The organism is Bacillus sp. L_1B0_5, assembly GCF_000836715.1.
Lineage (GTDB): Bacteria > Bacillota > Bacilli > Bacillales > Bacillaceae_G > Bacillus_A > Bacillus_A thuringiensis_S.
This window is the reverse complement of the sequence record NZ_JXIS01000062.1, coordinates 1-57,671: the sequence shown is the minus strand read 5'-3', so window position 1 is coordinate 57,671 and position 57,671 is coordinate 1. Positions and strand designations below refer to the sequence as shown.

Genomic DNA, 57,671 nt, shown 5'->3' with positions numbered 1-57,671 from the left:
ACAAATATATCACGTTGATTCCAAAACAACCGGCACATTTACTGCCAAAAAGCGGTCATGACTCTGCCACTTATTTCAAATATTATTTAGTTGGATTGTTTATAAAGATAATTCAAAATTGAATTTTTAACTATAAAGCCCATTAGTCGAAAATTAGGTAAAATTAATTCATATCTATCAAAAGGGATATCCTCTTTGATAATTATCTCCTTTTCAAAAAAGCGATTGAAACTATTAGGATTTTTGTGAGGAGGATTTTTCCCTTGATGAGTAAATTGTGACCTATGTTTATATGCATCTGATAAAATATCCCTTATTTCTTCCTCGGTAAGATCTTCTGGATAAATTTCATTCCATTGTTTCTTAGTTATCCAATCATTTTTTTCTCCAGTTAGCTCAGCACCCTGTAAAGATATTTCTTCAAATGGATGCTTTAATTTGTCCCACTGACTAGGCGGACAGTATTTCATAATAAATTCTACAAAACGTTTTCTTATATATTTATTCATTGAAGATGCCCTTCTATACTCTTCAAATAATTCTTTAACACTTTCATTAGTTTCTGCAATACTTTTCCACTCTTCAACTAATGGATGCTTAGATATTACCTCTTTATCCTTAATTGCTTTTTCTAGAAATGGCTCTATTGCAGAAACTAATAGGTAATACCCTAAAGCAAAATCCTCTCTTTGATTCAAAAACGCTAAATGAACTAATCTAATAGACCGCATAAATTTTTTATAAACTTCGAATGGAGCATCATATAGAAATGCTATTACTTTCTTAAGTTCATTATATAATTCACTTAATTCATCTTTATGTATTCTCGTACTATGACACCCTGGCCCTGCTGTTAAAATTGGATACTGTATAGCTATTTCATATAGTGAATTCTCATCTAGCTCCTTTTCTCCTATTAAATATCCATCGCGAGGAGCTTTTACAGGTCTTCCAAATATAAATGAAGTGATAGCACTAAGAGCAGTGATGAACAAATGAGGTGAATAAAATTCGTGAGTTCTTTTTAAAACTACAGGTGCTACAAAGCTAGAATACGCCCCCTTATGATAAACTTCTATTGATGGTTTAATTGTAAAATGTTCGAAATCTAATTCTTGGTTTAATCTAAAATCTAATAGTAAATAACCCACCAGTTGTTTTTCTTCAATTTTTATAGGTAATTTTTCCGGACGAAACGCCTCAATACACTCGTTAAAAATTATATGATTACCAGTTACAGCACGCATCGTAAAATTCTCTCCTATCTCTTAAACACATATAACTAATAGTGTTCTGTATTTATATTTTACATCCCTTATTAATTTTATCATAATAACGTAGTATATTTTATCAGTTACCCATATCTTATATTTTGTGTAACTAAGTCAAATGCTATAGCCCTTGATATTCATAGCTTCATAGCCCTTCCACTTTTGAGTTACACAATACAATAATAATGAGTAATTATAAATTAATATCCCTTTCATTCCTCTTGTCTACTACTTTAAATCTCATTAGCAACTAAAAAAGAACACCTTAAATGGGTGTCCTTTTTATAAATGCAAACCTTCATAATCATCATAAACAAAACAAACAAAAAATAGACAATGATAGTAATTATACTCTCAAAACTTTTCTGTATCAAAATATAATCCTCTTATATTATCCTATAAGAAATCACCTTTTTATTCCTTGTTTTAACTAACGCATAAATATATTAGTAAAAATTAATCTACAAATAAACAATACAGCCTTTTTCTTCTAACTCTCCTAGCCAGCCAGGTATTCTTAACTCATGATTCCATCTTAAATCTAAACGCTCTAATCCTTCTATTTCCAATAATGAATCCGGTAATTCTTTCAGTTTATTACTTCTTAAATCTAATTCTAATAAATTCGCTAGTTCTCCTATTCCATTTGGCAACGTAGTCAATTGATTATTCCTCAAGTTCAAACGTCGTAATTTCTTACATTTGTTGAGTGCATTAGGAACTTTTTTTAAATTATTATCTTCCAAATCCAAAACTCTTAATAATGCTAACTCTCCAAACACTTCAGGTAGAGTACTAAATTGATTATTTTTCAGGTGAAGTTCTCTAATATTAGTTAACATGCTAAAGCTCTCAGGTATCTTTTGAAGTTGGTTATTCATTATTCGTAACTCTATCAGGTTAGTTAATCCACCAATTTCTTTTGGTAATTCCGTCAATTTATTATCACTCAGATTTAAATATTTTATTTTTTTAAGACTCTTAATTTCTGGTGGAACTGTTTCAAGTTTATTATTGTGAAGATATAAATAATCTTCTAGATTTACAAGGTGTTCTATTTCTGATGGAATCGTTTCAATCTGATTATGTCCTAAGTCCACCATTCTAAGTTCTTTTAATTTTTTTATACTACCAGGAATTTCCCTAATCCCATTAGCAGAAATATTTAACACCTCTAGACTCTTCATTTCATAGATCTCTGTTGGGATTTTTGTGAAATTATTATCGAATAGATTTATATTTGTAATTTCATTTAGAGATATGTTTAGGCAAGGTAAGGCAGTTAATTCAGCATGTGGTAAGTTGATTTTCATTTTATTCTCCTCCTATTTATACGACGAACTATCAGGCTAGCCTTAATTAGGTCATTATTAAATATATCTTACCTACATCAAAAACACATTAATTTAATCTTATTTTTTAGAAAGAACCTCTTCAAAATTGCAAATTTTACAATGATAGATATTACATTTTTTGAACTCCCAACACCACTCACTTACTATTTAAATAGTCATGCACATGTATCTTTTAGAAGATACATGTGCATGACTATAAACAAAAAACAATAATTAGATTTTAAACCTAGTCATTGCTTTATCCATTGCATCTTGATTTACGCCAATATATCTTAAAGTTACTCGTTCACTTGAATGATTGAATATCTCCATTAACAAAGCTATATTCTTAGTCTGCATGTACATATGATATCCGAATGTCTTACGTAGTGTATGTGTTCCAATCTCATCTAAACCAAACTCAGCCGCTGTACTGCTAAGTATTTTATACGCCATACTTCTTCCTATTGGTCGATTATTTCCTTGCCTGCTCTTAATTAGATACTCATGGTCTTTCATATTTTCAATGTACCACTTTAATTCTCTTCTTAATGCTGCAGTAATCTGAATACGTTTCTGCTTACCTGTCTTCATTTCACGCATAGAAATGTGGCTTCCCTTTAAATCTCCAATCTTCAGTTTCAAAATATCACTAATACGTAACCCAGTATTGATTCCTATTACAAACAAAATATAATTACGTTGGCTCTTTCCCCTCAAATACTCTTTAAGCTGCTGTATTTGATCTAGATCACGTATTGGCTGAACGAAATTCATTATTCATTACCTCCAGTTTCTTCTGCCTCGTAAACTTCTAATCCAAGCGCAAAAGCAAGTTTATAAAATGCTTTAGACTTCCAACGTCGATAAGTGCGCTCCGACATTCCTATTTCGTTATAAACCATATAATCACATACGTCCTCTTCTTCTAAATACCGTTTATAAATAATATCTCTCTGAATACTTCCTGCGCGTCCGTTTCCTAATCGATTCAAAAACTGATCAATACGTACTGACATTCTTTCAAGCCACTCTTCTCGTTTACTTTGTTGAATATTTGCTGTAGCAACATCTTCTAATGGCTTACCAACAGTATGTGTAGGACCGTGCTCACGCATTTTATAAGAAGGAGTGACTTTCATTTCCTTACGCATCATCCCAAATTGCCTATGTATACGTACACTTTCCAACACACCTTCTAATTCCTCTTGTGTCGCTGTTCTATCGATTTTTGGTAAGAAAGATAATTGTTTAATCATGTAAGACCACTCCTTTTTATTTTTAGATTACTTTTGTCTTATTGCTCCACGTCTTCGTTCATAACAAGGTCTATGCATCCCCATTAAATCCTCAATTTCACGAGTCCTAAATTTCTCTTTTCTTTTTCTCTTGTTTTTCTTCTTTGCTGGTTTTGATTGCTTTTTCCACTCACGTAGCTGATCCTTTAACACCTTCATTTCCCCATCTCCTTTTTCAAAATAAAGAGGACACCTATTCCTAAAACAGCTTTAATGGCTGCTTTAATGAATTGGTGTCCTCTAGTTTTCTAGCCGGACGATATTTATTTTTCGTTTATTTAATGATGCCAGCCTGAACAAAGATATTTCTCCAAGCTTTGTTAACTTGGTGTTTCTCAACAGCTGTCGCACGGCGAGCAATAGCTTTTCTTACTTTCTTTTTCTTTTCATTTGCCATTTTCCTCATCCCTTTCATACAAACATCTCTCATTTCCATTTTTGAGCGTTTTACTCCTTTTGATACCCCATTACATTCAAAAATAATCGAAACGTGAATTGTACCTATTTTATAATTTTATTACCTCACAAAAGGATTATTTCATTAAGACCGTTCCAAGTAATAACTTCGAAATCTTAAATCCAAATGAACCTCTAGACGAATACACCATATGCTAATTTAAATACTTTCTAGAAAAGCAGGTGCGTACTATGCCTTCTATTGTTGGAAATCTCGTCGTTCAAAACAGTAATGGCGCTTTCAATTTAGGGGATTTTTACAACGTATCACCGAAAGAAAATACGAAAGCTTATAACGGTTCTGGCTCTTCTAATGTTGGATTTGTCGTGAATACGTTTAACGGTGTTAGCGCGACAAACACATTTGATGCTGATGTTGCAGACCAAAATCAAGTTGGAACAGCCTAAATTTATTCATTTTCTTTTTCTTCCCTGAATAAAAATCAATATTTCTTTCATACTGTAATTATATCCAGAGATGCATATCTAAGTGGAGCAGCTAGTAAAAAGTTAACTGCTCTTTTTTTTAGCACGATTTTATATAGTACTACATACTTTGTATTGAACATTTTTATACACCTTCATTTTTGGGCTCATTTGACTATATACTCCGAGAAAGAGCACTGTTCGAAGGTGCTCTTTTTTATTTTGATACAACCGAATATTTCTAAATATTAAACAAATACTATACACAGGCTATACGCCAGAACTCTTTTAATCCGTCCCAGTCTCTCTTCTCTGTATTGAGCAGGTAGCTTTTGCTAGCTGCTCCTTTTCCCATAAAATTCTTTCTCAACATTCAACGTATAGAATTAATAAGTTTCATTTTGTATTATATAAGTGACCTCAACGTAAACTTTACTATTAATTTTTTCTCAAAAGGGCCTACCCTCGCAACAGGCCCTTTTAAAAATTTCTACTAATAAAATTATATTTTTATAAAAGAAGTGGTTATTATCACCTAATGTATTTTTCATCATAAAAGTCCTCCCTCTTGAATAAATTCTCAAAACTTGTCCATATTATAAATACACTTAATCTTTGAACTTCCTTCTTAAATTTTCTTTAGGAGAGTAGTTAGCTTTTGCTAGCTGCTCTTTTGTATTAAATTTAAAATAAAATATTGTTCTTATTTCCTTTTCACATCATATATTTCTAACCTAGACGTTCCGCTTAAAGAGTTACCTCCGATCTTAAAGAGCACTGATGCATGGTGCTCTTTTTTAATTTTCTTATTTCTATAAAATAATATTTTTACCAAAATAACTTTCGTATAACATTTCCAACTTCGCTTATACTATAACTGTAACTCTAAGTTACACAGCTATTACTTGTAGGGCCTAATTTTCTTTTGTGTGACACGTGGTTAGCTAATAAAGTTGACCACTTTGTTGCGCCAAATATTTTTTATTTCTCAATACTTATCACCTGGAATAATTTCTCTTTTATTGATACTATATTGGTGACATTGATTTTCCTCATAGGCATTTTTGTAAAGGACCTGTTCTCCCACAGCAGGTCCTTTCTAATTTGTTTACTAATATGGAGTTTTTGTTGATTTTCCGTTGACATTTTATTGATTTTTTCTGCACATTTAAAAGAAACACTCATACACTATTTTATGTAGACTCTCCGCTCATAGAGTTCTACCTTTCTTATCGAAGAGCATGCTTTTATGTGTGCTCTTTTTCGCTTGTATTAAAATTGCACTTTGCCTCTTTCCTTTAATGACAGGCTCCATAACTCCAAGAAAAGCATACAATATTAAAAATTTACTCGTGAAAATCTGATTACAATCTACAGATTTTTATATCTCATGAGACATTCACCTGCCTTACTAAGAGTGCATATAAAAATGCGCTCTTTTTCTATTTATATTACGAATAATCTTTTTTTCATTACACATACTATCGGCAAGTCAGCTTCCAACAGCTACACTCTTTAAAAATGGAGTACTATCCTCCAGACTGTGGCAGGTAACTTAGTCAATTACCTGCCAATTTTTACTTATAAGCGTAATTTTTTTTATACAACAACCAGTTAGTTAATTACTTTGTTGTGCTGAATGAAGTTTTAATTTAGTTTTCTTTCCTGCATATTTTTTCGAATTCTGTTTAAACTATAGGTGTAACTATTGGTTACAACATATATCTGTATCCAGTGAAACTTCTAAAATTGTACAACTGAGCAGTTAGCTACTTCGCTAGCTGCTTTGTTGTGTAAAATAAAGCATTTACAAAAAGCTTTCTCAACACCTAGAACATGGAAATGAATTACCTTTTATGGTAATATATTGGTAATCCCATAAAGATCTATCGTTCCATTAACAGGACCCGTCCCCCTAATTGGGTCCTGTTAAATGTTTTCTATTAAATAGTACTTTTATTAAAAACATTTCCTAAATAAATTGCATATACTAAACCGAAACACTCTCTACAGTAAATTCACCTATAGAGCGTCTTTCTCCCAAGACGCTCTTTTCATTTATTACTAGTTTCAAAAAATACTTTTCACCTTTTAATTGGACAAGCATATAGTATTGTATGGAGACTCTCCACTCATAGGGATCTACCTTTCTTGTTTAAGAGCACAATATATGTGCTCTTTTTTTATGTCTAAATAACCTCATATCATTCTTTTTACTTTCACTTTAAAGATGATACTTCAATTGTGGTCCTAGTTCCCTAGGATTTCTTTTTATTTGTTGTGAAATAAGGATTTGTTATTGTTCTCATGCACCTTTATAATTCCTTTGCATACAGTATAATCACAAGGGATTCCACAGGTAGCTCTGGTCCAGTTACCTTGAATTTCTTGCACACCTTGTGGGAAGAATCCGTTTATAACAAACGGATTCTTTTATTTATTCACCATAAATGCGGGCACTATTTTATAGGATTCACATTCAATTTTCCTTTTCATAAAATGAAATTTTTATAATAAACCTTCAATCTTTGCTATCGCTTCAAATATCGGATAGATCTGCTGAGGTACGACTGCGTTACCTAAGAATCTCAATCTATCTTCGTCCAATCTTGTGGCAGTCCCATCATCCATTCCACAAATTGCGGGTTGATTTCCTTCCCAATATGTTCTGGAAAGTGTTCCCCGATCGATCCCGGTAGTGTTTTCCCGTGGCTGCCGTTTGCTTCTGAAGGGCACAACTCTCGGATCGGCTTGTAATTTTGACTTGTGGTTGGAGTGGCCAATAATAAATGTCCGGTATCTTTGATGTGGCGCGCCGACACTGACAGCCGGTAATACGAACGTCCTTGTCGAGTAGTTTTCTTCTTCCAAGTCAGAGAGCACGGTGTCCAAGCCCATTGGGACGTGTCCAGCAACATTTTCTCCAACAAACCAAGTGGGTCCAATTTCTCTAATGAGTCGGAAGACTTCTGGCCATAACCATCTTTCGTCTTCTGCACCTTTTCTCTTTCCTGCCATACTTTCTCCCTGACAGGGATATCCTTCGGAAATAACTCCAATTGAATCAACGTCAACACCTCCATCTAGTAATGATTGTTTCGTAAGTTTATATAAATCCGGGAAAATAGGAATGTTAGGATAGTTCTTTCTAAGTACTTTTTGATTGAACTCTTCTATTTCGCAAAAGGCTGCTGTATCAATTCCAGCCCAATCCGCTGCCATGCTTATTCCTGCAATTCCCGAACATAGATCTAACATTTTCATTTCCTATTCCCCTTTGTTATAAAATAGCGTTTTTGTTCAAAATGATGCCCTTCCCCATTTGGACGCATTTACCAGTATTTTTACCAAAAAATTCATGATATGGTTGTTTATTCGAGTACGTCATTACTTGACGATTACCCTTAGAAACCCCGCAGACAATCGGGGTTTCTTTTATTTAAATAACGATTTTGTTTTACTCCTTAACCAACTAAAACTGCGCTACAATTAATCCATATTCTGTAAGGAGGTATATAAAATGCTCTCACCGTATACATGTATATCTTGTGATCAACCTCTCATACAACACGATGAACATTCGTTTATCCATTACTGCATCAATCCAAATTGCGAAGAAGCAAAACTGGAATTATCTCTGTTGGAAGAGATGGGGTTGTGAATCCTATCTCTTTTCTTTACAATAAGGATTTTGTTTAAATTTCTTTAACTTTATTAATTCCTTTGCATGCAGTATTATCACAAGAAATTCAATAAGTGCTCTGGTCCAGTTACCTTGAATTTCTTGCACACCTTGTGGGAAGGATCCGTTTATAACAAACAGGTTCTTTTATTTTTGCTCATACAATAAGAATTTTGTTTCAAATGTATTCACTCTTCATTTTCAACTTCCATATACTTATACGGACTATAAAAAAATACACAATATAGTTCTTGGTCAAAGAGTGCCATACGCCCTAATGGTGCTCTTTTCGATTCAAATAAGAATTTTGTTTAATTTCCATTAACCTTTTTGATTCCTTTGAATACATTATTATTGCAAGGAGTTCCATAGAGTACTCTCGTCCAGTCACCTTGAATTTCTTGCAGACCTTGTGTGAAGAATCCGTTTATAACAAACGGGTTCTTTTATTTTTGGTTATAAAATAACTATTTTATTTAAAATTACCTTAATTTACATTAAGTTTTCTTAACATTCGAATTAACAACTGTATAATATAATTAAACTATTTGTATGAGAGGTGATTATTATGAACTGGAAACAAAAATACAATCCAAAGTATCACTTTTACCGTATGTACAGTTATATTTATAAAGCCCTTGATGATATATTATGGTCCTAAAAATAATATAGATTGTTATGAGTACACATTTTCTGTGTGCTCTTTTCACATTTCTATAAAATAACGCTTTTATAAAGTAATTGATAGCCCTGCAAGCCTTTTATCATATATATAGAATTTTCTCCATACCATATACAAAGATGAGATTTCTAGAATATGATGGGAGGTAACATATGACTAACTCAAATATTTATGACTTCATTATGAAATACGCCCGAGGACCCCATTTTCATCAAGAATTCCCTATAATATTATTTTGGAGTCAAAAAAGTGGATGTACATCACTTGCTCATTGGTTTTTTTATCAAATCAACTTGTTTAAGGAAGCTATTAAATATAACCCATTCATCCATAATTATGAGTTTGACATTTACAAAAATTCAGTATACTACTTTACTGGACTTGCTAATGCATTATCCACAAATGAAAAACCGACATATAAACTTGTAAGAAATCCCTATAAAAGGGCAGTAAGTTCATTTCTCTCACTAATTCCTCCACCAAATATTGAACATCCCGAATGGCAGCCAATTAGACAGTTTTTATATCATGATAAAAACTGTAATAAAAAAATCTCCTTTAAACTTTTTTTATATTACTTAAAAGCACATATGAATAATTTAGATGATGTGAACCCCCACTATGTGCAACAATATGTCCAAGATGAAGAAAAGTTTGTTACAAACTATATTCACCTTGAAAATTTCTCTTCTGAAATCTCAAATTTAGAGAATATATACGACTTAAAGAAGTCCCCATTAGATATATTAACTAAGTCATGGCATCATCAAAGTGGGATCACCATTTTTAAAGGTAACTATGCAGATGCTGATATTACTGACCCTCTATTCCCACGACTCCCAACATATGAAAGTTTTTATGACTCCGAAACTATTCAATTAGTTAAAGATATTTTCAAAAAGGATTTCACTGTATACAAATATTCCCTAACTCCCCTCTAAAATATAGGCATTTTTATAATCATAGATTCATAATTATTACAGAGAAACTTAAGCCACCTACTTAAGTTTCCTCATAATACTCCTGCAAATTGAATGTGGGCACTATTTTATAGTGCCTTTTTTCTATTTTATTTCTAACTAAGGCTTTTAAGGATAAGCATCATACTATATTAGAGCAAAATGTATTTTATCCTTGTCTAAAAGGAGGGTTTATCATTAATGCAACTTTAATTTCCCATTTCTACAATGAAGAGTATCTACTCCCTTGGTGGTTAATGCACCACACAAAATTATTTGATCACGGCATTCTTATTAATCGTGGGTCTACTGATCGTTCAGTTGAAATTTGCAAATTATTTGCACCTCATTGGGAAATCCGCGATTCAGAAGTATTAGAATTTGATGCCATATTAGTTGATCAAGAGGTAATGAACATAGAAAAAGAAATTACGGGATGGAAAATGGTGTTAAATACCACTGAATTTCTTTGCTGTGTTGATAAGCATGCCTTTTTCTCATCTCTTGCTACTTTAGGGCAAAACATGTACGCTATTAGGACTATTCTGATGATAGATGATCCTACTCACGGTTATACCAATCCGAGATACGGAATTCCCCTTGTCAAACAACGTTATCATGGGAAAATACTCACCCCTAACCCACCTGCCCCATACTATGGCGGTAGATTAGTCCACAATTATTTTCATGGTAGTTATTGGGCAGGACGACATTGGTCACCGCATCCATTTATGATTTACATGAATCCCGCTTTCGTTTTAAAATTCTTTTACAGCCCCTGGAATACAGCTATGAAAAATAGAAAATTACAAATTGGTCCTACTCTTTCTAAACATAGCATCCAGCATGGATTAGGTACTTATCACCTGGTAACGCTAGATAAATTAGAAAAAAATTATATACACTTCACAACCTCAACTACCGATCTTCGGTTAAACTCGGAATATCAAGTTTTATTTCCAGATTTATGTTTTCCTAACCATTAATACATCAAAAAATATTTTAAAACTTTTTATATAAACAAAAGTCCCCTTGTATTTATAAATTATCATTTTACTAAAATTTTCAAATTTCACACCAATTAATTGACTGACATTGAATTTTTTGGGAGTATATGATAATATTTATATATAAAATCATTACCCTTATAAAAAAGAGCTATGAGCCTTTCCACTCACGGCTCTTTTTTATTACAATTTTCATTTCATATCTACACGATTTTGACTAGCTTCTCGGCTAAATCCGTCTGGGTATCTCGTTGCTAATTTAGATATATTCATTTGAGCAATATCTTCTAGGGTATATCCCATTTCATGAGACATGATTGAAATGTAGTACAAGATGTCCCCTAGCTCTAAAGCGATTTTATGTGTATTTCCTTCTTCTTCTCCTGGACAATGAGCTGGATCAAATCCATGACCATGAAAAATTGCTTTTTTTACAACATCAGCAACCTCACCAGCTTCTCCCGTAAGACCTAATGCTGCATTTAAAACACGTCCACCAAAATCGTTATTTGTATTCCATGTACGTAATGCCGCTTCTTGATATTGATCTAATTCACTAATATGATTGATATTCATTACAGCTTGTCCTTCCTTTGATTCACTAACTAATTTAGTTGTTTCATATACACCGTTTTCCATAACGTTCATTTTATTTTCCCCTTCCTATTTAGCAAATTCCTAATCCTAACGGACGATTTTCAATTAAATACTTATCAGCCTGATCTATTACAAGGAGTGCAACTTCCGCTTGGTGCCTTTTTAACGTTTTTGCCATCTTTGGCAAGCTCATGCCCTGACTCCACATTTCACGAAAACGAATTACATCTCTTTCATCCCAAATGAAGTTAGCTTCTTCTAAAGCGATGTATACCTTCAACCGTGATTCCTTCATCGCTTCATGGTTTCTCGCTACACTCATAAGCGAACCTACTTTCTAGTAAAAAATTATTTTATCTTTTCAGTAAACTTAGTATCTACACGATCAACTTTACCGTTTACCCAAACCGCAACTTGCTCACCGAATCCACTCATTGGTGGATTTACTGCTGTTACATTTCCGTCCTTCACTATTAAAAGTTTGTTGCTACTAACATCAATTTCTATTTTTTTCATATGTCCCTCTCCTTTTTACTACCGCATGTACTCGACAACATCAGGTTTAAAACCACTTCCTAAATAAACCCGTACCGGAATTATTTCTTTTTTATCCCTTGCTGCCTTACACAATTCTTCAGCTGTATCCCAATTAAAAAACTTATCTACAGCTCTTTGAAATCTCCATATTGCCATTACATACTGTTCAAAAATATCATAGCGATCATCTTGTTTAGTTGTGCGTGGTAATTCATCCGTACACTTTGCATTCGTTGGAACTTGGACGCGTACGTCAGCGTATGTAACGCGCCCCATTCCTCTTTTCACATTTGCCTTCATTACATCGAATTCACAAATTGCTGGCTCTACATCAAAAATGTTTAGTTGCTTAGGCATGTGCCATCCCACTCTTCTGAATAAGATCCAGTAATTCAATTACCCCTTCCTTGCTTAAAAACATTCGGCCACCTAGCAACTCTATATTGTTTTCAGAAACTTCACCTGTTACAAAGCATGACTTTTCATGTCTTCTTAAAACGATGTTTTCACCATCGAAATGAAAATCTAGTGCCGTTCCTTCGGTAATACCTAAAGTTCTGCGTAACTCTACTGGAATTACTACACGACCTAGCTCATCCACTTTTCTTGCAACACCTGTGTTTTTCATATCTTACTCCCCTTTAGTATTTTTATATTTATTTAAAATCTCATCCAAACGTTTCTTATTATCTTCAAAATCCTCATTTGAAGCTTGGTATGGTTGTTGTTGCACTGGTTTAATTTCTTTCTGTTGATGTAACCAATCTGGTACAACTTCAGTTCGATTAGCATAACCTTTACCAGTACGTTTTTTGCTTTGTTGTTGTCTTCGGAATGATGCTTGTGCTACTTCTACATCTTGAATTGTTTTAAAGCCTTGTTGATGCCAATCTTTTAAAATTCCTTTTGTATAAGACCAATTACGCTTATTATTTTCTAAAGTAATTTTCATTGCTTCAACTACTAACGATTGATTAAGTTCATCTATCCATTGATTAATTTCTTCTCCCATGAATGGAGAGATATGTCCGAAATTGTTCATATAAAAATCGATTGCGAGATTTTCTACTACTAAAGGTCCTTTTTTTTCTTCTTTTTCTTGTTCTTCTTTTTCTTTTTCTTCTTTTTCTTCTTTTTCTTGTTCTTCTTCTTGTTCTTCTTCTTGTCCCCCAATCGTGCCACGGTTCGTTAACGAATCGGTATACGAGTCGTGAATAAACGCCTCAATTAGCTTTTTTATGGACTTTTGCTCTATATGTTTGCAAATTGGAATCAACAAAGATATATTTTTCACTTCTTTTAATTCTTTCTTAATTAAATCTTCAACTGGTTTTCCAGCTTTTTTTAGGTTGTATTTCCCCCAATTAAAAATGACTAATTCTCTGGTTTCATTATCGTATTTTATTATCTTGTGATAGTCTTCGAAGCGTTGCATCAAAGCCTTTATAGTTTCATGTGAATAACCTGTTTCAAAAGCCATTTGTTTTTTTGTTATTTGATACACACCAATTTGTTTAGTTTGTGGATTAGTTAATAAATATAAGAAAAAGTACTTATCTTCTGGTGTGAAATCTTCTTGCACTTTCACATCATTCCAAAATGAAGTGTGTACTTGTCTAAATATCGCCATCTTTTTACCTCCTAGTACAAATTGCAATATATACTTGTCCACTTTTGATAATTCGTTGAATTCTATAATACGGATAACAAACACTGAAATATTGCTGTATCATCTGTTTTAATTCATCTTTGCTTTTTGCTAAGTCCCAAAACTTATTAGGTAATAGCACTTGATATTCGATTAAATCCATGGACTATTTCCCTACTTTCCATGGTATACTTAGAACAACTTATTTTTTAGAAAAGGACCCATTGCCGTGGGTCTTTTTATTTTGTTCTACGTCACTCCAAGCCCATTGCTTTATTGGTTCGTAAGTAATGTAAAGCAACCATGGACTACATGCGATAAACATTGCGAATATAACTAATGATGTTGTATCTTCCACTAAATCACCTCCTTTTGTGCCTCAAGCCAAGCTTCTAAATCCTTTTGCAGAAAAAGTAGTTTACGCCCTTCCCTTATTACTGGAAACCTAGGGTTATTTGCTAATTCATACATTCTGTAAACCGCAATGTTGAGATAAGCTGCTGCTTCTTTCACTCGCATAACCTTATTTGGTTGTGATTGTTGTTGTAAGTCAGCTATTGCTGATCTGATTTCCTCTCTTACAATTTCACGAATAGATTCTTTAATAAATTGTTCTAAACCCATTTTCTTTCACTCCTTTTAATTTAGTTTCATACAATGAAACCTATTGTTTAAAATTTTTTTCTTGTTCCTTAAATAATATAGTTGTTTCCTTTCCCAATACTTTAGATATATTAACTGCTACATCATAGTAAACCCTTAAATTCCAATTGATTATTTTATAGCAGTATGACTTCGATATCCCTACCCTTTTAGCGAGTTCATGATATTTAAGTCCTGATTCTTCAAAGGCTTTTTGAAGTTCTGTTTTAGGTGTATCGGTTTGCATCTGATCACTCCCTTCTGATGCTTACAAGTCCATTATATGTTTCATTGTATGAAACTTCAAGTGTTTTTTATAAAAAATTTCAGAATAGGAAACTTTTTTATTCTTTACGTTTCTTGTCAGGAAACTTTATAATAAACTTAATAGGATTTAGGATTATCGAAAAGTCTTAATAAGGGGAGTTTTTTTATGGATATGAAAGATAGAATAAAACAAATTCGTTTAGAACATAAAATGAACCAAGAACAATTTGGTAAAGAAGTAGATCTTACTAAGGGTACCGTTTCAAAATTCGAAAATGGAAAAGCCTTCCCGAGTCGTGAGACAATAGAAAAAATAGCGAAAAGATTTGCCGTTCCTGTGAACTACTTATATGGAGAAAATAACGAAGCAAACCAGGATGATAATAAATACGAGAAATTTAAAGAAATTATGGCGTGGCTAGAACCTCTTCCAAAAGATAAAGAAGATATGGCATTAGACCAGATGTTAGCTATCGCTCAAGCCCTGAATAAACATCATAAGAAAATGGAAAAATAGCCTCTCGAATTAGGATAGGCTATTTTTTTTAATCTCTGCAATATATTCCTCTAATTTTTCAGGAGCGAATTCCTTTACTGTATCTAAGAATAGCATTACAATTTCTTCTTTTGTCACTACTAGTTCCCCCTTGCATCCTGTTATTTATACGTAAACTTTCTAAAAGTGGAAAGTTTTTGTCGTTTCAGTCAAAATGTTTCCATTCCCTTTAAAGCAGAAATGACACTATCTATTAGATAGTGTCATTTCTTGTATTTATATAATTATCCGCCTCCGGGACCTGGATCAATCATGTATAGAATTGTTTTTTGTTCTTTAGCACTTTGTACTTTATCTTTTTCTGTCACTTGAAAAGTTGTGATAGAAAGACAAGCTACAACTACAATAGATAACACTACTTTTACAAACTTATTTTTCAAGTGCTTCACCACCTTTTATGTATAGTTTAATTATAACATTTCAATGCTTCTTTTGGTAGAAACATATAGAAGAAATCACCTGATTTAGAAAAACTTTCAAGGGATAGTTCTAAGTACCTCTTCCCTTCTTTGCCTCCAACCGCGAGCCCCAAATAATACAATTGAAAACTACTAAGATACCCGTTGTTACTTTTTAAGGTCTGTAAAATTCTAATTGCTTTTTCATTCTCACCTAACCTTATATATAAAAAGGCTCTCTCGGCTTCATCTAAATCATCAAAGTTAATAGTATGTAAATCTCTCTTATGGTATATCCTTAAAAACAAAAGTGTATTAAGTACTTTTTCTCTTCTTAATTCTAGTTTCTTATTAGGTGGATCACCAATAACTTTTAGTGACTTTTCCATGTACTCTTTAGCTTTCTGATAATCGGAGAAAATATAACTTTCTCCAATTTTACAATACGCTACCGCCTTAGTACTGACATAACAATTTGTCTCATCGTTTATTATATCAAAACATTGTTGACGAGATTCTCTTAACTTATTTTCATGAAGATTCACAAAAATCTCCATTTCTTTTATTCTTAACAAAAATGAATCTCTTAAAGAGCGAGATTTAATTTTTATAATATCAGGTAATAATTGTTGAATATATTCATTCACCATCTTGTAATTACCTAAATCAAAAAAAGAATATATTGTGTTTAGAATCAACATTATTACAAGTTCATTATCAGTATATTTTTGAATTTTTCTCATTTTATCAACTTTCTCAAAGAATACCTTGGGTGTAATCGTATTTTCACTTCTTTCTCGCAATGTTTGGTATAAAGGAACCAAGTTTAAGTTTATTCGTACTGTTTTCGAAATACCTTTTTTCATTTCTTTTTCGGTTTCTGTTTGGTTGCTCTTAAATTTATTTATCTGTTGCATAATCATATCTTGAAGTTCATATTCTCCAAACATATCTAACACTTCTAATGCCAATTTTAAATTTTTGTGTGAAAGTGTTGGTATGCACTCTTTGATGCATTTTCTTCTAAACTTAATATCTTTAGGCTTATATAACCTAAGTGCATCCACAAAGTGCATAAAATCAAATTTATCCTTTTTATTAAAATAACTATTTACAGTTGTGTGTGTTACTTTAAAACGCATCGCTAACTTCCTATTTGTATAACCGGATGATTTTAGACTTTCTTGCATATCGTTAAAATCCAATAAAACTTGCACAATCTTTGTCCTCCTTATGGACAAAAGACACGTCATCCCTAGTTTTTACATTTACAGAGAAACGTGTCATTATATCTAAGTTGTGTGTTATACTAATGTACGAAGACTTATGACAGTTGTTTTCCCTACTGTGGTTAGGGAGACGGTGTAGGGGTGTTGCAGCACCACTTACACAGTCATAGGTCTTTTTTATGTCCATTTTTAGTTATTTTCATAATATCACAAAAATTAAGAATTTTATTTATTTGCTAATCTGAAAATTATTGAGAAAGTTTAATAATTAATATAGCAAAGTATTCTTTTATATTGGATAACAATAATATCTCTTCCACTCATTAAACTTAATATAATATATATAAAATGGTTAGTTTGTATTTAAACAACCAAATCACATGTACTATTGCAGCTATTTATCAAACGCTTTTAATTTTATTTCCATGAATACAGCAAAAAAAGAGGCCCTATGGCTCTTTTTTTATTCCTTAATAACAATCTAAATATGGTAAAATATATCCATCGCTGATATGTCCAACTATGTAATTTTCATAGCAGCAAAATTACAACTAGACTTATACAACATGATTCAAAACAAATGAAGGAGTGTTTTAAGTGAAAGGACATATTCGAAAAAGAGGAAATAAGTATTGTATTGTTATTGATATCGGGCCTGATCCAGAGACAGGAAAAAGAAGACAGAAGTGGTTTTCTGGGTATAAGACAAAAAAAGAAGCACAGGCTGATGTGGCAAAGAAAATTACAGAGTTGAATGAAGGAACTTTTATAGAGCCATCTAAAGTTACGCTAAAAGATTACCTAAATCATTGGCTAGAAATTAAAAGTATGAGCATAGAAAAGAGTACATTTGCTGGCTATAGGGCATTTATCAACCAACATGTTATACCTAGTATAGGAATGGTCGCGCTCCATAAATTAAATGTTATGCACATTCAAAAATGCTATAAGAATGCGATAGATAAAGGGATTGCAAACAATTCTATTCTGCTTATGCATAGAATTTTAAAGAGCGCTTTAAACCTAGCCGTAAAACAAAATATTATCTCTCGAAATCCAGCAGATTTTGCTGAGATACCTAAAAAAGAAAAAACCCCTATCCAGACTTGGACAGAGGAAGAAGTAAAAAAGTTTTTAGCTCATTCACAAGAATCACGATATCACATTGGGTATCTACTTGCAATAACTACAGGTATGCGTCTGGGAGAAGTTCTAGGTTTACGATGGCAGGACATTGATTTTGAAAAACATACTGTTACAATAAATCAAACATCTGGTCATGACAATAAAATCAAAACAACTGCAAAAACAAATTCATCAAAACGCACAATTCCTGTACCTAATGAAACAATAGCAGCCTTAAAAAAACATAAAATTTTAATCAATAAAGAGAAATTTAGGTTTGGTTCTGCGTATCTAGATCAAGATTTAATAAATTGTAATGAGTTTGGAAGAATCATAAAAAGAGCACATTTCAGAAAAAGCTTCATTAGGATGACACACAAAGTAGGTATAAAAGAAATTAAATTCCATGATTTAAGACATACACACGCAACTCTACTATTGAAACAAGGGGTTAACCCTAAAATCATCAGTGAGCGATTAGGTCATACAGATATTTCAATGACATTAAGTATCTATTCTCATGTTTTACCAAATATGCAAGAAGAAGCCGTTAAAAACTTTGGTAAAAGTATCTTTGGATAACGTATGTTTGCAAAATGTTTGCAATTCATAAAAATAGGTCAAACAAACGTTGTTATATCAAGGTTTGTTTAACCTATCATCTTATATTCCTGATAGAATCTCCGAATTCCTATTGAAATATTTAATAATGGAGCGTTCTCACCACCACGGCTTATGCATTCGAATCGATATACATAGGAGAAAAAATCTTGTGTTTTTTCATCTTTTATCGGTCCTGACATCGCCTCACAAATATTTTGTGATCTAAGAGGAGAAAAATAGATCTCTTCTTCATTTGTATTTTCTAAATATATAGGACGCTCGCAAAAAATATGTGAGATTAAAGCGGGCCCCCACTTAGAATACGTTTCATTATCATGTAGTACTGGCAAATTAGAAATCAAATCGGATTGCCATTCATATTTTGGTGGCTCAACTAATTGATTTGGTTTCCAATCATGAATAATCTCATACCAACTTTGAAAAATATAATCGAGCTGTTCTTGTCTAATAGGTTCTTTCGATACAATCCATGGTGTATTTTCATTTAATACGTACGGATTATGCTGAATAAACAATATATCCGAAAACATATCATACAATCTTTCATTCAAACGTTTCAACTTACTCGTTAATAAAAACGTCTTATAATGTATCTCTACGATGTCCAGCCATTCAATAGGAAAGTATATAAATGATACCTTTTCATTTAATAGAGGTTCTACTATATTTTCAAATGTTAGCAGCCTTAATTTTTTCATAAAATGATTCCTTCCTTTCTTAAGTTGTCTTGATTATCAAAAAGCTAGAAATAGTTACTTAATCTAATCCATTTAAACAAATTATTTAAAAGAAACGTAAAAACTGTTTATCTACATAAATCATTATCAAACCGACTCTTTTAAAAATTAAAAGTAATTATCATATACAACACCTCTTTATATTTGTATTTTAATACATTTGAATTATACAATGTATATAATATATTGTACTTATCATTTACAGTAACTTTACAAAAAAACCAAAAAAGAACACCTTAATTCGGTGCCCTTTTTACAAATATAAACCGTTATGTAATTGAACATATAGATAACAGTAATCCTCCAAATGAAATTGCTCCTAGTAAGCCTACTACAACTCCTGTTAAACAAATACAATCAGCAAGACAAACAGAAGACTGCGATAATGGAACAAATGACCTACTTGTACTCGAACCATATTGTTTTATTTTCTCATAATTCACATCTAACATTAGATGTAAACATGTTACACCATCCTCAATAGTATGTAGAGGTTCTTTTTCTAATCGCTCCAATAATTTACTATCAAAAGCAACTGATAGAGGATACTGCTTATCTAATTTCATATTTTGATAAATTAGTTGCAAACGAGATAATATATTGCTTTTCTTCTTTTCAGATGTTACTGTACATTTCATTTTATTAAATTCATTTAATAACAGTGTCAATTCATCTCTTTTTCCGTATAAATCTTTAGCTATTTTTCTCTTTCGTTTATACGAATGGATAATAGATTTTAGTTCAATCATATTCATACACTTCCTAATTACATATTATTTACCCGATTATTTTATAGATAAACAGTACTTTTTAATCTTATTTAAATTACACTTAAGCATCTTCATTTACTATCGATTAACATTACATTAACCTTACACGATTGTAATAAAATCATTAGATGGAAGAAAGCAATGCCCAAACTAGACAGATATTTGATGATAAAACCATAAGAAAAAAGCAATGATTAGATTTTAAATCTAGTCACTGCTTTATCTATCACCTCTTGATTACATCTATATATCTTATTGTTACTCTTTCACTTGAATGATTGAATATATCCATTAATAATGGCTATATTCTTTGTCGGCACGTACATATATAAAACTAATGTTTTTTAATTGATAAGGTGAAACTTTAATTAGCCCTCACCAATTGGGCTTTTATGGGTAGTCCGCCACCTAACTTCTCTTTGCTCCCGCTGAATTTTTTTAGGGTCTTACTGCCCTGCAAATAGCAGGATAAATGCAATCAATATTCATACGTTATAATAGTACCAGTAGTATCAGTAGTACCACTAAAACCATCAAAACAGTTAGAGCAACCACCACAGCCGCCACAACCTCCGCAACCCCCGCAACCAAAACAACCGAAGCAACCAATACAACGGAATCCACCACAACGGAATCCGCCACAACGACCTCCACCACAACCACCACAACGACCACAACCGCCACAGCGACGAGCAGCATCTTCAATATAGTAATATGGATATTGATTTTGCTGGTCCCAATAGACAATATTTCCAGATCGGTAATCATTAAGATTTAACGCTTGTAGTTCTTGTTGAAACTGATTCATTTTCATAACCTCCATTTATAAAATACAACCTCATCGATGCTTCCCTATGTTTCTGTTCGTTACATCTAAGTAGGAATAGCACTATAAACTAAGTTCAATACGTACACCAACAAAGTATGACTTATCATTAAATGATGCACCTTGTTCATATACCTATTTTTACTATGGGCTCATTTTTATAAAGTGAAACTTTAATCAGTGGGGGGTTAGCTCATCCCCCACTGATTATTAGCCCTCACCAATCGGGCTTTTACGGACAGTCCGACCGCCACCTAACTTCTTTGCTTCTGCTGAATTTTGAGGCGGGGGGCTTACTACCCGTTAATGCGGGATAAATAAAAATTAAAAAATATGAATTCTAGCGTCATATCTTCATACTTACTAAATTCAATTAATTTCTCAATAATTATGGCGCCATATCCTATATATTTCCGTCTGTCACTTAGATTTTTCTGTACTGTAAATGCGTTTCGCTATAACATTTCCTAGTGACCGGTTTCTATGACGGATAAGAAATTCCTACAAAGAAAAAAGCCCTAATTAGGGCTTTTCATTCTATTTCTTTAGCAAAACTCTCTATGAAATTGCTAATTGAAAAAAGACGCATTTAGATTGATGCGTCTTTTTGTGATGCCTCTTTTGTGAAATCATATAAAGCAATTGCGCCTAAAAGAACAAGTATACCTTGAGGAACATCTATTAAAATAGTTTGCCAAATTCCCGGAATTACCCATTTAATATCTGCTGCTGTTTCAAGATATGTTTGGAAATAGCTGATTGTAAAATTAATGATTCCTAAAAATACAAACAACGATAAACCAAATCGAATTAATTTCTTATTTGTAAACATATAACACCTCTCAAAATTCATTGGATATTCCTGCTTTTACTTCTTTATATTTCCATATCTCTATATTTGATTTTAACACAAAAAGAACTCAAAAAAACACAATATGCATATTTGCATATTGTGTTAACAGCACTTCATGGTAATTTAGAAATTCCTGCAAAGAAAAAACAACTCCGTTACAGCTAACAGTGCGGGTTTCTTTTCTTATTTAACTTCATACCTCCAAGCTTTACGTTCAAGGTAAAATTTCATCTCATTACGTTGTGCATCTGAAGTTAGCTTAGTAACATATCCGTTTTATTGTAAAATATATGTGACAGTAGTTTATCCATTTAATGCGTAGACAATTAAACTAGTTAACTTATCGATATGCCATTTCACCATTTCCTCAGCACTATCGACTTTGCACAAATTTGATAAGAAAAAATATATAGACAGGTATGATCCATACCTATCTATAACATTACTTCTATTCTTTATCCAATTACGTCTTTTACGTCTGTATCCACTGGCCACTTTTCTAATGTATAAGCCATTTCCCAAAATGAATATTCATATTGACTGCTAATAATAAAATGCTGTTTCATACGCTTGCGGTCTGCCTCTGTTACTTTTTCAGCGATAGTATCTAAACGTGTAATTTGTTCTTCAACTAGCGTACGGAACCAATCAGATCCATAAGCAGAAATCCATTCGTTATAAATTGGCTCTTCCGGCTGACACTCTTTTAAGCGTTCGCCAATTTCATAATACAACCAATAGCAAGGTAAAATTGCTGCAATAATATCTCCTAAATGTCCTTCATACGCAGCACGATACATATGTGAAGTATACGCATATGCAGTTGGCGCAGGAATAAAATTATCTTTTTCTTCTTTTGTTATCCCTAGCTTTTTAGCAAAATTCTCATGTAAAGATAACTCGGCCTCATATGTATTTTGAGCATGATGTGCCATACGAGCTGTCGTCTCTAATTCAAGAGCTTTTGCAGCTCCTAAAGTTTGTACTCTAGCAAAATGACTCAAATAATATGAATCTTGAAGCACATAATAGCGAAAACTAGCTAAATCTAACGTTCCTTCACCAAGTTTTTTTACAAAAGGATGGTTAAAACTCGCTTCCCAAATTGAATCTACTTCTTTACGTAATGATTGTGAAAAAGTCATTTAAATCCCTCCAATAATGTATAAAATATAAGTATTTATCCACAATTATTAAAGCTGTAAAATAAAAAAACTTTCTTTACAGGCGTAAAGAAAGTGAAATTGACAGTATTTATTTACTCATTAAATAGCAACGTCTTTCCCACTTCCCTACGCTGGCATTAACCAGATCAGGTACTAAGAGTCTCAAAATCACATTTGATCTCAGCCTATAAAAGGCCCCCCTAGTGGATAAATATTTTGTTTTTATAATGTATTCATCATAGCATACTTCGTGAAACTGTCAAAATAATTCGTTATATAACTATCTTAAAAACCTTCTTCTTTTCTCACTTTTAATGATGTTTCAATAATCATATCTAATAGTTTACTATAACTAATTCCCGCTGCTTCTGCACTTTTTGGCAATAAACTTGATTGTGTCATCCCTGGTAATGTATTAATTTCCATTACATATGGAATTCCGTCCTTCACCATCATATCAACTCTTGCATAAACACTACATTTTAATGCTTTATAACAAGCCAGTGACGCTTTATTTACACGTTCATTAATTTCCGCTGGAAGTTCGATAACTTCCTCAACTGTACTAGTATCATCATATTTTGCATTGTAATCAAAGAACTCGGCTGCATGTCGAATTGAGACTATAGGTAACTGTTTTCCATCCAGAATGGAACATGTAATTTCATCACCTTTTATATACTTCTCAATTACTACTTCAGAATCCCATTCGAATACAGTTTCTAGCATTGAGATCAATTCATTTTTATTGTAAACGATTTTTACCCCGACACTCGATCCGCCAGAGTTTGGTTTTACCACTAATGGAAATCCTAACTTATCTAACTCATCAAGCTTTAGATCCTCCATTTTTGTAAGTTCAATCCAATCTGGTGTTTCTACACCTTCATAACGTAAAATCTTTTTCGAAATATTTTTATCCATACATATACTACTAGATAACATATTGCTTCCGCTATAAGGAATCCCTAAACTCTCCAGTGTTCCTTGAACTGTCCCATCTTCTCCGTATTTTCCATGTAATGCGAGCAATGCAAAATCAATGTCTTTCGCTTTTTCAATTAAATCCATTTTTTCGTTTAATATAATTGGAACTATTTCATACTTACTTTTATCTAAATGTGCGAGCATTTCATTTCCAGTCATAATTGATACTTGCTTTTCAGACGATACCCCGCCCATAATAACGCCAATTCTCATTTCCTCAACTCCAAATTTCATTTTTTATTGTATCACCAATTATTTTGATTCCCCGAACTATTTCTTCTTCTTTCAAGCGTGAAAATCCTAATCGGAAAGTATTCGCTCCTTCTTCACCAGAGTAAAAAACATCTCCAGGTGAAAACGTAACGCCTTTCTCATAACACTTTTGTAAAAGTGTGCGAGCATTCATATGCTCTTCTAGCTCTATAAATAAATGAAGTCCACCATCTCCAGTCATTCTTTTGAAAGGAATGTACTGGTTACATGCCCCGACAGCTAAATCATATTTTTTCTTATAAACAGATCTTGCCTTTTTTAAATATTTTTCAAAATATCCCTCATGTAAATATTGAAACAGAACAGCTTGATCTAACGTAGATGTGTGAATCGTTCTTGCTCTTTTTACGCTTTCTAAATAATGAATCAGCTCTTTATCTGCAATAATCCAGCCTACACGTAAACCAGGGAAAAGTACCTTTGAAAAGCTGCTAATATAAATCACATTATTGCCAGCTCCAGCAAACGTTAATAATGGAGCTAAATGTGAACCTGAATAACGTAATTCTTCATTAAATCCGTCCTCTATAATAGGAACCTTGTATTTTGAGAATAATCTCATCAATTCCGTTCTTTTCTCTGAACTCGTAACAATACCAGTTGGATTATGATAAGAAGGAATTAAATATGCAAAATCAAAATCTTTTTCACGCAAGCTTTTTTCAACTTCATTCGTATCAATACCATCCTCATTCATATCAATCCCATGAACTTCAAGGCCATGTAAGCGGAACAGCTTTAGTGCAGCGTGATGAGTTGGATTCTCACAAATGACACGACCGGATTTTTTTGATAAAGAAGAGAGTACAATATCCAATCCTTCTGTAAATCCATTTGTAATTAGAATATCTTTATTAGAAATGTCTACACCTTTCATTTCCATATAATGAAGTAAGTAATTCATTAATGGTCTATATCCTTTTGCATATCCGTAGTTCAATACGATGTCCCCTTCAATGGACATACGAGTAAGAAAAGCTCTTTTGAAATTTTCAACATCAAATAGCTTCTCATCCGGGGCTATACTATTAAAAACAATCATTCCCTTTTCCCAACGAACACCATGTTTCATTAAATCTAATTCATCCGCTAATGCGGTCACTGTATTAAGTTTATTTTTCCAATCTATTTCAACTGACGAAGTGTTAGATATATCCACCTTCGCAACAAAGTTCCCTTTTCCTTTAACTGCATAAATGAGTCCTTCTTGCTCTAAATCTGCATAAGCAGCGAGTACAGTGTTTCTACTCACACTTAGTAATTCACTTAGTTCCCTTGTTGATGGGATTTTTTGATCCCCGAGCAAATGCCCTTTCATAATCATCTTCTTCAAATAATCTTTCAATTGAATATAAACGGGACGATCTTTAACAACTTTAAAATCCTTAAACAATTCCTTACCCCCTGCAATCATTTTTGCATATTTATTTCATTCTCAAAAGGTCCACAACATATGTATTTTTTATAAAGGGCGGTACGGTCTTACAAATCTTTTCGATATAAGTTAATTACATCTTTTAAAGCTGCAGCTGCTGCGCCTCGTGGATTAGAAGCCCCGCCAATTGTAGTAACTTGCCCCATCGTATCTGTAAAGAACGTAATTCCTTTTTCGCTCCCATTTACTTTTGCTAACGGATGATCTTTTTCTATTTCACACGGTTCAACATTTAAATTCACATTGCCACCCGCATCCTTATATATTGATGCTATTAATTTAATAATTTTATGGTGTTCCTTAGCATTTTGTATTTGCTGTTTTGTAACGTGCTCGATTCCTTTTATATGTATATCAGCAAGTGTTTTCTCTGTTTCCATTAAGCTGTTTGTCAAAAGTAACAATTTACACGCACTATCTGAACCACTTATATCTAATAGAGGGTTTGTCTCAGCAATTCCTTTATTTTGTGCTTCTTTCAGCGCTTCTTCAAATGTCATATCTTCCTCATACATTTTCGTAAGAATATAATTAGTTGTTCCATTTAATATTCCTTCTATTTTTTCAATACTGCAACCGGCTAAACTAAATTGTCCGATATCTAGTGTCGGTAGTGCAGCGGCTGTTGCACCGCTATATCGAATTCGTACATTTGCACCTCTTGCTGCTTCATTTATTTCTCTCCAGTTTGTAACGAGCGCACCTTTTGAAATTGCTACTATATCCATCCGTTTCTCAATCGCTTGTTTCATATATTGTTTCCCTGGATTTCCATCTTTAAGATTTGTGACTGTTGATTCTACCAATACAGTACCACTTATGCTAGTTGTCGCACGTTCCTTTGGATGATACTCTAAATATTTTTCAATTGCAGCGGTACCGCCACCATACATTAATAAATGATGAAGAGATAGGCCGTCTTCATTATGTATTGCAATATTTCTCCCTAATACGCCACTTACAACTAATTGAATCCCATATGTTTCATATATATATGAATATTTTTCATTTAATAATTTTATAAACTCTCTGCCTACTGTTCCGTATCCTGATAATACAACTTGAATTTTCATAATACCCCCCCATATTTTTTCTACCAAATCCCTCTTTCAATATAATATAAAGCGCTCTCGAATTCCATCGAGAGCGCTTTATTATTACTTATTTCGGTAAACGTGATAGCTTTTCAGCAATTGTTCTATAAAACTCTTGAATGCTAGAAAAACCTAAAGAGTCTGAAACACTTAATCCTACCATGTCGAGATGGTCCCAATTCGCTTTCGTTTCGATATGATTCCATTTTCCAACCTGTAATGACTCATTATTATTTACAGCAACATTAGAAGATGGTGCAATCATGGAATTTGTATTTACTACACCATCATTTTGCCACCAAGAAGTATCAACTAACGGACGGTTTTCTTCATATCTCGCATAAGAACCTAAGAAAAATGCATTCCCCATCAACACTTTGTTCATCGTTATATGAGGTAAATGTAAACCTGTTATAGGTGCTGCTTGTGATGCATGTCCACTATAGGATAAGTAATACACATCCGGTTGCGTCTTTACCCAATTATTTAACTCCTTTGCACCATCTGTACTTAAATCCCATTGACTTATATCTTTTGTATTTTTCCAAAGTGAACTATTTAGAATACGATTACTATATTGGAAAAAGGACTCTCCAGCATTCTTCTTTATACCCCATTGATCCAATTTAAAATCATATAACGATAAATTATTGTTTCCTCCGAAGCTCGCAGCTGTAATGAGTAAATCTTTAACGAACGGTAGCAGAAGACTCCCATCCGCAAGTGTTGTACCGTTGTGAGGGGTTGCTAATGTTGTAACACTATGAACATATGATTTTCCGCCTTCAAATAGTGGTGATATTTTGGTGTCTGGGTGATTTTTCACATAATTCTTTTCTTCAAAACTCCCTTCTTTTAATAGCTGTACTAATGTTCTAATTGTTTGTCCACCCATGCTATGTCCAATTAAATGAACTTTATTTGTTTCACTCCAATTCGGCGCAAAACCACTATAAGTTCTGCCAAAACGATTATGTCCATGTTTCTCAGCATGCGAGACACCATAGTCTACTGTTCCACCGCTAATTTGCGCATACAATTCACATGCACGATCCCAGTTACTAGAAACAGGTCCAACAGCTGCGGTATGTACCGTATAACCATTTCGTTTCAAATCTTCCTGTATATCATGAACACCACCCCAATATTTTACGCCAAGCATTTCTTCTCTACCCCATCCAGCAAATCCATTCACCAATATGATAGGATAATTATTTTGTGGCCTCTCTTCAGCGTATGATATTTTCGCTTCGAATGAACATACGGTCACTAATGCGAAAAAACATATTTTTAAAACTAACTTCCCCATACTTTCTCCCCCTATTAAAACGTTTACATTTTTCTTTTTTGAAAATCAACAGAATACTTTAATAACTTAAACATAATGTAAAATATTTTATATACGTTGTATATATAGAAAACATATACAAATGTTGATAAATATTAATTCAAGTAAACATTTACTTTTTACAATACAACTTGTAAATCTGTTTATTTGAATTTATAATTAGATATAGTTTCCTCATGTTAAAAAGATTTAAAAACCATAAGAAAACTAATCTCATTGCTTGAAAAGGAGGAAAAAACATGCAAATCGGATCAAATATTCATACATTATCTCAACCTACTAAAATAACTCCATCTACTCTTGAGCATAATACTATCTCTTCTACTAAACTTGAAAGTAAGAAAGTAAATGATCCTATCAAATTTGATATTCGTTCATCTGAAAAAGAAATGAAACAGCCTGAGCATAAATTTAATGAATTAGATTTATGGAAGATGTTAAAGGATAAAGGTGTTCCTTTATGGATCATCCTTGAAATGCTACAAAAGGCTCGTAAAGAAAAAGAAGCCCAAAATAATTCAGTTCAAAATTCAAATGCGATTGAGGAAACAAATGAGACTCGATTAAATGAAGTAATGTAAAGCATAATAATTGATTTGTCTATAAACTAAAAAGAGTTCGAGATTGATAAACTTTCTATCAACCTCGAACTCTTTTTTAAGATTTTTCTCCGATCGTTACAAACTGAACTGATACTTTCTCTTTAAAACCTTCAATTAACTTTCTTACTTTTACTTTTTCATTAATCAATGTATTATCTGTCGACATTTTAGGTTTTTCATCACCTAACGACTTTTTCAGATGTAGAAGTTGCATATTCGTTTCATTCGCTTTTATTTCTTTATACACACTATTTTTCGCCACAATGATATACCATAGTGCTCCATAGTCACGTTTATTGCCAAGCCAAGCATCGCTATCATATGCAACTGGTATCTCTTCTCCTTCTATTTTAATACTTTTAATATTCTTTTCTTCTTCATTTATAAATAGTAGTGAGCTTTCTTTTGGAAAATTCGGTAACGTATCTACCAGTTTGGAAAGGGCTACTTGGTCACGTTTACGAAAAATCTTTGCTTTAATCATCGCTTGTGCAGTAGATTCATTTAATATTAGTACCTTTCCTTTTTCAAATTCCCCTGTTTTCACTGGAAAAATTTCATGTTCTTTCGTATTTTCCTTATAACGATTCATAATTGCTCCAGTATGATTCTCATCTCCAATGATTAATACACCGTTAGCTGGAAATAATTCTTCACTTTTAGCACATGCACTTAAACTAATTAAAATTAATATACATAATATGAAAATTGATAATGGTTTTTTCATTACAATTCCTTTCATAACTCATATTGTTTTTTTACATGCTTTTCTGCAATGTTACTTGCTGATGTTCTCTACTGTTCCATAGTTTTATAAAGCTTTTGTAGGTAACGCCAACGGGTTATAAAGAAATATAAAACTTGTATACATATAAATGAAATTAAAATAACGATAGAGCTATTTATGATAGAAAAATCGACTAATTGCTGTAATGCTATATAAGCAACTACAGTATGAATCACTGCAACGACAATTGGTAAAAAGAACATTAATAATAACTGCCTCGTTACAACTTTTTTCAACTCACCTTTACTTAATCCCATTTTCGAAATCATTTTATATTGCTGTTGGTCGCGATCCAAATCTGTATATAATCGAAAATAAATAAAACTAGCGGCGAATGTAAAGAAGACGATTCCAACTAAAATACTTACCATAAGTAATAAACCATTCTTTTGCTTTGCTTCCAACAAGTTTAATGTTAAAGCTTCAAAGTAGAAATCTCTGTCCCTAAGATCTTTATCGAATATACTCTTTAATTGATTTGAAATCTCTTTCGTTTTTATCCAATCATCTACAACAAATCCGTAAGTACGATATGGAATTTCTTTATTAACTGGGTCACTAGTAAGAGGTATTCCATCATATACCTGATCTTGAACAGCGATATAAATAGTTCTAGAATCATGTGGTAAAACTAAATTTTCTACAGCTTTTTTCACATGAAATGTCTTTGTCCAGTCACCTTGAATGACTTCTATATTCTTTTTATACTCGCCATTTTTAAATTCTTGTTTTTGTGATACGACTCCAGGAATTAATAAAATTTCATCTTCTTTTTCAATTGTTTCTTGTTGATAGCCTAGTGCTTTAGCAAGATCGTTGTATTCACTTAACTTCATTACATTTACGCCATTTTCTGTGTATATATATGAAGATGAAGCCATTCGATACGTAATATTAGCATCAGAAAGGTGTTTTTTTATAATAGAAAGATTTTTATTCAATACTTTGTCATTTTCAAAACTTCCATACAAAAATGTATACGGATTTGTCATCCTTACCAAATCCCTATTTCCAATTGCGGCTGTTGTACCAATTGCTGTAAATGCAACTGCTGAAACAATAGATACTATAAAAAACATCGTTGCATTATCTTTCATACGGTAAATTAATTCAGAAAATGTTAATATATTTGTTCTCTTTAAAAAGAAAGATTCTCTCCTTTTAGCAAGGTGCAATATATAAACGCTACACTGAGTATATAAAAAGTACGTTCCTATAATTACTAGAAGCACACCTATTCCAAGCGTAATAAAATTGGTACTTGGTATGAAGCGAAATACTGAAAAATATCCATACCCTATACTAATTAAAGAAAGTATCGATAATAAAACTGAAGATTTCGGTTCAGGTTTTGGCTTTTCCTCTGCTCGAATAAGTTCCACAAGTTCCGTTACTTTTATCATTTTAAATGTAAATAATGAAACAATTAAAAACAAGAAAAGAAATGTAATAACTGTTAATAATACAGCCCGAACTGGTATATAAAAAGGTAAACCATTATTAATCATTAATACACTTGCACTTATTAATAAGACTAGTTTAGAAAATATGAGTCCAATGAAAATCCCTATACAAATTGAACCAAGTCCAATCAACATATTTTCAATTAATAATAATTTCTTAAGCTGTCTCATTGACATACCTTGCATCATTAAAATACCAAATTCTTTTTTACGCGTCTTTAAAAACGAACTAACTGAATATAGAATGAAGAAAAATGAAAATACAAAAATCAATCCTTGCGAAACTGAAAATCCCAATGTACCAAATGCACTTATTGTTGCACTTGTCGATTTCAACTCACCTTGTAAATCAGGATGAAATAATAAAAGAGCATACGTAAAGAAAATCATAATAGAAAATGCACTACTTAAAAAATGAGCTACATAGGTACGTTTATTACGAAAGATATTATTAAATGCGAACTGACGAAAAGTCATGCCTTTTCCCTCCTAACAAAGAAAGGACATCCATAATTTTTTGATAAAATGCTTGCCTGCTTTCACCACAATAAATTTCATTATATAGTTGACCATCTTTAATGAAAATTACTCTGCTGCAAAAGCTCGCTGCATACGGATCATGTGTAACTAACATCATCGTTGCTTTTTCTTCTTTATTTAGAGTATCAAGCATCTCCATTACATCATTTGAAGATTTAGAGTCCAAGTTCCCTGTTGGTTCATCTGCAAGTAATAATTGCGGCTTATGAACGATCGCACGAGCGATTGCTGTTCTTTGAGCTTGCCCCCCTGATATTTCAAACGTTCTTTTACTCAATATATCAGTAATGTTTAACTTCTCTGCAATCTCTTCCACTCGTTTATTCATTTCTTGGACGGAAACACCATCTAAAGTCATCGGCAATACAATGTTTTCTTTTACAGTAAGTGTGCTAAGAAGATTAAATGATTGAAATACAAATCCTAATTGTTTTCTGCGGAATAATGCTAATTCTTCTGATGATAATTGAAAAGGATTTGTGCCATTAATAAATATTTCTCCTGATGATGGAGAATCAATAGTAGATACCATATTTAATAACGTTGTTTTCCCACTACCTGACGGGCCCATAATTCCTACAAATTCACCTTCTTGAATTGATAAATCAATATCTACTAATGCTTTATAAGGTACTTTCCCTTTATATACTTTACTAATACTTTTTGCCTGTAAAATTTCCATTTATATTCTCCCTTCATTTCCACTGCTCACTATAGAGTGTAAATGAATTGTCTTATAGCTCATATTGATTCATCTTTCATTTATCTTACACGCTTGTAAGATTTCTAAAAAAACTGATAACAAACCTATTTTCAATCTATAAACAAAGCATATCTATCTTATAATATTTGCATATTGGTTTGAATTACAATGCTATTTTCTAATCTTTATTTTATTAATAAGAAAAGACCGATTTTTTTATCGGTCTTTTTACTTTCAAATATTATATTTTAACTGTTGTATGTAGTTGAAGCATATTTGAGTTACCCATTAAATACTATTTCACTTTATAATAACCTCTGCAAAAAAATGAGTGCTTCGGTTTCATTGCAATCAAAAACGAATTGTAAATATCTGAGGCGGAAATGAATGCGTTTATCCAACATATAAATAATAAAATTGATTTAATATTTCCTGATACAAAGAACGACATCATGGCAAGAACTACTGATAATACAATAATAGGCAAGCTCATAAAGACCCAAAATCTCGTTTTGGATAAGACTGCATTTGTATTTAACCAAAAAAATCTTTTACTAAATGTTAAGCTAATATCCCCTTGTTTACTTATTACTAAAATGTGTAGACATTCGTGAATGATGAAGACTAAGGTACCTATTATGATAAGATAAAATATATTAATATGAGTGAAACCTGTTTCAAAAAAATAAGGTATTATAAAAATGATTATCTGAAGTAAATATACAAACTTCATATAATGTTTTCGGTACCAATTATTCTGTATAAAAGGAGTCCATTCTGAAAAATCCATACTTATTTGTGGCAAGTGACGAAACCAAATTATAATACGTGTTCCCCTCCCTCATTTAAACTAATTCCTGGCTTAAAGATTTAATCTACTAGCACTCAACCGTAAGTTTTATATGTAACTCTTTAATAGACTTACCAGCAATTTTTGTTGACTAAGACTAAATGCTTCTTTATACCGCCCACTGTTCTGTTCTTTTCCCTTCCATTTTTCAAGTAATTCATCTGTAGAATGATTTGAGTAAGAAATTTGTATTATCATTGATACATAAATTCGACAAAATCTTCCAATTACCTTTTCATAAATGATTTTCAACTGGATATCCCCTGTACAGCTTGATTTCCCTATTTTGTTGAAAAGCAATTCCTTCAAGAAGTCATTACAATTGTACCTTTCATATGTTAGCAGGTATAAAGTGAAACTTTAATCAGTGGGGGTTTTACTGCCCGGTAATGCGGGATAAAATGAATATAAAAAAGCTTAGAGTTTTAGCTCTAAGCTTTTTTATGATTTCGTTTTAATTCCTTTTACAGAGAAATATTTTTTATCCATTCAGATTTACTCAATACATAATGATTATATATTTGATTTTCTATCTTCTGTTCACTCAAATAAGTAAACCTGCATTTTTTAATAACTTTATTTGATGGTACATTGTTAATTAAAGCAATTGCGTTGAGGACGTTTAAATTTGTTTCTTTAAACAAATAGTCAATTAAGCCTTTAGTCGCTTTTGTAGCATAGCCATGATTTTGATGTTCATTTGAGATAGCATACATTATCTCTCTGTTTGGTGAAGGGAGTTCTTCTTTCATTCCTGTGCAACACCATCCAATGCATTCATTTGTAGCTTCCTTAAATATTCCTAGCTTTAACATATGATTATCTATGTTATTCGTAGTTTTCACTGCCTCAAGAAATGCTTTGTTTGCTGGTATTTCATAATTTGCAATCCAATCCATCCTTTGTTCTTTCGTTGATTTCCAGTCTGGTAAAAACTTTTCTATTTCCGGTTGATTTGCTATTTTATAAATACTCTCTGCATCTTTGACCATAAACTCTTGCAAGTATATTTCTCCACAATCTATTCTAAATAACTTAGTCAAACTCTCTTCTCCCATGCTAATCCCCCTTACGTACGCTATAGCGCCTTTATCTGCTTCGTAAGTTCTATAAATCGTTCATCAAGTTCTTTATATTCCTTGTCGTTAGAAGTTAAAAAGCTTAATTTCCCTAATACTTCTTGTCTCTCTGTTTCTAACGTTAAACGTAGCTCTTCAATATTATCTCTTGTTTTAGTAGGCTCTTCTAGCTGCTTTTGTATCGTATTGTTTGAAAACACGAGTTTTGTGTTAGTAGTTTTCTCTAGAAAATATCGATCGTGAGAAACAATTACTAATGTTCCGTTATACTCAGCTAATGTATTTTCAAGTTGTTCACGTGAAGGTAGATCTAGGTGATTCGTCGGTTCGTCTAAAATGAGTACATCTTTTTCATCTAAAATATAAGCCATTAGCTTACATTTTACTCTTTCTCCCATACTCATATGCTCAATCGGCTCTTTCCATTGAAAATCTTGGAACCCTAAATGTTTCATTAAATTTTGGACTTTTCCTCTTTCTTCAAACGTCTCTTTAAAAAATAAATTTTCTGGTGTTTTATCAAGCGGTAAATCAAAAACTTCTTGTGTTAAATAGCCGATGTTTGCAGATGGTGAAATCCATATTTCTCCTTCAGCAGTTTCCGTTCCCATAATCATCTTCAGTAATGTTGTTTTCCCACTACCGTTTGGTCCAACAATCGCAACTTTCTCACCGTGCTGAATTGTAAAATTAACGTTTTCAAATAATACTTTCCCATAAAAGTCTTTTTTTAATTGCTTTACTTCTAAAAAGCGTTTTCCTACTTTTTTGTTCGCTTGAATAGAAAACTCAACTGAATACTCTTCTTTCACACGTTCTACTTTCGTTTTCTCCAGCTCTTTTTCGAGTCGTTTTCGTTTTGACTTCACTTGCGCATCCATTCGCTTCGCTTTTACACGATAGAATTCTTTCACACCTTCTTGTTTTGTAGACTGCGCGTGTGCCTTTTGTGACCATGAACTCAATTCTTTTATATGTGTTTCTACTTGTTCTATCTTTTTTTGCTGCTTTTCATATTCACGCTGCTGCGACTTCCTTCTTTGCTCACGTGTTTTCATGTAGCTCGTATAATTACCACTATGTTCAATTATTTTTTTGTCCTCAATTGACCATATTTTGGTTGCGACAACATCTAAAAAATATCTGTCATGCGATACAACGATAACAGTACCTTTCATCTTTTTTATTTGTTTAATGAGAAATCCCGTACTGATCTCATCTAAATGATTTGTCGGTTCGTCTAATATTAAAACATTAGGATTTTCGGCAAATCCTTTTGCTAATCGAATTTTCAGCTTTTCACCACCACTTAAAGTATGAAAATCGTTCGTTGGCACGCCCCATTTCGCAAGAAGTTCTGCTTCTTGCGAAATCACATCATTACTAATAAAAGATTCTATTTCTTGCTCAACATATGCGGTTGTCATATTCATTTGTTGCCATTCAACAATCCCTTTTGAAGGTTCAATCTTTCCATTTATTAATTGAAGTAACGTTGATTTACCAGCACCATTTTTACCAATTAATCCGATAACATCCCCTTGTTTCACTGCTACATTCATTTTTTCTAACAAAGTATTTTCCTTTATTTCAACATAAACATCATTTAATTTTAAAATTTCTTTCATATTACCGATCCCTTTCATTAAAGGAGAACAAAAAAATCCTCCCAAAGTAATTTTGGCAGGATTAGTCATTACATTATTTATACCCAAATAAGCTATTACGCAAATCAAATAGCAATACCGTTGTTTGGAATTGGGCAGACTAATCCTAATTTTTATAAATTGAAATTTATTTCATTTCAACATTTAAAAATAAGATTAGTTAATCATCGTCCACCCATCATTCCTTTCCGTCATTAGTAACCATATTGTACCATAATAGTACTGTATGAGTAAATGCAATTATTTGTGCTGCTAAAAAGATTGCTTTCTTTTAAAGTCTATTTATTATTTCTTCACTTCATATCGAACAAGCATCAAACACATTTGTTGTACTATTTGCTTTAGCTTTCCCTAGCAATAAAATTGTAAGCATCCCCTCTTATATAATTTTTATATACATTCATCATAAATCATATATTATACATACTAAATTTCAGTTCTTATAATAAAGGTATCATTTTTAAGGGGGGTTCTACAATGGAATTTAGTAAACTAGGAAACAGTGGATTAACAGTAAGCAAGATTGCATACGGGAACTGGATAAACCATGGTGGAAAAGTGGATGAGATTACTGCAAATGATTGTGTGAAAACCGCTCTAGATGTCGGAATTACAACGTTTGATACTGCTGATGTTTATTCAGATACGATAGCCGAAGAAGTACTTGGCCAATCTTTGAAAGATATACGCCGAGAAAGTATAGAACTATGTACAAAAGTATGCCATCCGACCGGCCCTGGAAAAAATGATCGTGGATTATCAAGAAAACATATTATAGAAAATTGTAATGCATCGTTAAAAAGATTACAGACAGACTATATCGATGTCTATTATGCACATAGATTTGATAAAACAACTCCTCTTGAGGAAACGATGTTAGCTTTCTCAGATCTTGTAAGACAAGGTAAAGTCCTTTATTTAGGCGTAAGTGAGTGGACATCAGAACAAATTACCCGTGGTGCAGCACTTGCTAAGGAATTAAACATTCCACTTATCGCTAGCCAACCTCAATATTCAATGTTATGGCGAGTTATTGAAACTGATGTAATTCCAACATGTCAACGTGAGGGACTTGGCCAAATCGTATGGTCCCCACTCGCACAAGGCATTCTCACTGGAAAATATCAACCTGGTAAACCATTACCGAATCAATCGCGTGCTAACTCTGATGCTGGAAAACCGTTTTTTGACAAACTCGTGCAACGTTGGATGAGTGATGATGTGCTTACTTCTATCCAGAAACTTAACCCCATCGCACAAGAAATTAACCTTACCCTATCTCAACTCGCAATTGCTTGGGTGTTACAAAATCCAGCTGTTTCTTCTGCAATTATTGGTGCTTCAAATCCGGAACAAGTAAGAGAAAACGTAATTGCTTCTAGTATTACATTGCAACCTGAAATTATGGATCAGATTGATCGTGTATTAAAAGGTTTCGCTGAGTATGATTCTAGCAAAACAGGTTGAACCATGAGTGAGTTTTACCTATAAATAAACACCCCTTGCCAACTTCCCACAGCCCATCCTATCAAGATGGGCTTTTATCTGTTAAGTTCACATTGTGAAGTCGTATAAACTTCTCTAACAGCTGTTAAAAAGTTCTCTAACACGACAGACTTTTCATCCTTCCTCCATCCAGCATATAAATTTATTTTTGGTGTATTTTCTTGAATATCTTTATACATGACTCCTGATTTTTTATAGCTTTCCACCGATGATGGAACGACTGAAATCCCTATTCCTGCTGCAACTAAGTTTACAATTGTTTGCATTTGAACTGCCTCTTGAACAATATTTAAACTTACTTTATGTTCCCAAAAGTAACTAATAATTAAATCATAAAAATTTGTACCGAAATGACGAGGAAATAAAATAAATGGTTCATCCACTAATGATTTGATTGAAATATTAGGTAACGAAACGAAAGGGTGATTTTCATACAAAACCAGCTTTAAACACTCTTCAGAACAAACTTCAGAAGATAATATTTCATTATTTTGCTCCGAACGAATAAATCCAATATGAATTTGTTTTTCGTAAAGCGCTTTTATTTGCTGGTCTGTTGTCATCTCACGTAATATGAGCTGAATTTTTGGAAACCGTTCTCGAAATATGTTTAATATGTCTATAACTGTTTCTGTAGAATCGACAAAACCAATGATTAAATGCCCGATTTTCCCTTCATCTGCAAGCTGTGTTTCTTTAATAGTTCTATCTACTTGAAGTAATGTTTGCCTAGCACCTTCTAAAAAGATTTTCCCCGCCTCGGTAAGTTCAACCATTCTTTTTGTCCGGTGAAAAAGTTGAACTCCTAATTCTTCTTCCAATTTTCGAATTTCTTGACTTAAAGGAGGTTGTGCCATCATAAGACGCTCTGCTGCACGACTAAAGTTTAATTCTTCTGCCACTGTTATGAAATATCTCATTTTACGAATATCCATTTCAATCCTCCTATCATTCGCAACTTCTATAAGATTCTATTTTTATTATTAAAAATGGTTCATGTAAGTAGTCTTACATTTATTCTTATCGGGTTCGTTTTGTCTCTCTTATCTATATAACATTTCATTCTCCAATGTTATCAAGGGTACAAAACAAGGCTAAAAAACTTATCTCCAAAGTTCTTTAGCCTTGTTTACTTTTTTACACATTAAAAAAATATTATTCGTACTACCGTACCTTTACCAACTTCTGAATGGATTTCCACACTATGTCCTAATTGTTTTGTAATTTCATATACAAGGTATAGCCCCATTCCTGTTGATTCTTTAAAATCTCTACCGTTTTCTCCTGTAAAGAAAGGTTTGAATACTCTTGGTAAATCTTGTTTTGGTATACCTACGCCATTATCAGCAATTTCAAGTATAACGGTATTACCTTCCTTACAAGCTTTCATTTTAATCTTTTCTCTACTACCTGATGAATACTTAATCGCATTCGATAGTATTTGTCCGATTAAAAATTGTAACCATTTCACATCACTTTCTACAGTAATGTCCTTATCAATTTCAAGCTCTGGATATACAAAATTCCGTATAAAGAATCGTTTATGTTCATGTACCGAATCATTCACTATTTTATGTAGTTGTACCCTTTCTACATAAAAGTCTTGTGTAAACGCTTCTAAACGTGCGACATACAGAGCCATTTCTAATCCCTTTTTTAATCGATCAGTTTCCTCATTTATACTTTCAAAACGTGAATCTACTTCATCCTGTGTAATTAATTCTATTACAGATAAAGGTGTTTTCATTTGATGGATCCACTGATTCATAAAGGTTAAATGGTCATTATTTTTTCTCTCTTGCATTTGCAGCTGATTTTGATAATGTCTATATTGCACCTCAAGTAGTTCTTGAAGAGCAGCCGATACAGCTGCAAAATCAGATTTTTGAACAGATTCATCCAAAGATTGCATCGGGTTTGCTAGGCGCTCATAAAAAGAACGATGTGTAAAATAACGAAACACTAAATAACTTCCCATAAAGAAAACACCTAGAAACATTGCATATAACGCCGTTGTAATATGATTATGCCCATCAAACCAATATACGAGAAATATAGCTAGTAGTTGAATTATGGTAAAGCAAATAAGTGGTATATGATCACGTATAAACAACCTTATCATTTTTCTATACCATTATCCCAAGTAATATGAAATCTATATCCAACACTACGAATCGTTTCAATCGCACCTTCTATATGCAACGTTTGTAACTTTTTACGCACACGTGTTGTATTTACACTTAATGTATTATCATCAACATAAGATTCACTATCCCATAATTTATTAAGTAAGACTTCTCTACTCACAACACGCGGATAATTTTTCATTAATGTCTCTAATAAAATAGCTTCGTTTCTCGTTATATCAATCTCGTCATTTCTAAGTTTCAATACAAGTCTTTCGGGATATAAACAAAGACCTTGTTGTTCAATCATTCGTTCTTCTAATTTCGGTGCATAATCTCCATATGCACGTCTTAAATGACTACGAATTTTCGCCACTACAACTTCATAATGAAAAGGTTTCGGAATAAAATCATCACCACCGTTTTCTAACGCCATCACTTGATCCATCGTGCCTTCACGGGCCGAAATGAATAATATCGGACATGTTGAAACTCCGCGAATTTGACGACACCAAAAGTACCCATCAAAACTCGGTAAATTAATATCTAATAAAACTAACTCTGGTTGTTCTTCTAAAAAAATGTTTAATACATTTTGAAAATCCGATACAATAACTCCTTGATAACCATATTTCGCAACATGTGTTGATAATAGTTCTGCAATTTTCATATCGTCTTCTACAATCATAATTTTGACCATTATTGAACTCCTTTTTAATCCACAATCTCAAATATACTTATATAAAATAAATACTACCTCTTTTCACAAAATCCGTAAATTAAAAAAAGGATGCTTTTATACAAAAATATCCTTTTTCGTCCCTTATCTATTTAATATGAAATTTACTAAAAGTAAATCCTAGTTTCTCCACATAATCCATTCCTAGTTCCATACGCGCCGTTTTCAGCGGATCCACAACTTGGCAAACTTTTAAATTACCTGCTGCTGATAATAAAAGCGTTGCATCAGCTTTAGACATTTCTAATTCTTCATGTAAAAATGTCACCATATTATGTACAGCACGATTTGCTGCATCATCTAACAATTTCTCTGAAGCAATCGTCATTATTTTTTCTTTTTGAATAGCCATTGGTAATGGCCATTGTTTTCCTTTTATCGTTTGAACTGTTACAGTTACCTCACCAGCAACCTCTACACCACTAACACCAATTTCCCCATCACCCATTGCTGCGTGTAAATCACCTAACGCTAATAGTGCCCCTGGGACATTAACTGGTAGTAGTAATGTTGTTCCTTCTTTAATTTCTTTACAGTCCATATTCCCGCCATGATCATGCGGTGTGCCACATGAAATGCTCTCTTCTTTCGGCGCAGTACCAATTACCCCAATCATTGGATTAATCGGGATTTGTAGTTCACTTGAAAACACAACATGTTCATAATGTATTGGGACGATTTTTACTATATTTTCATTTAACTCATCACCCATTACACCAAGATTCGCACCTGTAGTTAAAACACCCTGCTCTGCAATATTAATTTTTTCAATCGTTACGACTAATATATCGCCTGGTTCTGCTCCTTTAATATATACAGGCCCAGTCGCTGGATTAATTCGGTTCCAATCTAATTCTTGAAACACGACATCTTCAGAATCAATTTGGTTTTCAAAACAGTCGTACGTTTCAAACACAAGCCTACTCCCATTCTCTACTTCCATACACGGCTTATTTTCTGGTGACATTGAGTAAATGATATTATCTTTATGAATTCGATACATAATACCTCTCCCTTTTATATTTATCTACTATTACTAATTAGCTTTTTTTATACAAGCTCCTCTTAAAATTAAATGTTATTTTTATGTAAAAAAGCACGCAGATTGTTTTATAACATACACTCTTTACTATAACAGAAAGGTGGTATCACTATGCCCCTTATTCCATACAACGAAAGTGATGTTGATTTACTAGCTCGTTTAATTCGTGCTGAAGCTGAAGGCGAAGGTCGCCAAGGTGAGGAGCTTGTTGGATGCGTTGTCGTAAATCGTGTATTTTGTGATTGCTTAGATTTTAAACAACTCCGGTCTGTACGTGATGCAGTATACCAAAGCCCCGGCGGATTCGAAGCAGTGCAATACGGGTATTTTTATCAACGCGCTCGTGATTCAGAAAAAGAAATTGCAAGAAAAGTTTTACAAGGTCAATGGCGCTGGCCTGCACGATGGGCTCTTTGGTATTTCCGTCCAGTTGGAGCTTGTCCACCTGAATGGTATAACCAGCCATTTGTAGGACAGTTTAAAAGCCATTGTTTTTATGAACCAAGTGGTGATGAATGTCCGAAAATGTATTCACGATAGTAAAATTTGCAACGCAAGTACTTAGAAATTTTGGTACTTGCGTTGCTTATAACTGTGCTTTAGAAATCTAATAGTGTGATGAATCTTTCTATGCTTACCACATGTATTAATAATGGTATACGAGGACCATTTGATTGATTCATAATGAGCTTATATATAATAGTGAATAATTGTTTTTGATTTTCTTTCATTATTTTTTTATTTTCATGATGACAAATCGCATATAATTGCTCCATTAAGTTAGAGTAATCTTTATTAGAACGAAGTATTTTACAAACTTCTACTAGCCATTCTTTCTGCCTTTCATCTAATGTGTAGTAAAACTCTGCATTTTTCTCCTGATTTACCGCGATTAATTTTTCAGATTGAAAGTTTCTTATCCAATACTCTGCGCGATTACTTATCGCTCTCATTTCATCTAATGCATAGCTCCTATCTATTTTCTTTAATATCCCCTGTAAAATAGTTGAATCAAAATTTAATAATGGTAACGTTCCTGCTACTTGATTAAATTTCGGATATTCTTTAAACTCGCTATCAACTTTAGAGATTTTAATTGCATTAAATAAATCTTCATTTTTGAGCGTTTTATTTTCATAACTATCTTTCAATCGTTCATACTCTGTATAATTACGAATCACATCTTCATCCAACCCAATATGAAAAGCAGCGCCTGGTTTGTATTTTGCAAACATAAAGAGAATTACTTCTGGTATATACACTTTCAATATATCGCTTGGTGTAATACTATTCCCTGAAGAACTAGACATTTTTTCATGATTCCCTTTAATACCAATGAAATCGTAAGCAACGTAATGAGGCGCTTCTCGATTGAATATTTTCCTTGCAATTTCTTTTGATACATTATAACTACCCGTTTCTGATGAATGATCTCTACCGCCCGGTTCAAAAACAACATCCTCTATCATCCATCTCATCGGCCAATCGATTTTCCAATTCAATTTCATTTTTTTTGTATTTAATACGGATAACTCTTTTTCATTTCCGCATTCACATTCATACCGGACTGTTTTTAATACTTCATTAAAATGTGTAATAGTTGTTGTATCTTTTCCGCACCTCTCACAATATAATGTAGCTGGATAAAAGCTCTCTCGCTCTTCTTCACTACACTCTCCAGTTTTAAAATCCATTAAAATATCATATATTTCTTTTCGTTTATACAAAGCCTCTAAAATATTATCATTATACCTTCCGCTTCTATATTCATCATGTTGATAAATAAATTCTACTTCAATTCCAAATGCTTGAAGCGATTTTTCAAACTCTTTTTCAAAATGCTCCGCATACGAGTTATGACATCCATACGGATCTGGAATATCACAGTATGACATACCAATATACTTTGCAAAAGATGGATCAATATTTTTTGGAACTTTTCTAAATCTATCATAATCATCCCACGAAAATATAAAACGAGTCTTTTTCCCTAAATCTTGAAGTGCTCTTACTACGAAATAAGTCGTTACGATTTCACGAAAGTTCCCAATATGAACAGAACCTGACGGACTAATTCCAGATGCACAAACAAACGTTTCTTTATTTGGATGTTTCCTAATTAATTCATGTGCTACTTCATACGCCCAATGCATATATTACTCACCTCAATTATTTTTTTGTTTCTCATTTCTAGTTTTATGCAACAAAAAAACTCCCACCCCCAAGATTATTCATCTTGAGGACGAGAGTTGTTAGCTTCGCGGTACCACCTCAGTTTGTTAATATGTCACCATATTAACCTCTTCAGGTACGGCAAAATATGCTTATACCCTATCTCTATAACGGGAGAACCCGTCGCACCATCCCTAAATAAATTAGTTCCTTGCGCAGCTCCAAGTCTTTTTTCATTAAGATGTATACCGCTCTTTCTCAGCTACCAGAGCTCTCTGTACGTATTCTTTCTTAACTACTCTTCTCTTCTATGCCTTAAATATTAGTTTTTTAATATGATAATTTATAACACTTTTATTGTCAAACTTTTCCGAATCGAAATCGTAAAATTATCTAAAAAAATTCTTTATCGCTTCTAATTGAATTTTGTGGCTACACTCATCACAACAATATGCCCCTTTTGGTTTCTCTTTAAATCGCTTATATTTTTCACTACCTTCGTAAACACGAAATATATTCTTACAAGAAAAGCAAACAATCTCATAAAACATCATATGCATTTTCCTCTCCGTGTTTATAAACCTTTTAATCACTTGAGAAGATTAGTTTTCTAGAGCACAAATCATAATATCCTCTGACTAAAAGGTTTACCTCTATTCTTATCGAATTATATTAATATCTTATAACGCGAGGTGAACATCTTGTTCAGTAATATAGACTTAGTTTTAAATGTTAAAGCAAGTTTAGCTGAAGGACCATGTTGGAATGAAAAAAAGCAACTTTTATATTGGGTTGATATTATGGAGAAAAAATTATGCATATATAATCCTACTACCAATACGAACCGAGTAATCGCTCTCAATCAACAAATTGGCTGTGTTGTTCCATATTTAGAGGACAAATTACTCTTAGCTATGGAAAACGGCTTTTATTCTATTAATGTAAATACAGAAAAACTGACACATATTTTTGACCCCGAACCTCATTTAATAGAAAATCGTTTTAATGATGGAAAATGTGATCCAGCTGGTCGTTTCTGGGCAGGTACTACAGATACATACGGTATGAATGCTGCAGGTTCCTTATATTGTTTACATAATAATTTGAGTGTAAAGAAAAAAGTTTCACATGTAAATACTTCAAACGGAATCGCTTGGTCACCTGATCATACATACCTTTACTTTATAGATACACCTACTAAAAAAGTGGTTCGCTATCAATATAATATACGTACTGGAGACATTCATAATCCAAGTGATGTAATCATTTTCTCTGAAAATGATGGTCTACCTGATGGTATGACAATTGACGAAGAAGGTTGTTTATGGATTGCACATTGGGGAGGTTCAAAAATAACTAGATGGAATCCCTCTACTGGAGAACAAATATTAAGTATTCCAATTCCTGCGTTATATGTAACATCATGTACATTTGGTGGGCCTAACTTAACTGATTTATATGTTACAACAGCCAGAACAAGAATGACGGATGACGAATTAAAAGAGTATCCACATGCTGGTGGTATTTTTCGAATTCAAACAAATGTTAAAGGCTGCCCCACCTATTCATTTTGTAATAAAAATATTGGAGCTGAAACAATATGAACCGTATCGATTACATAAGACAAGAAGAAAAGAACTATCACGATCTTTGCTATGAACAATATAAACTATTTGAAACTGGATCTTGGCTTCACAAGCCGGTTAAAACAGTTATGGATTTAATGGACTACTTTGAAGAGAAAAACAAATTACAAGTGCTTGACCTTGGCTCTGGCGTCGGTAGAAATAGCATTCCAATTGCACAAAAGATTAAAAATGCTAGCGGAACTGTTACATGTATTGATTTACTTGATTCCGCTTTAACAAAGCTACAAATTTATAGCAAAGAACATGACGTATTCGAGGTTATAAAAACAGAACAAGCAGCAAATGAAAACTATCATATTAGACCTAATACTTATGACTATATCGTTGCAGTATCAAGTTTAGAGCATGTCAGATCAGAAGAAGATTTTAAAAATGTACTCCACTCTATGAAAAGAGGTACAAAAAACGGTGGTATTAATTGTTTAATTATTAACTCTAACATACAAGAAATTGATTCAATAACGAATGAAAAATTAGAAGCTTTAATTGAAATTAATCTTTCAACCGAAGAAATGATAAGTACTTTAAAAAGCATTTATAAAGAATGGAAAGAACTAAAAGTTGAAATAAAAGAATTAGCTTATGATATTGTTCGAAATGAAAGACACATTCAATTAAAAACAAATGCCATTACGTTTGTCGTTCAGAAATAATACTATAAAAAGTAAGGATATTTCCTCATATATTCATAGGAATACCCTTACCTTTTATTTTCATAAAATTATTTTGTTATTATTTTTCGCATCATCTAAAATATACTTTTCATTCGAAATACTACTCAGCTATTAATTGAATTCATTAACTGGAAGAAATATTCTGCTTCATGAGTCTCATTCAATTTATACCATGAATGAAGTGTATCCGGCGCAAATACATCTAATTTTTTCAGTACTTCCATTGCACATTCTAGAGGCGCTACACCCGATGCAGTAATAAGATTTTCACTGGTTGCTACAGGTCCCATTTCATAAAAATTTTCTCCATTATAATTAGGACAAACCATCTTCATATAATCTAAACTATTACTTGTATGCTTTCTAGAATTTAAGTAACCGTAATTTGCAAGACCTATAGTTGCACCGCAAATTGCTGCTACAATTGTACCAATTTTTAAAGCTTCACCAACTGTTTTCAAAATAGGTTTATGTATTTCTTCACTCCAAGTATTCCCTCCAGGTAAAATTAATAAATCGTTACTCTCAAGGATACATTCATCTAGGGAAATATCCGGCTTTATATTCAAGCCCCCCATTGAAATAATCGTTTCTTTATTTATTCCAACTGTTACAACTTTAAAAGGCGCTACATCTTTTTTGAAATATCTCCCTGTATTAAGTTCAGCAATTAAATGTCCGTACTCCCAATCAGACATAGTGTCAAATACATATAGATAGGCTTTTCTTGTTTGCATTCAATAACACTCCATTCATATGCTACACTCTTAATTAAAACAAGTGTTCTTTTCAGTTTAACATTTTATGCAATATTTATGGTGTAAAATTCCAAATGAAAGAGCACTTGTTTCCGCAAGTGCTCTTTTCGGGGATTTTGAGATAACCTATTAACGAAAGTTAAGGTTACTTAAAGTTAAGAGGTATTTATACTATATGCTTGTCCTTTTTATTTGTGCATGATCAATATATAAACATCTTTAGAAATATTTAAAAACTTTTATTTATAGTTCCTTCTGGCATTTTATCATTAAGAAATTGATTGAAGGTTTATTTTCCATGTGCTTATTTGGTTCATCAATTTCGGAAACTTGTACTAGTCCATATTTATTAAAATCTCGTTTTATAGATTCAGAATTATAGAAGAACATTTTTACTCCTTCCATTATTTCGAAATAGTCTTTATCCAACTGTTTTCCCTTGCCAAACATTGGAGCTTTTTGAGAAACAGTTGTGAAAACCATATATCCACCTGGTTTTAGCTGATTATAACAATCTTTAATAAATTGCTCTCTTTCCTGCTTATTCAACAAATGCAAAAGTGCATGACTATATATACCATCATACAGTTTGTTATTAAAAGGCATCTCATTTACCGAACCGTGATAAACGCTAATATCTTCCAGTCCATGTTGCTTTGCTAAATCAATGGCTGTTTTTGAAATTTCAATACCTGTTACATTTATACCATTATCGATAAAAACCTTTGCATTTCTTCCATATCCAATACCTGGAACTAATATATCCTTAACATTCTTTTCAAGAAAAAAATCTTTTGTCAAAATTGCAGATTCTGTAGGTTCAAATCCCCACATCGTTTGTTTTTCAATAAAACTTGATTCCCAAAATTCCATTATGTATCTATCTCCTTATTTCTAATCCATTTTTAGTATCAAATTAAAAGCATTTTTTGTATTTGCTATACAGTTTTTTCTTCTATTCATACCACTTACCTTAGTCATCGTAACACCATTGAATATAGCATAATAATAAGCCTATATCTAATATAAAGATTGGTTAAAAATCTACCCTATTTTATTAATCCTTACGTTTATAGAAAATAAAAAAACAGCCAATATTTTTATTGTAGTATTGGCTGTTTCTCATGAGAAATTATCTTTTTATATTGTACCGATCTAATACTTTTTCTAACATTTCTAAAGTTATTGGTTGTGCTTCTTTTATTAATTGATAACCAATACGCCCATTCGGTTCCGCTGTAACTTGCTGTAAACTCTTCACATCATGAATCCCTTTTTCTCTTAATTGCATATAAAGTTGTTGTTCCGACATTTTTGCCTGCATCAAATTCTCTTTTACAATCTCTCCGTTTTCAACAATTATAATGCTACTTCCATTTAGGAATTGTTCCACCTTCCTTGATTTCAATTCAAAGAAATGAATGGTAAGTAGTATGCTTGCAAATATGATAGCTGCAAATAGAGATGGGACTACTTTTCTACTTAATACAGGTTCTACAATAATACGGCCAATTGAAACAACTATAATTATTTCAGCTCTTGTCATTTGGCTGACAGATGTACTACCTGTCATTTTCAAAACAATTATTCCAGTAAGAGTTAATATAATACTTTCCCAAATTACATTCATAATAACCCAATCCTTTAATGGTGAATATTACTACCATTCCCATTAAAGGTGTATTTTACTTACCTATCAAGTTGTTAAACCCTTCAGACCATGATGGAAATAAAGGTGTCCATCCATACTCTTTACGTGCCTTATTATTTGAAGCTCCTCTTTCCCAACTATTTTTCCCATCTTGAACTTTAGGCTTAGGTGCCCCTATCGCTGCTGCATATATTGGTAACCATTCTTTACTAGTTGCTGGATAATTATCTACAATATTTACGATTCCTGAAGGCCAATTAAGGGCTAGCATAGTAGCTCTTGCAGCATCTTCAACATGTATAAACGAGCTTATCCCGTCTGATGCGATAATTTCATTATTACGAACTTGATTTGCTATTAATCCGTTTTCCGCATACCATGTTCCTGGTCCGTATAATGTGCCGTAACGAAGTATAACCGATTCAGGTAACTCAGTAACAGCTTCTTCTAATTTCAATATGCCATTAACAGTGACTTGCCGAGGCATAGAAGCAGTAATATGTAGTGAGTCTTTTTCAGTCGCAAATGTCTCCCCTGGTTCATACGCCCATGAAATACTTTGAGCGATTATTTTCTGTACCCCTACATTCTTAGCGGCATCGACAAGGTTACGAGTGCCTTTTGTTCTAATTTTTGCATTATCCTCAAAATTCCATGAAGACAATGACGTTAATTGATGAATAACTACATCGGGATTTGTTTCTTCTAATACAGAAAACACAGCCTTTCTATTAAATACATCAGCTATTACTGGTATGGCACCAATCTTTTTCATTGCTTCTACTTGCGAAGTATTACGAATCATCGCAAACACCGTATGCCCATTTTTTATTAACATTGGCAATAAAGAACGTCCTATTACACCAGTTGCACCTGCTACAAATATCTTCATATATGTTCCTCCTCATTTAGTAATCATAAATGTGACGAAACATTTGTTAGGTATGTGACAAATATTTAATCTATTTATTCATTTTCATGTAAATGTGAATTAAAATCCCAGTGACAAGGGTTTATGAATATTCACATTTATACACTTACGCAATATAGACGTACAATGTATAGTAATTAAACACTCATAAAGCCTATTTTTTCTCAGAACCTATTCATTTGCACACTCTTTTTTTATTTTCAATTAACGTTTAAATAAAAAACATATAATCCGTATCATTGCCAATTTTCATATATTAAATGCCTACTTCATACAGTAATAAATAATGATAAAAGAAAACAGGCGGTGATTGTATATGACAATGACGGATATTTATAACTTTATGATTAAACATGGACGTATGCCACACTTCCACGATGAATTTCCGCTAATTTTATTCTGGAGCCAAAAAAGCGGCTGCACTTCACTAGCAAATTGGTTCTTTTATCAAATTGGATTATATGAAGAAGCGATTAATTACGATCCGTTTATTCATAACTACGAGTATGATATATACAAAAATTCTTTTCTTTACTATATACAAGTAGCTACAGAATTAAGGCTTAAAGAAAAACAAGCATACAAACTTGTTAGAAACCCTTATAAACGAGCAGTCAGTTCTTTCTTATCACTCCTTTCACCACCCCATATAGAACATCCGGAATGGAGACCTATTCGTCAATTTCTGTACGGCAATGAGAATTGTAATAAGAAAATCTCCTTTAAACTTTATCTATATTATTTAAAATCTTTTGATTCTAATTCAGACTTAATAAACCCGCACTACGCTCCGCAATATATACAAGACGAGGAACGTTTTGTAACTAATTATATCTACCTAGAAAACTATTCTAAGAAAATCGCGAAACTAGAAGATCAATATGGATTAAAAAAATCACCTTTAGATTTATTGGAAAAATCATGGCACCATCAGAACGACTATGCTAATTTTAAGGGGGACTACGCAGATGCTGACATTATAGATCCCTTATTTCCACGGGTCCCAACATATGATAGTTTTTATGACGCCGAAACCACCCAATTAGTTGAAGATATATTTAAAACAGATTTCACCATATACAAATACCCCTTTACGCCACTTTAAAATATAAAATTTACGAATTTATATATCGAAAATATACACGACAATTAAATGGAATGGAGCACATATAAAAATGTGCTCTTTTATCGAGAATTCATTAAAACCTCATGTTACAACCAACATAGCGAATCCGAATATTATATATTTAATGTAGATTCTTAAAGCTTCTCCTTTTAATGAGTAAACTAAAGAGTCTCAATTGGTCATTCTAACTAGCCAACCATCATTCTTTAATACAAACTTATCTCGGCCCTCCCCAATAATTATATTATTGGTGTAGAGACACTATAAAGGATTGAGAATGTGTAATCTAATCCAAACATAAACGATATCATTAAAATCATAAGATACTCATAATTTCTAATTAAAAAGAAGGAAACTTAATATTCAAAATCAGAACACTTAAAAACCAATATTTTAAATATAGGAGTTGTACATACTCCGCCTTCTTTCTGTATTAGAAAAATATAGATAACCTATTCTATTTCACTATTGTTTAACAACATTACTATTCTGATAACATTTTAAGAAAAATTGTTGCCGCCCAAATGAAATACGCAAGTTGTGTCACGATATACATCGTAATTTCAAAACCTGTAAGCTTTCTTTCCCTTTTTATTTTCTTTAAATATCTATAAAAACAAAATGAACATAAAATCAGTAAAACAATAGACATTTGATATAGATTTTCCACTAAAAGAACTGCCATTTATTTCATCACCTTTCCAATAAAGTGAAACTTTAATCTGTGGGGGTTTTGTTCATCCTCCACTGATTATCAGCCCTCACCAGTCGGGATTTAACGGGATAAAAAATATATAGTTCAAGCATATCATTTTAACGGGAATAATTACCATAATTTTCAAATTAAATAAACTTCCTGAGTAAAAGAAGTCACTTTTTGGAAATGTTTCAATACAATATTATGTAATTCAATACGCTCTATATAATATTAGATTAAGTTTTCTTTTACTGTACATGCTTAGGAGGAAGTTTTACATGCAATTGATTCATAACATACAAAAAACGTTTAATAACCTATGTAACTACCATACGGTCAATTTAATACACGCTATTCAATCATTAAATATTTCACTTCATAAAATATCTCCTTTTATTACTTCACCAGTTAATCTGGAATATGGAAGGAACGTTATCTATCAGTCTGAATTTGTAGAGATTTTAGTATTAAATTTCCCCAGCAAAGCAAAGACTTTTGTGCACGATCACGGAATATCTGTAGGATGTATACTAATAGTCAATGGTACACTACAAAATATAACGTACGAAAATAATAGCGAGCGGATTGAAGAGTTTACAGAGGGAAATATTTTCACCGTAAAAAAAGATACTGTGCATAAAATGTATAACGCTACAGATTCAACAGCAATAACATTTCATGTATATTCCCCACCATTAAAAGATGTACAAATATATGAGTAGTCTTTAAAAGGAGGAAATATGCAAAATTTAAAGGATCACTATATAAAGAGCTTACAAGATGGTCGAAATGTTTGGCTCTATGGAAAAAAAGTAGATGTAACTACAGACAACAATTTTGCAGGGACACTATGTACCATTTCTAATTTATTTTCGTTATTTGATGATCCCATACGGAGAGATTCTATTGGATATGTGAGCCCAAAAACGAAAGAATTTGTTCATACAGCATTTTTAGTCCCGAATTCCTATAATGAATTATTAATGAGAAGAACTGCATTTGAAACGTGGAGTTATGCTACAGACGGCGTAATGAGTAGATTATCTGATTACGCAAGGTCGAGACTTACTGGCTGGTACGTATCAAGATATTTTTATAAAAAATTTGATGCGCAGTTTCCAGATAAAATCACATCTTATTATGAAGGAGCGAGAGATAAGCACTTGTTTTTAAGTGTAGTTCAACGTGATCCACAAATAAATCGCTCCACAGAATCAATGTTGAATGCAAAAGATTTAGGGTTACTAAGAGTTACGAAGGAAACTTCTGATGGAATTTATTTAAATGGTGCAAAAATGATAGGAACCGCTTCACCCTATTCAAATGATTTATTAATTTATCCATTAGCAAAGCTGACTGACACTCAAAAAGATTTAGCTCACTTTCTCATTGTGGCAGCCAATTCCCCTGGATTACATATGGTTTGTAGAGAAGCATTTGCGAATACAAACTCAAGTACAGTTGATTCCCCTCTTAGCTCACAGTACGATGAAATGGATGCACTATTAATCTTTGATAATGTATTTGTACCATGGGAACGCGTCTTACTATATAACAACCCTGAAGCGTTATGGGCAATAAAGTCAGATGTAGCTTCTAGTAGTTTAGCTTATCACCAAGCAATTGTACGATTAGTAGTAAAGCTAGAATTTATAACTGCAATTGCTTGTGAAATTGCTGAAGCGATCGGTGCTACTACTTATTTGCATGTTCAAGAGAAGCTTGGGGAATTAATTATGCAAATCGAAACAATTCGCGCACTTTTAATTGCTGCAGAAGTTGAAGGTACTACAAATGAAACGAAAACTTATTTGCCGAATTTTAAATATATCGAAACTGCAAGGAATCTTGGTTCCAAATATTATCCCCGTGCAATAGAAATTTTACAATTAATTGGAGCAGGTGGGTTCATTCAACTTCCTTCGAGCTCCAATGACTTCCAGAGTCCTATAGCTGATTTATTGAAAAAGTACTTTAAAGGAACGAATATAGATGCCGAACAACGCACAAAATTATTTAAGTTAGCCTGGGATATCATCGGAAGTCCATTAGGATCTAGACACGAATTGTATGAAAGATTTTATGCCGGAGATCCAATACGAAATACAGCTACGCAATATGTAAATTATGATAAAAATCACTTTAAAAAGATGATAAGTAAATATTTACATTGATGAAAAAGAGCACTCTTTGCTAAGAGTGCTCTTAAAAAATATATAATTATCCAATTACATATATAATTGCTCTGGCCACAACTGCTACTTTTCTCCGTAATGGTTTCATCTTATTCACTTTTATTTTTATGATTCAGCTTTATAACTTCCGGTATATACTTACTATCATATTTTCTCGTATAGATTTCTCCATCTGGAGTAACTAATTGTAAAACAATCTCACCACAAACCCCATCTAGTATTTCGAATTCACCTTGTGCATTTGAAATACTACGTACCTTACTTTCAATAGAATCTTCATAAATTTTCACATCTGATATAGGTTTGTTATTTTCATCTACGATAATACCCCTTGAATACTTAGCAACTGCTATGCATTGATCCTCTTTTTTATAATATTTAGTCACAACCATTACTCCAATTATTATAGTGATACATACAAACAAGAGAATGATTTTGCGCCTCACAACAAACCTCCTAATTCAAATTATTCTTTTTTGAACTGAAAATTCAACTGTCCTGATTGCTTGATTTCCTCAATTACTTTGCGAATACCTTCTTCAATCTTATCTTCTTTTACATTCGAAACATTTAACTTTAACAGTTTTTCTTTAGGAAAATTCCTCATATAATTCTTATCAATAGTATCGACACTTATTTGAATGTCACCTAATTTTTGTATAAGTGTGTCTGTAACTGTGTTTTTCTGCATCTCTAAACAAGTGTGTATTCCAAATGGGTTTTGTCTATTATATGTAAATAATGATGGATTTTCATTTTGCACTTTTTCTAATGTTTTTGCTAGTGTTATTGATCTATTGTAGTAGGAAGAATTAATTTTAGTTTTATGACGTTCAAACATACCGCTCTTTATATAAATTTCTAAAGCCGCTTGAGAAATCATCGGACTATCAATATCTAGTATCTTTTTGTATGTATAGAAAGCATTTGCAATGGATGGTGGGATGACTGCAACTCCAACCCGTAAACCTGGAAAAATAATCTTCGAATAACTTTTCAAATATATGACATGACTACAATTATCCAAGCTATATAACGGATCTGCTTTTGAATCAGTTTCTAAATCTGCTAAATAATCATCTTCCACTATAAATACATTGTATTTCTTAGCCAATAGTGCGATTTTTTCTTTCTCATCTTTAGAATAAGAAGTTCCAAGCGGATGATGATATCTCGGTATCGTATAAAAGAATTTTATTTTTCCAGTTTGAAAAATTTGCTCCAATTCATTCAAATCGATACCTTCATTCGAACGTTTAATACCGATTACAGGAACTTTATTTATTTCTAGATAATCAATATATAGATGATATGTTGGCTGTTCAATTAATATGGTTTCATTTCCATTCGGAAATGGTATAGAAGTTAATATAGCAAGTGCCTGCTGAACACCTGATGTTATAAAAATATTTTCTTCTTTTGTAAAGACTTGATAATTTGCTAATTGTTTTTGAATAACTGGTATTAAAGATGGTAACCCTTTCGGCGTTCCATATACAAATAAATCATTTTTATACGTATCAATAGCCTTATTAATACAATGTTGAAAATCTAAATACGGAAAAACATCTGGATCTGGTGCTGAGGAAGCAAAATCAATTATCTCGTTATTTTCTATAGTATTCTCTGATTTTTTAACAACGTAGTATCCACTTTGAGGGACAGAATATATAATGTGACGCTTTTCTAATTCATGAAGCGCACGTATAACTGTTGCCTTATTACATTCATATTGCGTAACGAGTGACCGTATAGACGGTAATTTCTTTCCTTCTTTTATATCTCCATTTTGAATCTTATTTTGAATCTTATTTTCAATGTCATTTAAAATATGTAAATACTTATACATATTACACCTCCTCCAGCAATTCTATATTTGATTCCATCGGTTTTCTATTCATATAGCATTCATTCCTCAATTAGTTAATTTTCCGATCATCTATATCGTAAATCCCAATAGCATATAAATCATTTTCAATCCATTTCTTTACTGCTTCTGTTTTAAGTACACCTTCAACTTCTTTTTCTATTTTCTGTCCAAGTTCTCTCGCCCCTACTTCATCATCGCTAATCTTAGTTTTTATATCAATGGTAACAGGTTGATTCTTTATATAATTTATTTGCTGAATACTAAACCCTTCATATCCGTTTTTTCTGAATGCGTCATCAAATATATGTCCAAAAACTTGATTCCATCTACTCTCTGCCTTTACAACTTCTCTATTTCTTTGAGTTATATTGATTTTATAAGCCGTTACACCTTGTATCGCCAATCTTTTATTAATATCATTTTTTATTTCGTTACTATCTTCGCTATCAACAATCTCTAAATCTAATATTCTTTCTTTTTCATCTCTTATAGCAGCACTAAAAAAAGATTCCTCCTTTACTGTCGCTGTAACAATATCCATCACTATAGAATCTTCACTTTTAGCATCTTCAATGTCATTCTCACAGGCACATAATAAAGCAAGTGGAAATAAAAATACTAGTAACTTCTTTCCCTTTCTCATGTAGCACCCCTCCACACATTTTCATTTACGATAAACTTTTTACTTTGACATATAAATACCTTCTTTAATTATTAAATTTAACATTATTTCACATTTTCCCCACTTAACAAGGGAATTACAGTTAATAAATAGAATATCTCCATGAATAAATAAAAAGTGAGGGATATATAATGCAACGTGTAAATACGATTGATATTAGTAATGTACTACAATTGGAAAAAACTCTTTCGACTTTATTAAATAAAATGATTTCTTCAAAACTAGACCTTGAAAATTGGTTAAAAGAGCAGTCAAAAGTAATTTGGGACATCGAAGAACAATTAAGATCACATTACATCGCCTTTCAATGTAATACGGATGATGAAGAAATAAAGGATACTTTTGAACATGATCAACAATTTGTAAAGCCACTTTTAAAGCGGTACCAAAATTTATTGGATAATAAATATTTAGAGTCACCTTTTCGAATGGAATTAGATTCTAACGTATATGGTTTATTAGATACAAAAATAAAAAATGCTCAAAAGTTATTTTGTGAGGAAAATATCGAATTAGAAATAAAGGAAGACAAATTAGTCACAGAGTACTTTGAAATCACTGGAGGATTAAGTGGAATTTGGGACGGAGAAGAAAAAACGATAACAGAATTACAATCCTATTTACAAGATTCGAATCGTGACACCCGTAAAAAGGCAAAAACCATTATTTCTGAAAAATTTTTATCTGTTGAAAAAGAACTCCAAAACATATTAAATCAATTAATTGAAATTCGCCATCAAAAAGCAAAAAATATTCAACTAGAGAATTATCGCGATTATATGTTCAAAAAATACGAGCGTTTTGATTATTCAGCGAAAGATTGCTATGAACTAGCTGAATCCATACGTAAGTATGTTGTGCCTCTTAAAGATAAAATATTGCTAGAGAAAAAAGATAAACTGCAATTGGATACGCTTTGCCCGTGGGATGTATCAGCTGTAACTCCAGATCAAAAAGTACTTAAACCTATTGCAAATGAAAATGATTTAATTGAAAAGAGCACTCATATCTTTAATAAACTAGATGTTGAATTTTCAGCACTTTTAAACCGAATGTCTAAACACAATTGTCTTGATTTAACAAGCCGCAAAGGAAAAGCAGCTGGTGGCTTTTGTGAGTACTTACCAGCTTCACAATTATCTTATATTTTTATGAACTTAAATTATACACAAGATGATATTGTCACTTTTATACATGAAATGGGTCATAGTATTCATAACGAACTCATAAAACCATTAAAATTACGACAGTATATAGAAATTCCAGCTGAAACAGCTGAGCTAGCCAGTATGACAATGGAGTTATTCTCGCTTAATTATTGGGATACCTTCTATACAGACAAAAAAGATTTAAAACAAGCAAAAATTAACTTCTTTAAAGATGTTATTTCATATTTACCCGTTATGCTTATTGTCGATCAATTTCAACACTGGCTGTATGAAAATCCAAGTCATACTTCTGAAGAAAGAAATGAGCAATACTTACAACTTCAAAAACATTATCAGTCTAGCGTCATACATATTGATGGCTACGAAAACTGGATAGCAACGAGTTGGTTACCTGTACTTCATATTTTTGAAGTACCATTCTATTATATCGAGTATGCAATTGCTCAACTTGGTGCACTGCAAATGTATAAACAATATAAAGAAAATCCTAAACAAGCACTAGATAATTATAAAAAGGCATTATCACTAGGAAGCTCGCAATCTATAAAAGAAGTGTATGATGCAGCCGGTATTCGTTTTGATTTTTCTGGTGAAACAATTAAAGAACTAATGCTATTTGTAGAAAAAGAATTAGAATTACTTGAGCAATTATAAGAAGAAAGCTGCACCTATATTTTTGGTGTAGCTTTCTTCTTTATTTTATTAATTAGCTCTATGTACTGAGTATCTCCATATCCGATTGTAAATGTCAACATAAACATGTACA

The 57,671-nt window shown here is 32.4% G+C and carries 61 protein-coding genes, 1 pseudogene, 1 riboswitch and 1 other annotated feature; of the genes and pseudogenes, 14 read left to right on the top strand and 48 right to left on the bottom strand.

Annotation, left to right across the window (positions count from 1 at the left end; translation table 11 throughout):
* Positions 1–86: 86 nt before the first annotated feature.
* From RT27_RS20345 to RT27_RS33795, 6 genes are all read right to left on the bottom strand, one after another.
* Positions 87–1,247 carry a hypothetical protein gene (locus RT27_RS20345; RefSeq protein ID WP_043937238.1) on the bottom strand — a complete coding sequence of 387 codons (1,161 nt, stop codon included), beginning with the start codon at positions 1,245–1,247 and terminating at the stop codon, positions 87–89.
* Between the two features lie 485 nt (positions 1,248–1,732).
* Positions 1,733–2,584 (bottom strand): leucine-rich repeat domain-containing protein, encoded by an 852-nt coding sequence (locus RT27_RS20340; protein WP_043937236.1) that lies wholly within the window; start codon positions 2,582–2,584, stop codon positions 1,733–1,735.
* Positions 2,585–2,839: 255 nt separating this feature from the next.
* On the bottom strand, positions 2,840–3,382 hold the full coding sequence (locus RT27_RS20335) for a site-specific integrase (protein ID WP_043937234.1): 543 nt from the start codon (positions 3,380–3,382) through the stop codon (positions 2,840–2,842).
* Complete coding sequence (locus RT27_RS20330; protein ID WP_043937232.1) at positions 3,382–3,864, bottom strand: ArpU family phage packaging/lysis transcriptional regulator; 483 nt, start codon at positions 3,862–3,864, stop codon at positions 3,382–3,384. The genes RT27_RS20335 and RT27_RS20330 overlap by 1 nt, the downstream gene beginning before the upstream one ends.
* Before the next feature lie 27 nt (positions 3,865–3,891).
* Positions 3,892–4,062 carry a hypothetical protein gene (locus RT27_RS35305; protein WP_043937230.1) on the bottom strand — a complete coding sequence of 57 codons (171 nt, stop codon included), beginning with the start codon at positions 4,060–4,062 and terminating at the stop codon, positions 3,892–3,894.
* Between the two features lie 115 nt (positions 4,063–4,177).
* Positions 4,178–4,300, bottom strand: coding sequence for a DUF3983 domain-containing protein (locus RT27_RS33795; RefSeq protein WP_081367280.1), 123 nt, complete (start codon positions 4,298–4,300; stop codon positions 4,178–4,180).
* Between the two features lie 251 nt (positions 4,301–4,551).
* On the opposite strand from RT27_RS33795, the gene RT27_RS20320 reads away from it, so the two are divergent.
* Entirely contained in the window at positions 4,552–4,767 is a 216-nt protein-coding gene (locus RT27_RS20320; RefSeq protein ID WP_016081485.1) for a spore germination protein, read from the top strand.
* A 2,526-nt stretch (positions 4,768–7,293) separates the two neighbouring features.
* On the opposite strand, the gene RT27_RS20310 is transcribed toward RT27_RS20320, so the two are convergent.
* Positions 7,294–8,049, bottom strand: a complete 756-nt coding sequence (locus tag RT27_RS20310) for a DNA cytosine methyltransferase (protein WP_043937226.1) — start codon at positions 8,047–8,049, stop codon at positions 7,294–7,296.
* Between the two features lie 1,252 nt (positions 8,050–9,301).
* Here RT27_RS20310 and RT27_RS20305 point away from each other — a divergent pair.
* On the top strand, positions 9,302–10,090 hold the full coding sequence (locus RT27_RS20305; protein ID WP_043937224.1) for a sulfotransferase family 2 domain-containing protein: 789 nt from the start codon (positions 9,302–9,304) through the stop codon (positions 10,088–10,090).
* Positions 10,091–10,365: 275 nt separating this feature from the next.
* Positions 10,366–11,094: a hypothetical protein gene (locus RT27_RS20300; protein WP_043937222.1), complete on the top strand. Its 729-nt coding sequence runs from the start codon at positions 10,366–10,368 to the stop codon at positions 11,092–11,094.
* Positions 11,095–11,307: 213 nt separating this feature from the next.
* Here RT27_RS20300 and RT27_RS20295 read toward each other — a convergent pair whose 3' ends face one another.
* The 9 genes from RT27_RS20295 to RT27_RS20250 form a co-directional block, all read right to left on the bottom strand.
* Positions 11,308–11,763 (bottom strand): nucleoside triphosphate pyrophosphohydrolase family protein, encoded by a 456-nt coding sequence (locus tag RT27_RS20295; protein WP_001102014.1) that lies wholly within the window; start codon positions 11,761–11,763, stop codon positions 11,308–11,310.
* A 19-nt stretch (positions 11,764–11,782) separates the two neighbouring features.
* Entirely contained in the window at positions 11,783–12,034 is a 252-nt protein-coding gene (locus tag RT27_RS20290) for a hypothetical protein (RefSeq protein WP_025709558.1), read from the bottom strand.
* 26 nt (positions 12,035–12,060) lie between these two features.
* Positions 12,061–12,228 (bottom strand): DUF3954 domain-containing protein, encoded by a 168-nt coding sequence (locus RT27_RS33790; RefSeq protein ID WP_000717826.1) that lies wholly within the window; start codon positions 12,226–12,228, stop codon positions 12,061–12,063.
* A gap of 18 nt (positions 12,229–12,246) precedes the next feature.
* Complete coding sequence (locus RT27_RS20280; protein WP_043937219.1) at positions 12,247–12,606, bottom strand: hypothetical protein; 360 nt, start codon at positions 12,604–12,606, stop codon at positions 12,247–12,249.
* Positions 12,599–12,877, bottom strand: a complete 279-nt coding sequence (locus RT27_RS20275; RefSeq protein WP_043937218.1) for an AbrB/MazE/SpoVT family DNA-binding domain-containing protein — start codon at positions 12,875–12,877, stop codon at positions 12,599–12,601. The genes RT27_RS20280 and RT27_RS20275 overlap by 8 nt, the downstream gene beginning before the upstream one ends.
* Before the next feature lie 3 nt (positions 12,878–12,880).
* Positions 12,881–13,879, bottom strand: coding sequence for a DnaD domain protein (locus RT27_RS20270; protein WP_043937217.1), 999 nt, complete (start codon positions 13,877–13,879; stop codon positions 12,881–12,883).
* Positions 13,880–14,099: 220 nt separating this feature from the next.
* Entirely contained in the window at positions 14,100–14,255 is a 156-nt protein-coding gene (locus tag RT27_RS35300) for a hypothetical protein (RefSeq protein WP_043937213.1), read from the bottom strand.
* A complete protein-coding gene (locus RT27_RS20255) occupies positions 14,255–14,521 on the bottom strand; it encodes a helix-turn-helix domain-containing protein (protein WP_043937211.1) in 267 nt (88 codons plus the stop codon). The genes RT27_RS35300 and RT27_RS20255 overlap by 1 nt, the downstream gene beginning before the upstream one ends.
* A gap of 40 nt (positions 14,522–14,561) precedes the next feature.
* Positions 14,562–14,786 (bottom strand): helix-turn-helix transcriptional regulator, encoded by a 225-nt coding sequence (locus tag RT27_RS20250; protein WP_001192731.1) that lies wholly within the window; start codon positions 14,784–14,786, stop codon positions 14,562–14,564.
* Between the two features lie 186 nt (positions 14,787–14,972).
* Here RT27_RS20250 and RT27_RS20245 point away from each other — a divergent pair, with 186 nt between their 5' ends.
* The gene (locus RT27_RS20245) at positions 14,973–15,323 is read left to right on the top strand and encodes a helix-turn-helix transcriptional regulator (RefSeq protein ID WP_000367269.1); all 351 of its coding nucleotides are present in this window, start codon (positions 14,973–14,975) and stop codon (positions 15,321–15,323) included.
* A gap of 263 nt (positions 15,324–15,586) precedes the next feature.
* On the opposite strand, the gene RT27_RS35295 is transcribed toward RT27_RS20245, so the two are convergent.
* The gene (locus tag RT27_RS35295; RefSeq protein ID WP_000790841.1) at positions 15,587–15,742 is read right to left on the bottom strand and encodes a hypothetical protein; all 156 of its coding nucleotides are present in this window, start codon (positions 15,740–15,742) and stop codon (positions 15,587–15,589) included.
* Positions 15,743–15,768: 26 nt separating this feature from the next.
* Positions 15,769–16,977 (bottom strand): AimR family lysis-lysogeny pheromone receptor, encoded by a 1,209-nt coding sequence (locus tag RT27_RS20235; protein WP_043937209.1) that lies wholly within the window; start codon positions 16,975–16,977, stop codon positions 15,769–15,771.
* A gap of 609 nt (positions 16,978–17,586) precedes the next feature.
* Between RT27_RS20235 and RT27_RS20230 the strand changes: the two genes are divergently transcribed.
* Positions 17,587–18,696, top strand: coding sequence for a tyrosine-type recombinase/integrase (locus RT27_RS20230; RefSeq protein ID WP_043937207.1), 1,110 nt, complete (start codon positions 17,587–17,589; stop codon positions 18,694–18,696).
* A 68-nt stretch (positions 18,697–18,764) separates the two neighbouring features.
* On the opposite strand, the gene RT27_RS20225 is transcribed toward RT27_RS20230, so the two are convergent.
* From RT27_RS20225 to RT27_RS20185, 9 genes are all read right to left on the bottom strand, one after another.
* Positions 18,765–19,436 (bottom strand): DUF3962 domain-containing protein, encoded by a 672-nt coding sequence (locus RT27_RS20225; RefSeq protein ID WP_016081498.1) that lies wholly within the window; start codon positions 19,434–19,436, stop codon positions 18,765–18,767.
* Between the two features lie 308 nt (positions 19,437–19,744).
* Positions 19,745–20,230, bottom strand: coding sequence for a hypothetical protein (locus tag RT27_RS20220; protein WP_016081499.1), 486 nt, complete (start codon positions 20,228–20,230; stop codon positions 19,745–19,747).
* A 493-nt stretch (positions 20,231–20,723) separates the two neighbouring features.
* Entirely contained in the window at positions 20,724–21,053 is a 330-nt protein-coding gene (locus RT27_RS20215) for a heterocycloanthracin/sonorensin family bacteriocin (RefSeq protein ID WP_029442398.1), read from the bottom strand.
* Between the two features lie 607 nt (positions 21,054–21,660).
* Entirely contained in the window at positions 21,661–21,924 is a 264-nt protein-coding gene (locus RT27_RS20210; RefSeq protein ID WP_029442397.1) for a DUF3937 family protein, read from the bottom strand.
* Between the two features lie 455 nt (positions 21,925–22,379).
* The gene (gene tenA / locus RT27_RS20205) at positions 22,380–23,069 is read right to left on the bottom strand and encodes a thiaminase II (protein ID WP_000144509.1); all 690 of its coding nucleotides are present in this window, start codon (positions 23,067–23,069) and stop codon (positions 22,380–22,382) included.
* Between the two features lie 127 nt (positions 23,070–23,196).
* Positions 23,197–23,302: riboswitch (TPP riboswitch) on the bottom strand.
* Between the two features lie 73 nt (positions 23,303–23,375).
* Positions 23,376–24,290: a D-alanine--D-alanine ligase gene (locus tag RT27_RS20200; protein WP_043937248.1), complete on the bottom strand. Its 915-nt coding sequence runs from the start codon at positions 24,288–24,290 to the stop codon at positions 23,376–23,378.
* 4 nt (positions 24,291–24,294) lie between these two features.
* The gene (locus tag RT27_RS20195) at positions 24,295–25,743 is read right to left on the bottom strand and encodes a PLP-dependent aminotransferase family protein (RefSeq protein ID WP_043937205.1); all 1,449 of its coding nucleotides are present in this window, start codon (positions 25,741–25,743) and stop codon (positions 24,295–24,297) included.
* Positions 25,744–25,832: 89 nt separating this feature from the next.
* On the bottom strand, positions 25,833–26,858 hold the full coding sequence (locus RT27_RS20190) for a homoserine dehydrogenase (RefSeq protein ID WP_029442394.1): 1,026 nt from the start codon (positions 26,856–26,858) through the stop codon (positions 25,833–25,835).
* An 88-nt stretch (positions 26,859–26,946) separates the two neighbouring features.
* Positions 26,947–28,188, bottom strand: coding sequence for a lipase (locus RT27_RS20185; protein ID WP_043937204.1), 1,242 nt, complete (start codon positions 28,186–28,188; stop codon positions 26,947–26,949).
* Between the two features lie 278 nt (positions 28,189–28,466).
* On the opposite strand from RT27_RS20185, the gene RT27_RS20180 reads away from it, so the two are divergent.
* Positions 28,467–28,808 carry a DUF3914 domain-containing protein gene (locus RT27_RS20180; protein ID WP_001165517.1) on the top strand — a complete coding sequence of 114 codons (342 nt, stop codon included), beginning with the start codon at positions 28,467–28,469 and terminating at the stop codon, positions 28,806–28,808.
* 76 nt (positions 28,809–28,884) lie between these two features.
* On the opposite strand, the gene RT27_RS20175 is transcribed toward RT27_RS20180, so the two are convergent.
* From RT27_RS20175 to abc-f, 6 genes are all read right to left on the bottom strand, one after another.
* Positions 28,885–29,556 carry a lipoprotein BA_5634 family protein gene (locus tag RT27_RS20175; RefSeq protein WP_029442392.1) on the bottom strand — a complete coding sequence of 224 codons (672 nt, stop codon included), beginning with the start codon at positions 29,554–29,556 and terminating at the stop codon, positions 28,885–28,887.
* Positions 29,557–29,624: 68 nt separating this feature from the next.
* Positions 29,625–31,556, bottom strand: a complete 1,932-nt coding sequence (locus RT27_RS20170; RefSeq protein WP_043937203.1) for an ABC transporter permease — start codon at positions 31,554–31,556, stop codon at positions 29,625–29,627.
* Positions 31,531–32,301 (bottom strand): ABC transporter ATP-binding protein, encoded by a 771-nt coding sequence (locus RT27_RS20165; protein WP_016081509.1) that lies wholly within the window; start codon positions 32,299–32,301, stop codon positions 31,531–31,533. Before RT27_RS20165 ends, RT27_RS20170 begins: the two co-directional genes overlap by 26 nt.
* Positions 32,302–32,617: 316 nt before the next feature.
* Entirely contained in the window at positions 32,618–33,112 is a 495-nt protein-coding gene (locus RT27_RS33775) for a DUF3267 domain-containing protein (protein WP_043939966.1), read from the bottom strand.
* 524 nt (positions 33,113–33,636) lie between these two features.
* The gene (locus RT27_RS20150; RefSeq protein ID WP_016081511.1) at positions 33,637–34,230 is read right to left on the bottom strand and encodes a GNAT family N-acetyltransferase; all 594 of its coding nucleotides are present in this window, start codon (positions 34,228–34,230) and stop codon (positions 33,637–33,639) included.
* Positions 34,231–34,250: 20 nt separating this feature from the next.
* Positions 34,251–35,879, bottom strand: a complete 1,629-nt coding sequence (gene abc-f, locus RT27_RS20145; protein WP_043937246.1) for a ribosomal protection-like ABC-F family protein — start codon at positions 35,877–35,879, stop codon at positions 34,251–34,253.
* Positions 35,880–36,395: 516 nt separating this feature from the next.
* On the opposite strand from abc-f, the gene RT27_RS20140 reads away from it, so the two are divergent.
* Positions 36,396–37,385 (top strand): aldo/keto reductase family protein, encoded by a 990-nt coding sequence (locus RT27_RS20140; protein WP_029442387.1) that lies wholly within the window; start codon positions 36,396–36,398, stop codon positions 37,383–37,385.
* 74 nt (positions 37,386–37,459) lie between these two features.
* Here the strand turns inward: RT27_RS20140 and RT27_RS20135 are convergent, their stop codons facing one another.
* From RT27_RS20135 to RT27_RS20120, 4 genes are all read right to left on the bottom strand, one after another.
* Complete coding sequence (locus RT27_RS20135) at positions 37,460–38,359, bottom strand: LysR substrate-binding domain-containing protein (protein ID WP_029442386.1); 900 nt, start codon at positions 38,357–38,359, stop codon at positions 37,460–37,462.
* A gap of 209 nt (positions 38,360–38,568) precedes the next feature.
* Positions 38,569–39,546, bottom strand: a complete 978-nt coding sequence (locus RT27_RS20130) for a sensor histidine kinase (RefSeq protein WP_016081515.1) — start codon at positions 39,544–39,546, stop codon at positions 38,569–38,571.
* On the bottom strand, positions 39,543–40,250 hold the full coding sequence (locus tag RT27_RS20125; protein WP_000238994.1) for a response regulator transcription factor: 708 nt from the start codon (positions 40,248–40,250) through the stop codon (positions 39,543–39,545). The genes RT27_RS20130 and RT27_RS20125 overlap by 4 nt, the downstream gene beginning before the upstream one ends.
* A 127-nt stretch (positions 40,251–40,377) precedes the next feature.
* Positions 40,378–41,292: an acetamidase/formamidase family protein gene (locus RT27_RS20120; RefSeq protein WP_043937200.1), complete on the bottom strand. Its 915-nt coding sequence runs from the start codon at positions 41,290–41,292 to the stop codon at positions 40,378–40,380.
* Positions 41,293–41,442: 150 nt separating this feature from the next.
* On the opposite strand from RT27_RS20120, the gene RT27_RS20115 reads away from it, so the two are divergent.
* Positions 41,443–41,871, top strand: a complete 429-nt coding sequence (locus RT27_RS20115) for a cell wall hydrolase (RefSeq protein WP_016081517.1) — start codon at positions 41,443–41,445, stop codon at positions 41,869–41,871.
* Between the two features lie 59 nt (positions 41,872–41,930).
* Here the strand turns inward: RT27_RS20115 and lysS are convergent, their stop codons facing one another.
* Positions 41,931–43,484 carry a lysine--tRNA ligase gene (gene lysS, locus RT27_RS20110; RefSeq protein ID WP_043937198.1) on the bottom strand — a complete coding sequence of 518 codons (1,554 nt, stop codon included), beginning with the start codon at positions 43,482–43,484 and terminating at the stop codon, positions 41,931–41,933.
* Positions 43,485–43,566: 82 nt separating this feature from the next.
* Positions 43,567–43,823, bottom strand: a binding site (T-box leader).
* A gap of 69 nt (positions 43,824–43,892) precedes the next feature.
* Complete coding sequence (locus RT27_RS33770; RefSeq protein WP_000551042.1) at positions 43,893–44,063, bottom strand: DUF2197 domain-containing protein; 171 nt, start codon at positions 44,061–44,063, stop codon at positions 43,893–43,895.
* 141 nt (positions 44,064–44,204) lie between these two features.
* On the opposite strand from RT27_RS33770, the gene RT27_RS20105 reads away from it, so the two are divergent.
* Both RT27_RS20105 and RT27_RS20100 read left to right on the top strand, forming a co-directional pair.
* Entirely contained in the window at positions 44,205–45,107 is a 903-nt protein-coding gene (locus RT27_RS20105; protein WP_029442383.1) for an SMP-30/gluconolactonase/LRE family protein, read from the top strand.
* Entirely contained in the window at positions 45,104–45,805 is a 702-nt protein-coding gene (locus tag RT27_RS20100; RefSeq protein ID WP_043937196.1) for a class I SAM-dependent methyltransferase, read from the top strand. Before RT27_RS20105 ends, RT27_RS20100 begins: the two co-directional genes overlap by 4 nt.
* Before the next feature lie 125 nt (positions 45,806–45,930).
* On the opposite strand, the gene RT27_RS20095 is transcribed toward RT27_RS20100, so the two are convergent.
* The 4 genes from RT27_RS20095 to RT27_RS20080 all read right to left on the bottom strand — a co-directional run bounded on the left by RT27_RS20095 (position 45,931) and on the right by RT27_RS20080 (position 49,127).
* Positions 45,931–46,563 carry a type 1 glutamine amidotransferase family protein gene (locus RT27_RS20095; protein ID WP_029442381.1) on the bottom strand — a complete coding sequence of 211 codons (633 nt, stop codon included), beginning with the start codon at positions 46,561–46,563 and terminating at the stop codon, positions 45,931–45,933.
* Between the two features lie 264 nt (positions 46,564–46,827).
* Positions 46,828–47,457, bottom strand: coding sequence for a class I SAM-dependent methyltransferase (locus RT27_RS20090; protein ID WP_029442380.1), 630 nt, complete (start codon positions 47,455–47,457; stop codon positions 46,828–46,830).
* Between the two features lie 259 nt (positions 47,458–47,716).
* Positions 47,717–48,214 (bottom strand): YetF domain-containing protein, encoded by a 498-nt coding sequence (locus RT27_RS20085; protein WP_029442379.1) that lies wholly within the window; start codon positions 48,212–48,214, stop codon positions 47,717–47,719.
* 55 nt (positions 48,215–48,269) lie between these two features.
* Positions 48,270–49,127 (bottom strand): NAD(P)-dependent oxidoreductase, encoded by an 858-nt coding sequence (locus RT27_RS20080; protein ID WP_043937195.1) that lies wholly within the window; start codon positions 49,125–49,127, stop codon positions 48,270–48,272.
* Between the two features lie 355 nt (positions 49,128–49,482).
* Here RT27_RS20080 and RT27_RS20075 point away from each other — a divergent pair, with 355 nt between their 5' ends.
* The gene (locus RT27_RS20075; protein WP_016081524.1) at positions 49,483–50,271 is read left to right on the top strand and encodes a sulfotransferase family 2 domain-containing protein; all 789 of its coding nucleotides are present in this window, start codon (positions 49,483–49,485) and stop codon (positions 50,269–50,271) included.
* 505 nt (positions 50,272–50,776) lie between these two features.
* Here RT27_RS20075 and RT27_RS20070 read toward each other — a convergent pair.
* On the bottom strand, positions 50,777–50,977 hold the full coding sequence (locus tag RT27_RS20070) for a hypothetical protein (RefSeq protein WP_016081525.1): 201 nt from the start codon (positions 50,975–50,977) through the stop codon (positions 50,777–50,779).
* A gap of 290 nt (positions 50,978–51,267) precedes the next feature.
* Between RT27_RS20070 and RT27_RS20065 the strand changes: the two genes are divergently transcribed.
* Together RT27_RS20065 and RT27_RS20060 are read left to right on the top strand one after the other, a co-directional pair.
* A complete protein-coding gene (locus tag RT27_RS20065) occupies positions 51,268–51,711 on the top strand; it encodes a cysteine dioxygenase family protein (RefSeq protein WP_043937192.1) in 444 nt (147 codons plus the stop codon).
* Between the two features lie 18 nt (positions 51,712–51,729).
* On the top strand, positions 51,730–53,163 hold the full coding sequence (locus RT27_RS20060; RefSeq protein WP_043937190.1) for a 4-hydroxyphenylacetate 3-hydroxylase N-terminal domain-containing protein: 1,434 nt from the start codon (positions 51,730–51,732) through the stop codon (positions 53,161–53,163).
* Positions 53,164–53,273: 110 nt separating this feature from the next.
* Here the strand turns inward: RT27_RS20060 and RT27_RS20055 are convergent, their stop codons facing one another.
* The 3 genes from RT27_RS20055 to RT27_RS20045 form a co-directional block, all read right to left on the bottom strand.
* Positions 53,274–53,630 carry a serine/threonine protein kinase gene (locus RT27_RS20055; RefSeq protein ID WP_043937189.1) on the bottom strand — a complete coding sequence of 119 codons (357 nt, stop codon included), beginning with the start codon at positions 53,628–53,630 and terminating at the stop codon, positions 53,274–53,276.
* A 20-nt stretch (positions 53,631–53,650) separates the two neighbouring features.
* The gene (locus RT27_RS20050) at positions 53,651–55,033 is read right to left on the bottom strand and encodes a PLP-dependent aminotransferase family protein (protein ID WP_043937188.1); all 1,383 of its coding nucleotides are present in this window, start codon (positions 55,031–55,033) and stop codon (positions 53,651–53,653) included.
* A gap of 70 nt (positions 55,034–55,103) precedes the next feature.
* A complete protein-coding gene (locus tag RT27_RS20045) occupies positions 55,104–55,697 on the bottom strand; it encodes a DUF4030 domain-containing protein (RefSeq protein ID WP_043937187.1) in 594 nt (197 codons plus the stop codon).
* Between the two features lie 170 nt (positions 55,698–55,867).
* On the opposite strand from RT27_RS20045, the gene RT27_RS20040 reads away from it, so the two are divergent.
* On the top strand, positions 55,868–57,559 hold the full coding sequence (locus RT27_RS20040) for a M3 family oligoendopeptidase (protein ID WP_043937185.1): 1,692 nt from the start codon (positions 55,868–55,870) through the stop codon (positions 57,557–57,559).
* Positions 57,560–57,573: 14 nt separating this feature from the next.
* On the opposite strand, the pseudogene RT27_RS34860 reads toward RT27_RS20040, so the two are convergent.
* Positions 57,574–57,671: pseudogene (locus RT27_RS34860) on the bottom strand (AraC family transcriptional regulator); the annotation flags it as partial.

What these genes read in the sequence shown, in the direction of transcription:
- RT27_RS20345 (WP_043937238.1), bottom strand. Translation starts at nt 1,247, where the DNA reads ATGCGTGCTGTAACTGGTAATCATATAATTTTTAACGAGTGTATTGAG.
- RT27_RS20340 (WP_043937236.1), bottom strand. Translation starts at nt 2,584, where the DNA reads ATGAAAATCAACTTACCACATGCTGAATTAACTGCCTTACCTTGCCTA.
- RT27_RS20335 (WP_043937234.1), bottom strand. Translation starts at nt 3,382, where the DNA reads ATGAATTTCGTTCAGCCAATACGTGATCTAGATCAAATACAGCAGCTT.
- RT27_RS20330 (WP_043937232.1), bottom strand. Translation starts at nt 3,864, where the DNA reads ATGATTAAACAATTATCTTTCTTACCAAAAATCGATAGAACAGCGACA.
- RT27_RS35305 (WP_043937230.1), bottom strand. Translation starts at nt 4,062, where the DNA reads ATGAAGGTGTTAAAGGATCAGCTACGTGAGTGGAAAAAGCAATCAAAA.
- RT27_RS33795 (WP_081367280.1), bottom strand. Translation starts at nt 4,300, where the DNA reads ATGGCAAATGAAAAGAAAAAGAAAGTAAGAAAAGCTATTGCTCGCCGT.
- RT27_RS20320 (WP_016081485.1), top strand. Translation starts at nt 4,552, where the DNA reads ATGCCTTCTATTGTTGGAAATCTCGTCGTTCAAAACAGTAATGGCGCT.
- RT27_RS20310 (WP_043937226.1), bottom strand. Translation starts at nt 8,049, where the DNA reads ATGAAAATGTTAGATCTATGTTCGGGAATTGCAGGAATAAGCATGGCA.
- RT27_RS20305 (WP_043937224.1), top strand. Translation starts at nt 9,302, where the DNA reads ATGACTAACTCAAATATTTATGACTTCATTATGAAATACGCCCGAGGA.
- RT27_RS20300 (WP_043937222.1), top strand. Translation starts at nt 10,366, where the DNA reads ATGCACCACACAAAATTATTTGATCACGGCATTCTTATTAATCGTGGG.
- RT27_RS20295 (WP_001102014.1), bottom strand. Translation starts at nt 11,763, where the DNA reads ATGAACGTTATGGAAAACGGTGTATATGAAACAACTAAATTAGTTAGT.
- RT27_RS20290 (WP_025709558.1), bottom strand. Translation starts at nt 12,034, where the DNA reads ATGAGTGTAGCGAGAAACCATGAAGCGATGAAGGAATCACGGTTGAAG.
- RT27_RS33790 (WP_000717826.1), bottom strand. Translation starts at nt 12,228, where the DNA reads ATGAAAAAAATAGAAATTGATGTTAGTAGCAACAAACTTTTAATAGTG.
- RT27_RS20280 (WP_043937219.1), bottom strand. Translation starts at nt 12,606, where the DNA reads ATGCCTAAGCAACTAAACATTTTTGATGTAGAGCCAGCAATTTGTGAA.
- RT27_RS20275 (WP_043937218.1), bottom strand. Translation starts at nt 12,877, where the DNA reads ATGAAAAACACAGGTGTTGCAAGAAAAGTGGATGAGCTAGGTCGTGTA.
- RT27_RS20270 (WP_043937217.1), bottom strand. Translation starts at nt 13,879, where the DNA reads ATGGCGATATTTAGACAAGTACACACTTCATTTTGGAATGATGTGAAA.
- RT27_RS20255 (WP_043937211.1), bottom strand. Translation starts at nt 14,521, where the DNA reads ATGGGTTTAGAACAATTTATTAAAGAATCTATTCGTGAAATTGTAAGA.
- RT27_RS20250 (WP_001192731.1), bottom strand. Translation starts at nt 14,786, where the DNA reads ATGCAAACCGATACACCTAAAACAGAACTTCAAAAAGCCTTTGAAGAA.
- RT27_RS20245 (WP_000367269.1), top strand. Translation starts at nt 14,973, where the DNA reads ATGGATATGAAAGATAGAATAAAACAAATTCGTTTAGAACATAAAATG.
- RT27_RS20225 (WP_016081498.1), bottom strand. Translation starts at nt 19,436, where the DNA reads ATGAAAAAATTAAGGCTGCTAACATTTGAAAATATAGTAGAACCTCTA.
- RT27_RS20220 (WP_016081499.1), bottom strand. Translation starts at nt 20,230, where the DNA reads ATGAATATGATTGAACTAAAATCTATTATCCATTCGTATAAACGAAAG.
- RT27_RS20215 (WP_029442398.1), bottom strand. Translation starts at nt 21,053, where the DNA reads ATGAATCAGTTTCAACAAGAACTACAAGCGTTAAATCTTAATGATTAC.
- RT27_RS20210 (WP_029442397.1), bottom strand. Translation starts at nt 21,924, where the DNA reads ATGAATTTTGAGAGGTGTTATATGTTTACAAATAAGAAATTAATTCGA.
- tenA (WP_000144509.1), bottom strand. Translation starts at nt 23,069, where the DNA reads ATGACTTTTTCACAATCATTACGTAAAGAAGTAGATTCAATTTGGGAA.
- RT27_RS20200 (WP_043937248.1), bottom strand. Translation starts at nt 24,290, where the DNA reads ATGAGAATTGGCGTTATTATGGGCGGGGTATCGTCTGAAAAGCAAGTA.
- RT27_RS20190 (WP_029442394.1), bottom strand. Translation starts at nt 26,858, where the DNA reads ATGAAAATTCAAGTTGTATTATCAGGATACGGAACAGTAGGCAGAGAG.
- RT27_RS20185 (WP_043937204.1), bottom strand. Translation starts at nt 28,188, where the DNA reads ATGGGGAAGTTAGTTTTAAAAATATGTTTTTTCGCATTAGTGACCGTA.
- RT27_RS20180 (WP_001165517.1), top strand. Translation starts at nt 28,467, where the DNA reads ATGCAAATCGGATCAAATATTCATACATTATCTCAACCTACTAAAATA.
- RT27_RS20175 (WP_029442392.1), bottom strand. Translation starts at nt 29,556, where the DNA reads ATGAAAAAACCATTATCAATTTTCATATTATGTATATTAATTTTAATT.
- RT27_RS20170 (WP_043937203.1), bottom strand. Translation starts at nt 31,556, where the DNA reads ATGACTTTTCGTCAGTTCGCATTTAATAATATCTTTCGTAATAAACGT.
- RT27_RS20165 (WP_016081509.1), bottom strand. Translation starts at nt 32,301, where the DNA reads ATGGAAATTTTACAGGCAAAAAGTATTAGTAAAGTATATAAAGGGAAA.
- RT27_RS33775 (WP_043939966.1), bottom strand. Translation starts at nt 33,112, where the DNA reads ATGGATTTTTCAGAATGGACTCCTTTTATACAGAATAATTGGTACCGA.
- RT27_RS20150 (WP_016081511.1), bottom strand. Translation starts at nt 34,230, where the DNA reads ATGGGAGAAGAGAGTTTGACTAAGTTATTTAGAATAGATTGTGGAGAA.
- abc-f (WP_043937246.1), bottom strand. Translation starts at nt 35,879, where the DNA reads ATGAAAGAAATTTTAAAATTAAATGATGTTTATGTTGAAATAAAGGAA.
- RT27_RS20140 (WP_029442387.1), top strand. Translation starts at nt 36,396, where the DNA reads ATGGAATTTAGTAAACTAGGAAACAGTGGATTAACAGTAAGCAAGATT.
- RT27_RS20135 (WP_029442386.1), bottom strand. Translation starts at nt 38,359, where the DNA reads ATGGATATTCGTAAAATGAGATATTTCATAACAGTGGCAGAAGAATTA.
- RT27_RS20130 (WP_016081515.1), bottom strand. Translation starts at nt 39,546, where the DNA reads ATGATAAGGTTGTTTATACGTGATCATATACCACTTATTTGCTTTACC.
- RT27_RS20125 (WP_000238994.1), bottom strand. Translation starts at nt 40,250, where the DNA reads ATGGTCAAAATTATGATTGTAGAAGACGATATGAAAATTGCAGAACTA.
- RT27_RS20120 (WP_043937200.1), bottom strand. Translation starts at nt 41,292, where the DNA reads ATGTATCGAATTCATAAAGATAATATCATTTACTCAATGTCACCAGAA.
- RT27_RS20115 (WP_016081517.1), top strand. Translation starts at nt 41,443, where the DNA reads ATGCCCCTTATTCCATACAACGAAAGTGATGTTGATTTACTAGCTCGT.
- lysS (WP_043937198.1), bottom strand. Translation starts at nt 43,484, where the DNA reads ATGCATTGGGCGTATGAAGTAGCACATGAATTAATTAGGAAACATCCA.
- RT27_RS33770 (WP_000551042.1), bottom strand. Translation starts at nt 44,063, where the DNA reads ATGCATATGATGTTTTATGAGATTGTTTGCTTTTCTTGTAAGAATATA.
- RT27_RS20100 (WP_043937196.1), top strand. Translation starts at nt 45,104, where the DNA reads ATGAACCGTATCGATTACATAAGACAAGAAGAAAAGAACTATCACGAT.
- RT27_RS20095 (WP_029442381.1), bottom strand. Translation starts at nt 46,563, where the DNA reads ATGCAAACAAGAAAAGCCTATCTATATGTATTTGACACTATGTCTGAT.
- RT27_RS20090 (WP_029442380.1), bottom strand. Translation starts at nt 47,457, where the DNA reads ATGGAATTTTGGGAATCAAGTTTTATTGAAAAACAAACGATGTGGGGA.
- RT27_RS20085 (WP_029442379.1), bottom strand. Translation starts at nt 48,214, where the DNA reads ATGAATGTAATTTGGGAAAGTATTATATTAACTCTTACTGGAATAATT.
- RT27_RS20080 (WP_043937195.1), bottom strand. Translation starts at nt 49,127, where the DNA reads ATGAAGATATTTGTAGCAGGTGCAACTGGTGTAATAGGACGTTCTTTA.
- RT27_RS20075 (WP_016081524.1), top strand. Translation starts at nt 49,483, where the DNA reads ATGACAATGACGGATATTTATAACTTTATGATTAAACATGGACGTATG.
- RT27_RS20070 (WP_016081525.1), bottom strand. Translation starts at nt 50,977, where the DNA reads ATGGCAGTTCTTTTAGTGGAAAATCTATATCAAATGTCTATTGTTTTA.
- RT27_RS20065 (WP_043937192.1), top strand. Translation starts at nt 51,268, where the DNA reads ATGCAATTGATTCATAACATACAAAAAACGTTTAATAACCTATGTAAC.
- RT27_RS20060 (WP_043937190.1), top strand. Translation starts at nt 51,730, where the DNA reads ATGCAAAATTTAAAGGATCACTATATAAAGAGCTTACAAGATGGTCGA.
- RT27_RS20050 (WP_043937188.1), bottom strand. Translation starts at nt 55,033, where the DNA reads ATGTATAAGTATTTACATATTTTAAATGACATTGAAAATAAGATTCAA.
- RT27_RS20045 (WP_043937187.1), bottom strand. Translation starts at nt 55,697, where the DNA reads ATGAGAAAGGGAAAGAAGTTACTAGTATTTTTATTTCCACTTGCTTTA.
- RT27_RS20040 (WP_043937185.1), top strand. Translation starts at nt 55,868, where the DNA reads ATGCAACGTGTAAATACGATTGATATTAGTAATGTACTACAATTGGAA.